At 44.2% G+C, this 57,671-nt stretch carries 53 protein-coding genes (2 of these 53 running past the window's edge); 23 read left to right on the forward strand and 30 right to left on the reverse strand.

From position 1 onward, the window contains the following. From G475_RS23955 to G475_RS0101425, 9 genes are all read left to right on the forward strand, one after another. Positions 1-35, forward strand: the end of a protein-coding gene (locus tag G475_RS23955; protein WP_233275711.1) for a TRAP transporter small permease. It extends 487 nt beyond the left edge of the window; only the last 35 of its 522 coding nucleotides appear in the window; the start codon falls outside the window, past its left edge; it ends in the stop codon at positions 33-35. Further along, on the forward strand, positions 32-1,309 hold the full coding sequence (locus tag G475_RS0101390) for a TRAP transporter large permease (RefSeq protein ID WP_026699727.1): 1,278 nt from the start codon (positions 32-34) through the stop codon (positions 1,307-1,309). Before G475_RS23955 ends, G475_RS0101390 begins: the two co-directional genes overlap by 4 nt. A gap of 24 nt (positions 1,310-1,333) precedes the next feature. Further along, positions 1,334-2,947: a PucR family transcriptional regulator gene (locus tag G475_RS0101395; protein ID WP_026699728.1), complete on the forward strand. Its 1,614-nt coding sequence runs from the start codon at positions 1,334-1,336 to the stop codon at positions 2,945-2,947. Between the two features lie 118 nt (positions 2,948-3,065). Further along, a complete protein-coding gene (locus G475_RS23960; protein WP_051302034.1) occupies positions 3,066-4,328 on the forward strand; it encodes a Zn-dependent hydrolase in 1,263 nt (420 codons plus the stop codon). After that, a complete protein-coding gene (locus G475_RS0101405; protein WP_026699729.1) occupies positions 4,328-5,113 on the forward strand; it encodes a dihydroorotate dehydrogenase electron transfer subunit in 786 nt (261 codons plus the stop codon). The genes G475_RS23960 and G475_RS0101405 overlap by 1 nt, the downstream gene beginning before the upstream one ends. After that, positions 5,110-6,024 (forward strand): dihydroorotate dehydrogenase, encoded by a 915-nt coding sequence (locus G475_RS0101410; RefSeq protein ID WP_035709758.1) that lies wholly within the window; start codon positions 5,110-5,112, stop codon positions 6,022-6,024. Before G475_RS0101405 ends, G475_RS0101410 begins: the two co-directional genes overlap by 4 nt. Before the next feature lie 231 nt (positions 6,025-6,255). Further along, positions 6,256-7,674, forward strand: a complete 1,419-nt coding sequence (gene allB / locus G475_RS0101415; RefSeq protein ID WP_026699731.1) for an allantoinase AllB — start codon at positions 6,256-6,258, stop codon at positions 7,672-7,674. Then, on the forward strand, positions 7,664-8,410 hold the full coding sequence (gene nfsA, locus G475_RS0101420) for an oxygen-insensitive NADPH nitroreductase (protein ID WP_026699732.1): 747 nt from the start codon (positions 7,664-7,666) through the stop codon (positions 8,408-8,410). The genes allB and nfsA overlap by 11 nt, the downstream gene beginning before the upstream one ends. 16 nt (positions 8,411-8,426) lie before the next feature. Further along, positions 8,427-9,725, forward strand: coding sequence for a CapA family protein (locus tag G475_RS0101425; RefSeq protein WP_026699733.1), 1,299 nt, complete (start codon positions 8,427-8,429; stop codon positions 9,723-9,725). A 27-nt stretch (positions 9,726-9,752) separates the two neighbouring features. Here the strand turns inward: G475_RS0101425 and G475_RS0101430 are convergent, their stop codons facing one another. Both G475_RS0101430 and G475_RS0101435 read right to left on the reverse strand, forming a co-directional pair. Beyond that, positions 9,753-9,944, reverse strand: a complete 192-nt coding sequence (locus tag G475_RS0101430; RefSeq protein ID WP_026699734.1) for a hypothetical protein — start codon at positions 9,942-9,944, stop codon at positions 9,753-9,755. A 309-nt stretch (positions 9,945-10,253) separates the two neighbouring features. Then, on the reverse strand, positions 10,254-10,550 hold the full coding sequence (locus G475_RS0101435; RefSeq protein WP_026699735.1) for a hypothetical protein: 297 nt from the start codon (positions 10,548-10,550) through the stop codon (positions 10,254-10,256). Between the two features lie 822 nt (positions 10,551-11,372). Here G475_RS0101435 and G475_RS27980 point away from each other — a divergent pair. Continuing rightward, positions 11,373-11,450: a putative holin-like toxin gene (locus G475_RS27980; RefSeq protein WP_407636183.1), complete on the forward strand. Its 78-nt coding sequence runs from the start codon at positions 11,373-11,375 to the stop codon at positions 11,448-11,450. A 346-nt stretch (positions 11,451-11,796) separates the two neighbouring features. Here the strand turns inward: G475_RS27980 and G475_RS23965 are convergent, their stop codons facing one another. From G475_RS23965 to G475_RS0101465, 4 genes are read right to left on the reverse strand one after another with little or no spacing between them, the layout of a single operon-like run. Next, positions 11,797-13,740 (reverse strand): TRAP transporter permease, encoded by a 1,944-nt coding sequence (locus tag G475_RS23965; protein WP_051302036.1) that lies wholly within the window; start codon positions 13,738-13,740, stop codon positions 11,797-11,799. Positions 13,741-13,789: 49 nt separating this feature from the next. Next, positions 13,790-14,848, reverse strand: a complete 1,059-nt coding sequence (locus tag G475_RS0101455) for a TAXI family TRAP transporter solute-binding subunit (protein WP_026699737.1) — start codon at positions 14,846-14,848, stop codon at positions 13,790-13,792. A 16-nt stretch (positions 14,849-14,864) separates the two neighbouring features. Continuing rightward, entirely contained in the window at positions 14,865-15,788 is a 924-nt protein-coding gene (locus G475_RS0101460; RefSeq protein ID WP_035709760.1) for a dihydrodipicolinate synthase family protein, read from the reverse strand. A gap of 1 nt (position 15,789) precedes the next feature. Further along, positions 15,790-16,962 (reverse strand): mandelate racemase/muconate lactonizing enzyme family protein, encoded by a 1,173-nt coding sequence (locus tag G475_RS0101465; protein WP_026699739.1) that lies wholly within the window; start codon positions 16,960-16,962, stop codon positions 15,790-15,792. Between the two features lie 290 nt (positions 16,963-17,252). Here G475_RS0101465 and G475_RS0101470 point away from each other — a divergent pair, with 290 nt between their 5' ends. From G475_RS0101470 to G475_RS0101495, 7 genes are all read left to right on the forward strand, one after another. Continuing rightward, complete coding sequence (locus tag G475_RS0101470; protein WP_169728499.1) at positions 17,253-18,008, forward strand: IclR family transcriptional regulator; 756 nt, start codon at positions 17,253-17,255, stop codon at positions 18,006-18,008. A 250-nt stretch (positions 18,009-18,258) separates the two neighbouring features. Continuing rightward, entirely contained in the window at positions 18,259-18,927 is a 669-nt protein-coding gene (locus G475_RS23970; protein WP_035709762.1) for an HAD family hydrolase, read from the forward strand. Further along, positions 18,912-19,862: a carbohydrate ABC transporter permease gene (locus G475_RS0101475; RefSeq protein WP_026699741.1), complete on the forward strand. Its 951-nt coding sequence runs from the start codon at positions 18,912-18,914 to the stop codon at positions 19,860-19,862. Before G475_RS23970 ends, G475_RS0101475 begins: the two co-directional genes overlap by 16 nt. Then, entirely contained in the window at positions 19,859-20,698 is an 840-nt protein-coding gene (locus G475_RS0101480) for a carbohydrate ABC transporter permease (protein WP_035709766.1), read from the forward strand. Before G475_RS0101475 ends, G475_RS0101480 begins: the two co-directional genes overlap by 4 nt. Positions 20,699-20,763: 65 nt before the next feature. After that, the gene (locus G475_RS0101485; RefSeq protein ID WP_026699743.1) at positions 20,764-22,137 is read left to right on the forward strand and encodes an ABC transporter substrate-binding protein; all 1,374 of its coding nucleotides are present in this window, start codon (positions 20,764-20,766) and stop codon (positions 22,135-22,137) included. Positions 22,138-22,154: 17 nt separating this feature from the next. Continuing rightward, positions 22,155-23,558 carry an MBL fold metallo-hydrolase gene (locus G475_RS0101490; RefSeq protein WP_026699744.1) on the forward strand — a complete coding sequence of 468 codons (1,404 nt, stop codon included), beginning with the start codon at positions 22,155-22,157 and terminating at the stop codon, positions 23,556-23,558. Positions 23,559-23,581: 23 nt separating this feature from the next. Next, positions 23,582-24,349, forward strand: coding sequence for a DeoR/GlpR family DNA-binding transcription regulator (locus G475_RS0101495; RefSeq protein WP_026699745.1), 768 nt, complete (start codon positions 23,582-23,584; stop codon positions 24,347-24,349). Between the two features lie 84 nt (positions 24,350-24,433). Here G475_RS0101495 and G475_RS23975 read toward each other — a convergent pair whose 3' ends face one another. The 14 genes from G475_RS23975 to G475_RS0101570 form a co-directional block, all read right to left on the reverse strand. Further along, positions 24,434-25,483, reverse strand: coding sequence for an ABC transporter ATP-binding protein (locus tag G475_RS23975; protein WP_035709767.1), 1,050 nt, complete (start codon positions 25,481-25,483; stop codon positions 24,434-24,436). Then, positions 25,480-27,222 carry an ABC transporter permease gene (locus G475_RS0101505; RefSeq protein ID WP_051302039.1) on the reverse strand — a complete coding sequence of 581 codons (1,743 nt, stop codon included), beginning with the start codon at positions 27,220-27,222 and terminating at the stop codon, positions 25,480-25,482. Before G475_RS0101505 ends, G475_RS23975 begins: the two co-directional genes overlap by 4 nt. 16 nt (positions 27,223-27,238) lie before the next feature. Continuing rightward, the gene (locus G475_RS0101510; RefSeq protein WP_026699747.1) at positions 27,239-28,276 is read right to left on the reverse strand and encodes an ABC transporter substrate-binding protein; all 1,038 of its coding nucleotides are present in this window, start codon (positions 28,274-28,276) and stop codon (positions 27,239-27,241) included. Between the two features lie 255 nt (positions 28,277-28,531). Continuing rightward, the gene (locus G475_RS0101520; protein WP_026699749.1) at positions 28,532-29,689 is read right to left on the reverse strand and encodes a UxaA family hydrolase; all 1,158 of its coding nucleotides are present in this window, start codon (positions 29,687-29,689) and stop codon (positions 28,532-28,534) included. A 71-nt stretch (positions 29,690-29,760) separates the two neighbouring features. Next, positions 29,761-30,045, reverse strand: coding sequence for a UxaA family hydrolase (locus G475_RS0101525; protein ID WP_026699750.1), 285 nt, complete (start codon positions 30,043-30,045; stop codon positions 29,761-29,763). A 32-nt stretch (positions 30,046-30,077) separates the two neighbouring features. Continuing rightward, positions 30,078-31,199: a UxaA family hydrolase gene (locus tag G475_RS0101530; protein ID WP_026699751.1), complete on the reverse strand. Its 1,122-nt coding sequence runs from the start codon at positions 31,197-31,199 to the stop codon at positions 30,078-30,080. A 19-nt stretch (positions 31,200-31,218) separates the two neighbouring features. Further along, positions 31,219-32,382 (reverse strand): iron-containing alcohol dehydrogenase, encoded by a 1,164-nt coding sequence (locus G475_RS0101535; RefSeq protein WP_026699752.1) that lies wholly within the window; start codon positions 32,380-32,382, stop codon positions 31,219-31,221. A 67-nt stretch (positions 32,383-32,449) separates the two neighbouring features. Further along, on the reverse strand, positions 32,450-33,172 hold the full coding sequence (locus G475_RS0101540; RefSeq protein ID WP_169728500.1) for a FadR/GntR family transcriptional regulator: 723 nt from the start codon (positions 33,170-33,172) through the stop codon (positions 32,450-32,452). 192 nt (positions 33,173-33,364) lie between these two features. Then, positions 33,365-34,078: an RraA family protein gene (locus tag G475_RS26220; RefSeq protein WP_051302040.1), complete on the reverse strand. Its 714-nt coding sequence runs from the start codon at positions 34,076-34,078 to the stop codon at positions 33,365-33,367. 26 nt (positions 34,079-34,104) lie between these two features. Beyond that, a complete protein-coding gene (locus tag G475_RS0101550; protein WP_026699754.1) occupies positions 34,105-34,551 on the reverse strand; it encodes a PPC domain-containing DNA-binding protein in 447 nt (148 codons plus the stop codon). Positions 34,552-34,583: 32 nt separating this feature from the next. Then, a complete protein-coding gene (locus G475_RS0101555; RefSeq protein WP_026699755.1) occupies positions 34,584-35,327 on the reverse strand; it encodes an SDR family NAD(P)-dependent oxidoreductase in 744 nt (247 codons plus the stop codon). Positions 35,328-35,367: 40 nt separating this feature from the next. After that, complete coding sequence (locus G475_RS0101560) at positions 35,368-36,201, reverse strand: carbohydrate ABC transporter permease (RefSeq protein ID WP_035709775.1); 834 nt, start codon at positions 36,199-36,201, stop codon at positions 35,368-35,370. 11 nt (positions 36,202-36,212) lie between these two features. Beyond that, on the reverse strand, positions 36,213-37,106 hold the full coding sequence (locus tag G475_RS23985; protein WP_407636184.1) for a carbohydrate ABC transporter permease: 894 nt from the start codon (positions 37,104-37,106) through the stop codon (positions 36,213-36,215). Between the two features lie 80 nt (positions 37,107-37,186). Continuing rightward, on the reverse strand, positions 37,187-38,518 hold the full coding sequence (locus G475_RS0101570; protein WP_026699757.1) for an ABC transporter substrate-binding protein: 1,332 nt from the start codon (positions 38,516-38,518) through the stop codon (positions 37,187-37,189). A 435-nt stretch (positions 38,519-38,953) separates the two neighbouring features. Between G475_RS0101570 and G475_RS0101575 the strand changes: the two genes are divergently transcribed. Next, a complete protein-coding gene (locus tag G475_RS0101575) occupies positions 38,954-39,592 on the forward strand; it encodes a YesL family protein (protein ID WP_051302042.1) in 639 nt (212 codons plus the stop codon). A gap of 172 nt (positions 39,593-39,764) precedes the next feature. Here G475_RS0101575 and G475_RS0101580 read toward each other — a convergent pair whose 3' ends face one another. From G475_RS0101580 to G475_RS0101615, 8 genes are all read right to left on the reverse strand, one after another. After that, positions 39,765-41,570, reverse strand: a complete 1,806-nt coding sequence (locus G475_RS0101580; protein ID WP_051302044.1) for an IucA/IucC family protein — start codon at positions 41,568-41,570, stop codon at positions 39,765-39,767. Then, complete coding sequence (locus G475_RS23990; RefSeq protein ID WP_051302046.1) at positions 41,567-42,904, reverse strand: lysine N(6)-hydroxylase/L-ornithine N(5)-oxygenase family protein; 1,338 nt, start codon at positions 42,902-42,904, stop codon at positions 41,567-41,569. Before G475_RS23990 ends, G475_RS0101580 begins: the two co-directional genes overlap by 4 nt. Further along, on the reverse strand, positions 42,879-43,433 hold the full coding sequence (locus G475_RS0101590; RefSeq protein ID WP_407636185.1) for a GNAT family N-acetyltransferase: 555 nt from the start codon (positions 43,431-43,433) through the stop codon (positions 42,879-42,881). The genes G475_RS23990 and G475_RS0101590 overlap by 26 nt, the downstream gene beginning before the upstream one ends. A 43-nt stretch (positions 43,434-43,476) precedes the next feature. After that, positions 43,477-45,246, reverse strand: coding sequence for an IucA/IucC family protein (locus tag G475_RS0101595; RefSeq protein WP_026699761.1), 1,770 nt, complete (start codon positions 45,244-45,246; stop codon positions 43,477-43,479). Beyond that, complete coding sequence (locus G475_RS23995; protein ID WP_035709776.1) at positions 45,243-46,748, reverse strand: pyridoxal phosphate-dependent decarboxylase family protein; 1,506 nt, start codon at positions 46,746-46,748, stop codon at positions 45,243-45,245. The genes G475_RS0101595 and G475_RS23995 overlap by 4 nt, the downstream gene beginning before the upstream one ends. Before the next feature lie 275 nt (positions 46,749-47,023). Next, complete coding sequence (locus G475_RS24000) at positions 47,024-48,121, reverse strand: mandelate racemase/muconate lactonizing enzyme family protein (RefSeq protein ID WP_051302048.1); 1,098 nt, start codon at positions 48,119-48,121, stop codon at positions 47,024-47,026. A gap of 13 nt (positions 48,122-48,134) precedes the next feature. Then, positions 48,135-49,025 carry a fumarylacetoacetate hydrolase family protein gene (locus G475_RS0101610; protein ID WP_026699762.1) on the reverse strand — a complete coding sequence of 297 codons (891 nt, stop codon included), beginning with the start codon at positions 49,023-49,025 and terminating at the stop codon, positions 48,135-48,137. A gap of 21 nt (positions 49,026-49,046) precedes the next feature. Further along, a complete protein-coding gene (locus G475_RS0101615) occupies positions 49,047-49,817 on the reverse strand; it encodes an SDR family NAD(P)-dependent oxidoreductase (RefSeq protein ID WP_026699763.1) in 771 nt (256 codons plus the stop codon). Between the two features lie 174 nt (positions 49,818-49,991). Here G475_RS0101615 and G475_RS0101620 point away from each other — a divergent pair, with 174 nt between their 5' ends. The 5 genes from G475_RS0101620 (at position 49,992) to G475_RS0101640 (ending at position 55,237) form a co-directional block, all read left to right on the forward strand. Beyond that, the gene (locus tag G475_RS0101620; RefSeq protein WP_026699764.1) at positions 49,992-50,858 is read left to right on the forward strand and encodes a helix-turn-helix domain-containing protein; all 867 of its coding nucleotides are present in this window, start codon (positions 49,992-49,994) and stop codon (positions 50,856-50,858) included. Between the two features lie 353 nt (positions 50,859-51,211). Then, entirely contained in the window at positions 51,212-52,228 is a 1,017-nt protein-coding gene (locus G475_RS0101625; RefSeq protein ID WP_026699765.1) for a C4-dicarboxylate TRAP transporter substrate-binding protein, read from the forward strand. 154 nt (positions 52,229-52,382) lie between these two features. After that, positions 52,383-52,868 (forward strand): TRAP transporter small permease, encoded by a 486-nt coding sequence (locus G475_RS0101630; RefSeq protein ID WP_051302049.1) that lies wholly within the window; start codon positions 52,383-52,385, stop codon positions 52,866-52,868. Between the two features lie 2 nt (positions 52,869-52,870). Continuing rightward, entirely contained in the window at positions 52,871-54,157 is a 1,287-nt protein-coding gene (locus G475_RS0101635; protein WP_026699767.1) for a TRAP transporter large permease, read from the forward strand. A gap of 84 nt (positions 54,158-54,241) precedes the next feature. Next, positions 54,242-55,237, forward strand: coding sequence for a zinc-binding alcohol dehydrogenase family protein (locus G475_RS0101640; RefSeq protein WP_026699768.1), 996 nt, complete (start codon positions 54,242-54,244; stop codon positions 55,235-55,237). A gap of 171 nt (positions 55,238-55,408) precedes the next feature. Here G475_RS0101640 and G475_RS0101645 read toward each other — a convergent pair whose 3' ends face one another. Together G475_RS0101645 and gucD are read right to left on the reverse strand one after the other, a co-directional pair. After that, positions 55,409-56,563 carry a M20 family metallopeptidase gene (locus G475_RS0101645; RefSeq protein WP_051302050.1) on the reverse strand — a complete coding sequence of 385 codons (1,155 nt, stop codon included), beginning with the start codon at positions 56,561-56,563 and terminating at the stop codon, positions 55,409-55,411. 17 nt (positions 56,564-56,580) lie between these two features. Next, positions 56,581-57,671, reverse strand: the 3' portion of a protein-coding gene (gene gucD, locus G475_RS0101650; RefSeq protein WP_035709777.1) for an alpha-ketoglutaric semialdehyde dehydrogenase GucD. Its footprint extends 352 nt past the window's final position; only the last 1,091 of its 1,443 coding nucleotides appear in the window; the start codon falls outside the window, past its right edge; its stop codon occupies positions 56,581-56,583.

Consider the following 57,671-nt stretch of genomic DNA (forward strand, 5'->3'; position numbering starts at 1 on the left):
CTCTCAACAACATGAGTGAAGGAGACTCCCTATGATTAACTTATTGCTCACACTTATTATTATCCTGTTATTTATCAGCACCCCTATCTTTGTTTCCCTGGGGCTGGCGTCTTTTGTAAGTGTCGTGCTGCTGAGTGAAACAGAACCAATGATCCTCGTGCAGCGGATGTTTGCCGGACTCGATCAATTTGCTTTGATGGCGCTTCCATTTTTCATTCTGGCTGCCAACATCATGGAAGGCGGCGGCCTCTCCGACCGTTTGCTCCGCTGGGCACGCGCGCTTGTCGGTCATTTGGCCGGTGGAGTAGCCATGACCACCCAGGTCTCCAGCATGTTTTTCGGAGCGTTATCCGGCTCCAGTCCGGCCACGGTTATTGCCATTGGAAAAATCATGTATCCAGAGCTGGTACGCCGCAAATATGATCCGGCGTTTGCAGCCGGTCTTCTTGCATCGGCAGGCTCGGTTTCCTTGATCATCCCTCCCAGTATTACGCTGATTGTGCTCGCCTCGGTGATCACCACCGTGTCTGTAGGGGAATTGTTTACTGCTGGAATCGGCGCCGGTTTAATTTTCGGCATTGCAGCTGTGGTTTACATCTACTGGTACTCGAAAAAACACGATATGCCAAGGGATAAAAAGGCTTCTGCCCAGGAGCTTCTCGATGCCACCCTGAAAGCATTTTGGGCGCTGTTAATCCCGGTTATTATCCTTGGTGGTATATATGCAGGAGTGTTTACTCCGACGGAAGCTGCCGGCATATCTGCTGTGTATGCTCTTGTCGTCAGTGCATTTATCTACCGGGAGATGAGCTGGAAAAAGTTTTATCAGGTTTGTGTCGATTCGGCCATCACTTCCGCTCAAGTACTGGTGCTCGTCGCTTCTGCGCAGATCCTGGGTTGGTTGTTAACGAGAAGCGGTGTGCCGCAACAGATAGCGGGATACGTTACCGAACATGTCGGTTCGATTGTTCTATTCCTTCTTTTAATTAACGTAGCTCTTCTTATCATGGGTATGTTTATGGAAGGTGTGGCTGCCATTATTATCGTCGCCCCCCTGATTTTTCCCGCTGCTATGAATCTGGGCGTGGACCCCATTCATCTGGGTATTGTGATGATTTCAAACCTTGCCATCGGTATGTATACGCCGCCTTTTGGCATCAATATATTTGTCACGCAGACGATTTCAAAATTAAACATGCTTGAAATGATGCCGGGGCTGAAACGATTTCTCATTGTCCAATTCATTGCTCTTTTGATTATTACGTATATACCGGAATCAGCCCTTTTCTTACTTCATTTTTTTGAATAACTTCTTAGAAACGGCGGGAGATACATGTCACTATTATTACAGGATGCCATGAAAATAGGTGGTTTGCGGGAATGCCGTGTCATTGCCGGATACCAAGGCCTGGATAAAGAAATAAGCTACGTCACAATTATGGAAGTCCCTGATATCGTGCAGTGGCTCAAGGGAAATGAGTTGATGTTGACCAGTCTTTACCCCATTAAAGATGACCCGCAGGCCCAGCAGGAGTTAATTCAGCAGTTGTACGCCCGGGGAACCTCGGCTCTTGCCATCAAGCCCAATCGTTTCGTTGAAAACATACCGATGCCGATTCTTGAAGAAGCAGAAAAATATGGGTTTCCCATTATCGAAATTCCAGAGCGGGTTAGCTATTTAGATATCTTGTCCCCGGTGATGAATACGATTTTCGACCGCAAAGTTGTACTGCAGGAGGACCTTGAAGAAGCATATCGTTTATTAAATGAAGTGTCCTTGAATGAACCCGGCATCCATTACCTGATCGACATTCTCACCCATTTAACCAAACACAATATTTCCATTGAAAGCCTGGTTTCGTTTGTCGATACGCCTTTAATGAACAGTCCTTTTCAGGATTTTAAATACCAGCAGATTGAAGAACTTGAACACGTCCAGCGTCCAATCCGCCTGAAACGAAAGAACAGTGATGGAGAAACCGTGAGCTGTATCACTGCCCCTATTATAGTGGATGGAACATTATACGGAGCGATTTCAAGCTGGGACGAAAACAAGGATCACATTGAAGCAGATCTGGCCATTCTCGAACGGGCTTCGTCCGTCCTGGCCCTTGAATTTATGCGGAAAAAAGTGCGTTATGAAGTAGAACTGCAATACAAAAGCGATTTTTTCCGCGCCCTGTTTAAAGGAAGCCTTCATCAAACCAAGGAACTTGAAGAAAAAGCAAAAGGATATAACATTCTTCCCGAACGGCATTATATGTGCTGTGCCGTCTATTTTGAACAAACCGCCGCCAGCGATACATTTTTAACAGATCATATGACGAAACTAGAAATGATGATCCATCATATTGACCCTCACGCTGTCGTTGGTATGATGCACCACGTGTTGTACATTTTGTATCCAACAAGGGGAAAAGGCAGAGAGAAAGCGCTCGTGGATCTGCACCGCTTCATTCGGGAATTTGAAAAAATGTTTGCCCACCCCCCCTACGCTGGAGCTGGCAGAGTAAGCAGCGACAGTTTCCCCGAACTGCAGGAAAGCTTTGAACAGGCAGAGCTTGCTCTTTCCATCAGCCGTACCCTGCAGCTGAAAGACAGCCAGCTTGTTCTGTACGATGACCTTGGGGTATATCGTCTGCTTGCCCAAATGGATCAGCAGGATGAGCTGGTCAAGTTTTACAATGAAACGGTTGGAATTCTTGCAGACTACGATCAAAAGCACAATTTGGAACTCATTCGGAGTGTGGAGGAGTATTTTTACCAAAATGAATCGGTCTCCGCTGCCGCCGACAGCCTGTATATTCACGTGAATACCTTAAAATACCGTCTCCAGAAAATAAAAACATTAACCGGGCACAGCTTTCAGGACTCAGAAGGTAAGCTGATGATTCAGCTTGGTTTAAAAATCGGCCACTTTATTAACAACAATTATCGATTACGCTAAAAAACAAACTCATATTATGTCCTGATCACTGACGTATTACGAACCGTCAGAATATTAAAATGTAGATACAGACAATAAAATCCGAATACCCGATTTTAATTAATAAGAGGTGGAACGTATGAGTTTGGAACGTATTGATAAGTGGCTGGAACAGCTGAACCAGGTTGGACAGACGTCTTCACCCGGTTTGTACCGTCTGGCGTATACCACACAAGAACAGCAGGCAATGGACATTTTCCGCCGCCTTTGTGAAAAAGAAGACATGGACGTTCGGGAAGATGCGGCGGGGAATCTTATTGCGAGGCGGGAAGGCACCGCCCCTCTCCCTGCCGTGGCAATCGGCTCTCATTTGGATACCGTTTATGCCGGAGGACGTTATGACGGTACGCTTGGTGTTCTTGCAGGTCTTGAAGTGATCCACCGTTTAAATCAAAAAAATATCTACACCAAACACCCGCTGGAAATCATTGTGTTCCGCGCGGAGGAATCATCGAGATTCGGAATGGCCACGATAGGAAGCAAATTAATGAGCGGGGCTGTTTCGCTGGAACGTCTCGCTGCGTTAACGGATAAAGACGGCGTCACGTTTCCGGAAGCTGTTGAAGAGGCTGGCTATTCGTTTGACAGCCTGATCGAAGCCAAACGACCCGAAACCGATATAAAAACGTTTATGGAACTGCATATTGAACAAGGTCCACTGCTTGAAAAAAACCGGCTTCCCGTAGGAATTGCCACCGGGATCGCGGCGCCGTTCCGCCTTCGCGTGAATGTGGAAGGAAAAGCCTCCCATTCCGGGACAACAAGCATGGATATCCGCAAAGATGCGTTAACCGGTGCGTCCGAGCTCATTTTAGGGCTGGAAGCAGAAGCACGGAAGGAAAAGGAAAACAATACTGTAGCCACCGTGGGGCGGATTGAATCCCACCCTGGAGCCATGAATGTCATCCCCGGGCACTGTCAATTTGACGTTGACATCCGCAGTACAGATACAGCCTCCCGCCGTCAGGTGTACAGCCAGTTTAAAAAACAGGTCCAGAAGGTGGAAAAGGCACGGGGTCTGAAAGTAACAATGGAGACCATCTCCGAAGAAACTCCGGTGCCATTGCATGAGTCCATACAGGAATGTTTTGCTTCTACCTGCGGCAGATTGAACTTGACACCGTTCTTTATGCCAAGCGGCGCCGGACATGATGTGATGAATATGGCCAGAAAGTGGCCCGCCGGTCTTCTGTTTGTTCCATCCGTGGATGGCTTAAGCCACCATCCGGACGAATTTACGGCCCTGACGGATATGATCGCCGGTGTCGATGTCCTGGAGCACTCTGTGCGGTCGCTCGCAAATGAAGGACATCAGAAAGCCTTTCTGGAGGTGAAATCGTGATGAAACAACACCTGCTGCCGATTATCTCAAATGTTCAGGTTTCCTCAAGATATTGGCACATGAAAATTGACACCACCGAGATGAACGAAACGATTGAGCCCGGCCAGTTTTTTCATATACGATGCTCGGAAGGAATATTCCCCTTTTTGCGGAGACCTTTCAGCATATACCGCATCAACAAGGAAGACGACACGATCGAATTTCTTTATCTTGTTAAAGGCGAAGGGACAAAAGATCTCACCCGCAAAAAACCGGGCGACACAGCCGACCTACTGGGTCCGCTCGGCTATGGGTTTCAGCTGCAGCCGGAATGTGATGACATTCTTCTCACCGCCCGCGGCGTCGGTATTGCAACGCTCGCCGCTCTGGCGCAGGAAGCCGGCCGTAAAGGAGTACGCTGCACCGCTATTTTAAGTGCACGTTCCCGGGATGACCTGCTTGCTGCCGAAACCCTTCAGGATTTTGGAGCAGAGGTTCACAAAGTAACAGAAGAAGAAGGGACGAGCGGCGTAGATTCCGTGGAATCCCTGATGCGTGATATCATTAATAGAAAGAATATTAAAGCATTATATACCTGCGGTTCCCGGCGTCTCTCCCGCCTGAACCAGCGCCTGGCCGAAGAATATAAGCTTCCCGGTGAAATTGCCCTGGAAGAGCAGATGGGCTGTGCCATGGGAGCATGCTTTGCCTGTGTCTGTGATTTAGAGGAAGACGGGAAGCAGCGCTCGGTACGAGTTTGCTTAGAAGGGCCCGTCTTTCCATTAGAAAAGGTAGTGATTTCATGATTGCACAACGGAATATGGAAGTATCCATCGGCTCGCTTTCCCTGCAGAATCCAGTGATGCCGGCTTCAGGCGCCTTTGGACCTGAAATGCACGAAGCGCTTGATTTCAATAAGATCGGTGCAATTATTCCAAAAAGTATTACGAAACATCCGCAGCCGGGAAATGATACCCCGAGAGTATGTGAAACTCACGGCGGCATGATTAACTCCATCGGTATCCAATCGAAGGGACTCGACGTTTATCTAAGCAAAACCATCCCTGAATTTTCCGCCTATGACGTCCCGCTGATTTCCAGTATTTCAGCGGAGTCTATTGATGAGTTTTGTGAAATGTCTGACGTGCTCGGCAGCCATCCGGATATTGATGCCCTGGAACTGAACATTTCCTGCCCTAACCTGAAAGGAGACGGTCTGGCATTTGGCATGGATGCAGAAGTGACCCGCGAACTGCTTACCCGAGTGCGCCAGGTTACAGATGTTCCGTTGATCGCCAAGCTGACACCAAACGTTACCAGCATCCAGGAAATTGCGAAAGCAGCAGATGCCGGAGGCGCCGATGCCTTAACCGTCGCCAACACGATTCTGGCGATGGCAATTGATACCGAAACGAAAAAACCGATGGTGGGAAATGTGATGGGCGGGTTGTCCGGACCGGCTGTTAAGCCTATTATGGTACGAATGATTTACCAGACGTCTCAGGTAACGGACCTGCCCATTATCGGCTGCGGCGGAATTATGAACGGTACCGATGCGATTGAAATGATTCTTGCCGGAGCTTCCGCGGTGCAGGTGGGAACGGCAAGCTTCATCACCCCTACCGCGCTGACGGATGTAGTCCAGGAAATCAGAGACTACATGGAACGCCATGACGTGAAAAACATTTACGACCTGGTCGGCAGTGTAGAATGCTAAGAAAAGCGCAAGGCGCCCGCCTATATAAAGGTTCTTCTACTAAAACCGTGCACGCACTGTGCCGGGCGCTGAAGCCGCCACACCCTGTGGAAATACGTCCTGCGACAACACCGAACTGACCTGCATCCTGCAGGCCCTCGTGTGGGTCTTTCGAGCCGCTGGCTTCTGGAGCTGAATTTTGAAAACGCGTTTATATTTTCTTACCTTATAAGAAAGAAAGGATGATATGTTTTGGCATGGCAGCAGCGAATTAAAAACGGAACGATCGTCACAGGAAAAGACATGTATCAGGCAGATATTTATGTCCAGGACGGAAAAATCGCAGCCATCACCACAGAAGACCTGCCGGGAGAAGTAATAGAGGACATAGACGCCGGCGGCAAATATATTTTCTCCGGCTTCATGGATACCCATATTCATTCCCGCGATCCCGGTCCAACGCATAAGGAAGATTTCACCCATTCCACCCAGGCCGCGGCGGCAGGGGGATTGACGACCGTTTTTGAAATGCCGAATACCAACCCCCCGGTAAATCATGCCGATAATTTTGACAGGCAGCACCAGCATTTAGGGGAGCAGGCCAGTGTTGACTTTGCACTCTGGGGAATTTGTCTCGGTCATTTGAACGAAGAGCACATTCCAGACCTGCACGATAAAGGGGTAATCGCGTTTAAATTTTTCTGGGGCTACGCTGTCCACGAAGAGACCTTCCAGCTTATGTATAACTACAAGCCTGGAATGGAAAACGTCATCCCGCCGTTTCATGACGGGGAAGTGTATAAAATGATGGAAAACGTCGCCCGGACCGGCCAGGTATTTGCAGTGCACGCAGAAAATAATGACTTAATTCAGACGCTTACCTCGCGTGTGGAAGAACGAGGAGGTTCTACGTATGAAGACCTGCTCGAGGGCCGCCCTGCGCTGGCTGAAGTTTTAACCGTCCAGACCGGGATCGAAATGGCAAGAGCGACCGGTGTCCGTTTTCACGTGCTTCATGTCAGTGCCGGCGAATCCGTCCGTCTGATCCGGGAGGCCCAGAGGGAAGGTCTGCCTGTCACCGTAGAGACTTGCCCGCACTTTTTGTTTTTATCAGCAGAAGACTTTGACCGGGTGGGACCGAAAATGAAAGTCTATCCTCCAGTGAAACACCGTTCAGACCAGGAAGCAATTTGGGAAGGAATCGCCGACGGTACCATTTCTCACATATGTTCGGACCACGCTCCCCATACGCAGGAGGAAAAAGACGGAAGCCTGTGGTCTATTCCGGCCGGGATGTGCGGCGTGGAAACGCTCGCTCCTCTCGTGCTGAACGCAGTCAGCGAAGGGCGGCTTACGCTGCAGCGCGCAGCCCAGCTCTTATCTGAAAACCCGGCGCAGCTGTTTGGCATTGCTCCTCAGAAAGGAACGATGCAGGCAGGATCCGACGCTGATTTCACGATCGTGGACATGAACAAGGAAGGGACCATCAAGCAGGACGAGCTCCACAGTAAAAGCAAGGTAACGGCCTATGACGGCTTTCCCATTAAAGGATGGCCCGTTCAGACCATTGTCCGCGGGCAGACAGTGATGAAAGACGGGGAAATTGTCTCCAGCGGCAACGGACAAATCATTTATCCCACAAGTACAGGAAGAACCATACATGGAACCTAAAAACGACACAGCAGCCCTCATTCAGAACCATCGCTCGATCCGAAAATTTACGGAGGAGTCCGTCCCCAAAGAGGTTCTTGAGGATATCATAAGATCGGCCCAGTGGGCGCCGACTTCCCACAATGTCCAGGCCTATACCATCATTTCCGTGACCGACCCCGATCTGCGCGAAAAGCTCGAGGAATTATGCGGCCCGCAGGAATATGTAGGAGCTGCGCCGGTATTTCTCGTTTTCGTTGCCGATTTTCATAAACATGCTCTGATCAGCGAAGACCAGGGCACGGCGTTTGAAATGGAGGAAGCAGAAAATGTGCTTGTTGGAGCAGTCGACACCGCCCTTGCCGCTCAGAATGCTTTTATCACAGCAAAAGCCTATGGCCTTGGCGGGGTGATGATCGGCGGCATCCGTAATGCTCCGCATAAAGTCGCCCAGCTTTTAGAGCTTCCAACGTGGACATTCCCAGTAATGGGTATGTGTCTCGGCTATCCGGAGCACCTTCCCGGTCAGAAACCGCGCTTTCCTTTGCCCGGCGTATGGCACCATAACAAGTATCAGGAAAAAGAGGTGCAGGAGGCGCTTCCTGCTTTTGACCAAATTACTCGTTCATACTACCAAAACCGGCCCGTGAACCCTAAACGGGAAAGCTGGCTGGAACAGATGGCATCCTACCTTGCCGCTCCCCGCCGGCCACAGATGACGACGTTTTTAAAGGAACAGGGGTTTACTTTTAAATAAAGGAGAAAACCGCATCATGACTGGACCGATTTCATTAACGGCAGCCGGAGATTGTTTTATTACAAGACGATTGCCGGAACAAGCTCCGCAGGCTGCCCAGCTGAAACAGTTTTTATCACAGGCGGATGTCCGCTTTGCGAATCTCGAGGTGACAGCGCATCACCGGGAAGGGACGCCTTCCCCTGTCAGCGGGGGAACCTGGGCCATGGCAGCGCCTGATGTACTGGATGATATCGCCTATTACGGTTTCAACCTTCTCAACGGAGCTACCAACCATGCGCTTGATTACTTATACGGAGGCCTGGAAGCCACCGAACGATATGTCCGTGAACGAGGTTTTATGTATGCTGGAACGGGCGCGCATCTCGCAGATGCCTCTGCTCCCGCCTATTTGGAAACAGCAAATGGCCGGGTCGCAATGATAGCGTGCACCTCTACGTTTCATGATTCCTGGACCGCCGGAGAACAGGGACGGGACCTCCCCGGCCGGCCTGGAGTGAACCCGCTCCGCTATCACACTGTGCACCGTGTGAGCCGCGCCGACATGGAAGCATTAAGGCAGATTGCGGATAAAACAGACGTAAATGCCGATGCGAATCTAGCCGTAAAGGAAGGGTTTCTTCCCCCTCCGGAAGGAAAAACGCTGAAGCTCGGAGACATGGCGTTTGAGGAAGGAGCACCGGGCGGCACGGTCCGGTACCCTCATGCCGCGGATGAGCATCGCTTGATGGAGAAAGTAAAAGAAGCAAAACGACAGGCGGATCTTGTCCTCGTCAGTATCCATTCCCACGAGATGGAAGGCGAAGACAAAGCCAGACCTGCTGATTTTCACCAGGAAATAGCACACACCCTGGTGGATGCCGGGGCAGACAGTATCATCAGCCACGGTCCTCATATCCTGCGCGGCATTGAACTTTATAAAGGCAGGCCCATCTTTTACAGTCTCGGCAACTTTATTTTTCAAAATGATACCGTCACCCACCTGCCGCCCGATTTTTTCCAGAAATATCAGCTGGATGAACGGGCAAGTGTAGCAGATGCTCTTGATGTACGAAGTGATTATGGAAGAAAAGGACTGGGTGTCAATCCGGACGTATGGCGGTCCGTTCTGCCGTATTGGGAAATGGAGCAGGGAGAACTGACCGCCTTATCCCTCTATCCCATCGAATTGGGATACTCTCTTCCCCGCTATCGCAAAGGATGGCCGGCCTTTTCCAGAGACAAAAATACATTGGAGCATCTGCAGGCTTTGTCCGAACCATTTGGCACAGACATCATTATCCATCCAAACGGAACCGGAGAAGTGAAAATCTAACGCACTTCTCCGGCTCTTTTCCTCATACTAAAATTCATTTTTTAAATGAAACTCTTCAAGAAACTCTTCATAATCAATCCCGATAATATTGCAGTACTTTTGGACATTTCCGAAAAAATCAAAGTCTTCCGATACCGGCTTGTCCCGGTTTTCTGAATAATACAACAACAATTCATACAGTTCTTTAAACGCCTGCACTTTCGTCAGTTCCTGACTCATGGGTTCACTCCTTTATAAAAAAATCCTGACTTTCGTTATCATTTAACTCTATCCCCCAATGTTGAGAGAGATGGAATGAGGATAGAGGTTAAATTATAACACAAAAATCAGGACAAAATAAAAACCTATTGAAGGGGTTACAATCTTATTGTCTCATGAATAATATCATTCGTGCGTTGTCGTTTTAACTAAAAAATTAGAAAATTCATTGTTTTAATCCACATATAATATTTTCCCCAGTGCTTTGGGTATGTTAACAGCAACAAACCTCCTGGCCTGGAGGGGCTGCCCTTTTTGACAACCCGTGCTTTATCCTTTTCGACTGTCGTTTACAGCGCTTGCAATCAGCAAAATGGCCGCAATAGTGTGCAGAATCCAGCCAATAACAGGAATCCAGGCCAGCAGATTGGTAACAATGCCGAAGATATTCGGAGTTTTCGACGTACGGTACACAAACGTTATAATTAATGCGATGACATGAAGAAGAAGGGCGGTGCCAAGGGCTCCGTAGCCGCTGAAGACGACAATACTTCCCCCGAGAAATGGAATCGCCAGCAGAGCCTCATATCCACCCGTAATAAATTTCGCAATCGCAGATAGTTTCATTCTACCGCCTCCTTTACACAGCTAAATTTGCTCTCTTCTTACTCTTCCCGAAATCGACCAACTTCACGCATCTCTTTTGAATAGGTGCTAACGGATGTTGTTATAATATGTGAAAGGAGGAGATATGGTTTCCATCTGCAGAGAAATAAAAAGGGGATTCTGGCATTGCGTTACCTTTTAGGTATTTCTGGCGGAGTCGGGTGTTTCCCTGCATTCGGATTAAATACCGGAACGGTTTTCTCGATTGTCATTACAGAATTTGAAACATTTGGAAGTACGGAAGGAAATCAGGGGAAAGATGAAAATCCCGTCCTGGATATGCGTAAGTGGATAACTAGGCATACCGCCAGATTACAATCGGCTGGTCAGGACTCCATGCGGACATTTATTCCGTTAAATCGCGGAATGACCGGGGAACAGCGGTTTTTTCGGACATTTGTTCCGCTATCCCGGCTCCGGACCCCTTCTTTTACACTGAAAAAGGGAAATAACGGAACAAATGTCCAAACCCTCCTTCAAATTAGGCAAAATCATGGAAATAAAGGAATAAATGTCCGTCAACACAACACCCTCTTTCCCGCTCAAAAAAGCCGGATGCCTAAAGTCTCAGGTCCTCCGGTCATTTTTTGTTTTTCTTTTTACAAGGGTGTCGATTCTGCTCAAAACGAAAGCATCGCTTTAGGAACAACAACCCAATACCTTCTCAACTGTTTTTGGAATATTTAACATATTCACTAAAATGCTTACAATTTATGGTACAATGAAAGCGCTAGTCCTTCTTTGCAGAATGAGTGATCCTCTGGCAGGAGGAGGTGATTTTTGGTGAGTCCGTTTGAAGCACTAAGCCTGATGGTGAGCTTTGGCATGCTGATAGCGGTTGTGATTACGCGGAGAGACTAATTCTGTATTACACTCATTCTGCTTTTTCGCCCGGGGTGTGAGGGCACCTCGGTGTTTTTCTTTCTTTTCGCACAATTCTGATTATATCGCGTATTTATTAAAACTGCAACCTTATTTTTGGTTTAATCCATTTCTCTTGACCAGTATGACACATTGGCTGAAGCAGCATGCTCCAGCCAACGTTTTCGATGTCTACAACTCTAGGTGATCTTCCATCTCTGAGGAAGAAATAGCGTCTTTCTGGTCTCGATCATACAACTGAATATGATTGGAAAACAATTGGAGTGATTGGCACTACAGCCTTCCTCATAACCAGAACCTACATCGAGTTCATGACTTTCTTTTTTTATAAATCACCCAATTGTTTTGGTTCGAACCTATCCTCTGTGTTTCTATTTTTTTTAATATGAATACACTGCACACCGGTAATGATAACAATAACCAGGAAGCTGAAAGACGGGATCAGAACATTATTAAAACTGATCATTCCAAACGCAGCCAAAAATAGAACGATACGCTCCAGCCAGTTCATTTTCTGCAAGTAACATCCCACGATGGAGGCCGCCAGGATAATTACCCCTATCAGTGCAGTTACCGTTGTATAAATAATCTCATACCATTCTCCCTGCATTAACAATTCATTATGAAACACAAAAATATAAGGAATGATAAACGCAGGAATGGCAATTTTAAATGCTGTCAGGGATGTTCCCATCGGTTTTGAATCCGCGATCCCTGCGGCTGCATAAGATGAGATCGCAACAGGCGGAGTAATGCCCGAGAATACCCCAAAATAAAGAGCAAATAAATGTGCTGCTAAAACACTGACTTCTAGTTCCACTAAGGCAGGTACGGCTATGGCTGCTACCATAATATAAGCTGCGCTTGTTGGCAGCCCCATACCTAAAATAATAGAAGCAATCATTACTAATGGCAGAATGATAAGAAATTGACCCTGGGCAAGACCAATTACCGCGGAAGCAAATGTAATACCAATTCCCGTCTGACTGGCCACTCCAATGATAATCCCTGCAGTCGCACAGGTTACTGCAATCATTATGGTAGCCTTTGCCCCATCTCTTAAGGTAACAATTATCTGTTTTAACGACATACGGGTCGCTTTTTTTATAGCTCCTACTACCACTACTGAAGCCAGTGCAATGAGAGCTGCCAAATAAGGAGTATAGCCAAGAAATAAAGCAGTCACGATAACGATGAGCGGTATGGACAGGTGTACATTTTTCAGTACGCTGCTCCATTGCGGAACTTCTTCCTTAGAAAGACCGACGATGCCATTCTTTACTGCTTGAAAATGCACAACAAACCCAACACTCACGAAGTATAAAAGCGCTGGAATCAGGGCAGCGATTATGACGGTAGTATAAGAAATTCCAACGAATTCGGCTAAAAGGAAGGAGGCTGCCCCCATGACCGGAGGCAGAATTTGACCACCTGTAGAGGCTGCCGCTTCCACCCCGCCAGCAAAAGAGGGCTTATAACCTACGTTTTTCATCAGCGGAATCGTATACGCTCCGGTAGATGTTACGTTAGCTGTAGAACTTCCGGATATGGAACCCATCAAACTGCTGGCCACCACTGACATCTTCGCCGGACCTCCCCGGGCCCGACCAGCAAGCGCGTAGGAAAAATCGATGAAAAATTGACCGACCCCCGACTTTTCCAGAAATACTCCGAATAAAACGAAAAGGAAAATGAACGTTGCCGATGCCGCAAGCGGAATACCGAATATTCCTTCTGTTGTAAATACCAGTTGTTCAATCATTCGATCAAATGAATTACCGGTATGAGAAAAAGGACCTGGAAGGATATTTCCGTACAGAGCATAAAGCATAGCAATGATTGCAATAACAACCATGCTCCAGCCGATGATTCGCCTTGTGGCTTCCAATATACATAAGACCAACACCACTCCTGCTATCAAATCCAGAGCGGTTAGGCTGTCGACATAAGCAATTCTATTAATGATTCTTTCATACTCGAACACCCCTAAATATAATATGCTGAAAGCAGACATTATAAAAAAAGCTATATCAACCGTAAGCCATGAGCTTTCCTTTCTTTCTTTAAACATTGGAAACAGCAAGAAAGAAATCGGTAACAAAAAACCCAGATGCAGGCTGCGCATTTGATAAGCTTCCAGCACTCCGGTCAGCCCCAGATAGATATGATAAAGAGAGGCACTAACCGCAATAACAAAAACCAGCCTTTGAATTAGTTTTCTAATTTTAGAAATAGGTTCTGGAGGACCCGATGATGAATGGTTACTCATTATCCCCCTCCTCTCTGTTTCCACTCATTAGGATACGGACACCTCCCCTCTAGTTCTCTACTCCTTCTTCTTCATAATAACGCTCGGCCCCGGGGTGAAGAGGTGCTCCCAGACCGTCTGATGCTTTCTCCGGATCTGACAGAAATTCATTTACACCACTGTTGATATTTCCTAACGTATTATTACCTTCTTCAGAGTTCATCCATTTCGTAACTTCATAAATCACTTCTTCCGGCATATCTTTATTGGCTATAATAACGACTCCGCCGCCAACTGTCTCCGCAGCTTCGCCCTGACCATTGTAAGTTTCAGCCGGAAGCTCCATTTTTTGATATCCGTATTTTTCTGCAAGGTTATCCCGGACTTCCTCTTCAAGATCAAAAAATTTCAGCTTGCGGGAAGCATTCATTTCTTCAAACGGAGCAGATGGAAAACCAGCCAGAGACGTGACAGCTTCGATATGACCATCACGCATCAAAGAACTAGCATCTCCCATACTTACGTATTCAATTCTTCCGCCCCAGTCTTCGATCTCCTCATACGTTATTCCGTACTCCTCGAGAATCCGGCGCGTCAATAATTCATTCTCTGTTCCTCTTGTTCCGACGGAAAGTTTCAACGGATACTGCTGTTCTTTCACTTCTTTTAACGAGTCGACTTCGACATTTTCGCGCACCGCAAACTGCATCACCGATTCAAATACTTTTGCAATCGATCTTACATCCGGCAGCGCTTGATCATAGGGCTCCATTCCTTCTGTAGCTGCATAACTTAAACCAGAGCTTGAATGGCCCATCTGCGCTTCATTACTGCCAACTAATTCCAGGTTGGCAAGTGCTCCTCCGACTTCAACTGACGTTTGCGCTCCTTCAAATTCATTACCGATAAATTCTCCAATGGAGGCACCAATCGGATACATGGATCCCGACTGCTCTCCCATTGTCAGATCTACATTCAAGTCTGAAAAATCTTCCTCCGCAGCTGATCCTTCTTCCTGTCCTCCTGTATTTTCCTCACCTGTTGTCCCCTCTTCTCCCTCTCCACAAGCAGCCAGCATCAATACTGCCGTTATGAAAAGAAAAATTACATAATTCCATGGTTTTCTCATAATTTCTTCTCCCCTTTTAGATGCTTACTTCCCCATTCAAAGCAAGCAGATTAATTTCTTTGGTAATCAGGTCAAGCTCTTCTTTAATAGAAGCATCCATTGGAACATTAGGATTCCTTACTGCAGAAGAAGCAATAATCCCACCATCTTTTAGAATTTGCTTATGAACAGACATAGCGTACTTGGCAATCGTTCCCATTCGAATCAGCGGCAGGTGTTTGTAAAAGTGCCTTTTCGCTTCCTCTTCTTTCCCAGCTTTAAACAAGTCAAAGATGGACACGCATACTTCTGGAAATTCACAAGCAGGCATTGTTCCAACTGCCCCCCGCCTTATTTCTTCAAATAAGTACATCCCATTCAATCCGCCGAATACTTTCAATCTCCCGTCTGTTTTTTTCAATACTTCCGAAATTTTCATAGTGGTCGGTGGAGCCTCGACTTTGACATATTGAATGTTTTCGTAATCCTCCGCGAGCTGTGCCATCACTTCCACAGGTATGGATACTCCGCTTGCTATCGGAGCATCCTGCATCATGATAGGCAGGGAGACCGAAACCGCAATTTCTGCAAAATATTCATACATCCGCCTGGAATCAGGTTTCACCATATAAGGTGGCAGAACCATTAAAGCATCTGCTCCAGCTTTTTCTGCACGCTGACTCAACTGAACAGCCTGCGGGATACCTGTTGCTCCTGTACCGAATACCACAGGTACTTTTCCCTTCACTTCTTCTATAACTATTTTGCTGATATGTTCCCTTTCCTCTTCCGTAAGCGCATACATTTCGCTCGCATTTCCAAAGATAGAGATCCCATCTACTTTAGCTTCCAACTGAAAATGAATCAGTTTCCTCAAACTGGGAACGTCTATTTTATAATCATCCGTGAAAGGAGTTGCTAAAATCGGAAACACACCTTCCAGTTCTCTTGCTGACGTCATGTTATTCATGCTCCTTTCGATTCACGGCATAATAACGTACTTTTTCTTCATCTACTGTCACCCCTAATCCAGGAGTATTTGGCAGTTCATAGAAACCGCTTTCGCAATGAAGAGTATCACTTAGCATATCATTGGCGACTGGAAATACAGTTGGCTGGAATTCAAGCATATAAAAATTATTTATGGAGGAACTGACGTGAAGAGATGCAGCAATACAAATACCCAGCCCTACACTTAAATGAGGAGCAATTCGTACATTAAAGGCTTCGGCCATATAAGCTATTTTTTTGGTTTCTGTAATACCGGCTCTTCCTACATCAGGCTGCAGAATATCAGCAGTGCGCCTGACCAAACGCTCTTTAAACTGATATTTTGTTCGAATTGCTTCTCCAATTGCTATAGGAATATTGGAATTTTCTACAACTAACCGGTTTCCCTCTATATCCTCCGGGAGTACCGGAGCTTCTAAAAACAATACGTCGTAAGGTTCGAGCATTTTTGACAGCATAATGGCTTCTTTTGGCGAATAATGCCAGTGGGCGTCCACCATAAATTGCATATCCGGGAAGGTTTCCTTTAAATGAGAAATAATTTGAACATCCTCCCTCATCCCATATCCCAGATGCAGCTTTATTTTATCGAAGTTTTGCTGCTGCCATTTGCCGGCGAGTACCTTTTTATCTTCTAATTTGGGTTCAGGAAGACCTGATACATAGGCTGGTATCCGATTGCGGTAGTTTCCACCCAATAGCTGATAGACAGGTGATCCATAAGTTTTCCCTGCTATATCCCACAGTGCAATATCAACAGCCGTTATGGCGTCTACCATAAAACCAGAGAAGTACCCGCGTTCCCGCATAGAATCATATAATTCATTCCAAATCACTTCCACTTGCAAAGGGTTTTTTCCAATGAGAAAAGAAGAGAACAACGTTTGTACAATAGCAGCCGGCACTTCTGGAGCAACCGGTGCCAGACATTCCCCCCACCCATATGTTCCATCACTTGTCGATACTTTCACTAATAATGATTCCAGCTTTTTAGAATAAAAAGAGCGATATTCCGGGCGAAGATAATAGTCTTTGTCGGCACCTTTTAATCCGCTAGATTCTCCTAAATAAATAATTCCTTTATCAATTTTTACTGGAAAAACTTCAATATTTGTTATATGCAACGATTTTTCATCCCCCGTTCCTTCCCTTTTGAAATTTACAGCTGTTTTATCATAAACCTCCCTTTTTATTATGGATTTTTAATTCAATATATGGATTTACAATCCGCTTAATGTTATTTAAACATCAAGTTTGAATAATAGCAACAACTATTTTAAAAAAAATTGTACAATTCCATCCGTTTATTAAAGGTTATCTTTTAAAAATGAATTAATTAAGCTATAATACAAATAACAAATTCATATAATGGAAGGTGTAATCATTGTCTAGCACAAATGGGAAATCACAAAGTGTGGATCGAGCGTTACAATTACTTGCATGCTTTTCCGATGCACAATTTGAATTAAGAGTCGCCGATTTTTGTCACCAATTGAATATGTCTCAAAGCAGCGTCTCACGATTGCTTACAACTCTGGTAGACCATGGTTTCGTAGAAAAAAATCATTTTTCTGGTGCCTATTTTCTAGGAAAAAAAGTTATTTCTTTGGCAGGAATTTCTCTTAACAACTACGAAATCAGGAAGCAGGCCCTGCCTGAGCTGTATAACCTGGAGCAGAAAACAAATTTGGGAGCCAATCTTGCAGTATTGGATGGAGAAAAGATGTTCTATCTCGCGCACGTAGACAGCCGGAGATCACCGCGTATGTACACCCTCGTCGGCTACACAAACCCCCTGCATGCCACAGGAATTGGAAAAGTTTTATTGTCACATATTGAAGAGAATAGAGAACAATTTATTAAAAATCTTTCCTTAGAGCCATACACGGTAAAAACAATTGATCGGAAAGAAGAACTGTTGCAAACAATGGAAAACACGCGACAGTACGGCTATGCTACCGAAATCGAGGAACTTGCGTTGGGAAGAGCTTGCATTGCTGCCCCTGTGAGAGATAGAGGAGGCCGCGTCGTCGCAGGGGTCAGTCTATCTGGTCCGTTATCTGAAATTAATCTTCAGGAACGGGAACAGGAACTCGCCAGTATATTAATAGAAGCTACCGATCTCATCTCCCTCAAAATGGGTTTCATGTCCTCTTCTGCCCGAACCTAATATCATCTTCATATAAAGAAGCTGCCGGGCCGGCAGCTTCTTTATTTTGCTTTCCTTTTCAAATACCCCTTCGACATATTACGACAATTCCCGGGTGGTGACAGGCACGGAATGACCGTTTTAGTTATTTTTCTTTAACTTTTTGTGTTAAACGGTCAGTTTTTGATAAAAACCTTTTACTATCGGTTAATACGGCTTTTACAAGGTATTGCTATAGTGAAGGTGAACGCGGATAAAGGAGAGACGTGATATGAGGGAGCCGGTGAAGGCTGTATTGTTTGATTTGGACGGGACCTTGCTTGACAGCAGGGACATGTTAGTAGAAGCAGTTTATCAGACGATGCAGCGCTTCAATTATACGACGATTTCGCACCAGACCATTCTTCACCGTTTTGGAACGAATTTCACAGATTATCTTTCTGAATTAACAGCGGGGAACGAGGAAGTACGCCGGTTTTTCCTGGAAAAGAAGGCCATGGTTTATTCGGCTAACCCCTTGTTTCCCAAAGTCAAGGAGGGGCTGCAGGAGTTACGGGATCGAGGGATCCGCCTTGGAATGGTAACCAATCAAGAACGAGAGTTAGTGGACACTATCCTAAAGAAACATGGGATCGCTTCCTTGTTTGAAGTGGTCCTAGCCCGGGAGGATGTACCCGAGGCCAAACCGTCCCCGGTTCCACTTCTTCATGCGATTCAGCAAATGGATCTCACTCCATCAGAAGTAATGATGGCCGGGGATACATACTTTGATTGGAAAGCAGCAAAAAATGCAGGAAGTTCCTGTGTGTTGTTTCAATTTTACGATACAATTGCCGGGATTGAGCAAAAAAAGGACAACCTGTTTTTCGATTTTCCTCAGTTTTTGGATTACGTTATTCCATCTCGTAAAGGAGGGAGTGAAACATGGCTAAAAAACTAACAGAACTTCAAGCCCCTGGCCTTTCGTCCAAAGATAATTATCAAAAGAAAACATTGGTGCTGCAGCGGTGGAAAGAAAATATTCTTGGTTATGGATTTATCTTCCCAGCCTTTCTTATTCTAGGTGCCTTTGTTTTCTACCCTTTTTTTCAAAGTGTGTATTTAAGTTTTTTCACTACCGATCCTTCTGGGAACATAGCAGAGTTTGCAGGGTTTCAGAATTATATTCATCTGTTCACGAATTCAGAATTTCTCAGCAGTCTCGGAATTACACTTCTGTTCACCCTGTATACGGTACCTGCGAGTATTATTCTTGCCCTGCTGCTGGCTGTGCTCACTTATAACAAGTGGAAGGGGATGCAAATATTTCAATTGATATTTTCCCTGCCCATCGCCATGACCATCGGTACCTCCTCCTTGATATGGATGCTTCTTTATGATCCATCAACCGGTTTGTTTAACTATCTTTTACATCATTTAGGTCTGCCTTCTATTCAATGGTTGAATGACCCCTCCTGGGCATTGATCTCCGTATCTATTATGAGCATCTGGATGTCGCTCGGTTTGAATTACATCATTCTGCTGGCGGGGGTGCGTCATGTCCCGGAGGAAATATATGAGAGCGCCCGGGTGGATGGGGCAGGATCATTACGGATTTTGCTGCAAATGACGATTCCCCTGATGTCGCCTTATCTATTTTTTGTCTTCGTGACATCTGTCATCAGCTCCCTCCAAGCCTTCGGTCAATTCAATATTTTAACAAACGGCGGCCCGGCGGACAGTACAAATGTTTTTGTGTATTCCCTTTATCAGGAAGCCTTTGTCAATTTTCAATACGGATTGGGAAGTACACGGGCCCTCATTTTGTTTGTTGTCATTATGCTGCTGACCTGGCTTAATTTTAAATTCGGGGAACGGAGAGTGCATTACCAATGACAAACGGTATAGGTCTGAAAAAAGTTTTCATTAACGGCCTTCATTACGCTTTTCTTTTAGTCATGGCCCTCCTTGTAGTTTATCCAATCTATATGGCTTTTTCTTATACCTTTATGACTCCGCAGGAGGTGAACAGTCCCGGTCCGAACTTTTTTCCGGAAAGTTTTTACTTAGGAAATATTCAAGAGGTTCTGCAGTCGACACCCATTCTTCGTTTTATTTTCAACAGTTTTTTAGTAGCTGTCCTGGTTATGATTGGAGAAATCGTCACTTCTGCTCTTGCGGCATATGGATTCACTTTTCTTTCTTTTAAAGGAAAAAATATTATTTTCGCTTTATTTCTCGCCACTCTCATGGTGCCGTCGGAAGTAACAGTCATCCCGAGATATCTTATGATGCAGGCATTTGGATGGGTGGATACTTACCAGGGATTGATTGTTCCGCATATTGTTACGGTTTTTGGCATTTTTCTGTTAAGGCAGTCTTTCAAACAGCTGCCGCGGGAACTGCTTGATGCAGCAAGAATGGATGGAGCAAGTCATTTTCGTATGTTTCTTTCTATTGTGGTGCCTCTGTCGCGGCCGGCGATTGGTGCCCTCGGCGCCATTTCTTTTCTCGGCACGTATAACCATTACTTGTGGCCGCTTCTGATGACGAATTCCGAGGAAATGAGAACCGTGCAGATTGGAATCACCATGCTGCAGAATGAAGAATTTTTAAGTTGGAATATTGTGCTGACCGGTGTTGCCATTGTTCTTCTTCCTTCCCTAACCATTTTGATCGCTGGCTTAAAACAATTAGTTGCAGCCATGACGGGAGGTGGTTTGAAACAGTAAGCAACAGGATATCCCGTTTCGTTTTTTCTCAGTTTCATTTTCAAAGAATAGGAGGAATAACTAAGATGGTATGGAAAAATTTCTTTCGTTCAAGCGCAGCCCTTGCTTTGCTTCTTGCCGGATGTTCCAGCGGAGAAGACACTCCTTCCAATTCGGATGCCAGGGAATCTTCCGGCGGGAATATGGACGAGCCAGTGGAAGTAACATTCTGGCATTCGATGACAGATAAAAATGGAGATGCGATTGAAACGTTTGTTGAAGACTTTAATGCCTCCCAGGATGAAATAGAAGTGGAAGACGTGTATCAGGGAAGTTACGATGAAGCCTTTACAAAATTAAGGACCAATCTAAATTCAAATAGCGGACCTACCCTGTTTCAATCGAATTTTATCCGCAGCGGTCCTATGGTGGATACGGACATGATTACCCCAATCCAGAACTTTGTGGATCAGGGGGATTATGATTTATCCTCCCTCGATCCAAATGTACTAAGTGCCTATGAAATGGAAGACCAGTTGTTTTCAATGCCGTTCAATGCCTCGACCCTGCTAATGTACTATAACAAAGATATGTTTGAAGAAAATGGTCTGGACCCGGACAATCCCCCCCGAACCTATGAAGAAGTGACAGAAACGGCACAGACGTTAACCGACGATAATCAATACGGGGCTTCGTTTGCGATGACGTCTTATTTCCTGGAACAGTTGATCACCGTGCAAGGCGCAGAACTGGTGAATAACGGCAACGGCCGCGATGGATTGGCAGATGAATCGCTGATCGATTCAGAAGAAGCATTAAACACTTATTCCTGGTGGGCAGACCTTGTCGATAATGGATATATGCTCAATGTCGGAACGGACGGCCAAGATGCACAACAGGCCTTTTTATCCGGCCAGTCCGGCATGACGTTGAATTCTACGGCCGTCCTCGGTCAAATGATTGAAGGGGCGGAAGGAAATTTTGAAGTCGGAACAACCTTTATTCCTTACCCGGAAGACAGAGAAGGGGATGGCGGAGTTTCTGTTGGAGGAGGAAGCCTCTATATCATGAATAACACTTCAGAGGAAGAACAGAATGCCGCATGGGAATTTATTAAGTACTTAATGGAGCCCGAGCAGCAGGCATACTGGTATACAGAAACAGGCTATTTCCCTGTTAATACCGACGCCTTCGAAGAAGAAACCGTGCAAGACACCTTAGAAATGTATCCTCAATTTGAAACTGCCATCGACCAATTAGAGCTCGCTCTTAAAAACGACTCCGGCAACAATGCTGGAAAAGGACCCGTCATTGGCATGTATCCTGAAGTTCGAGACATTCAGACAACGACCCTTGAGGAAATTGTAAATAGTGACATATCTCCAAAAGAAGCCTTGGAAAAAGCTCAGACAGAAATAACGAATGAATTACAAAACTACAATAACACCATGGAAGAATGAAAGAAAGGAGCAGGCGGATGACAACATCTCTAACTTTCTTTGGGGGACTCCATTCTGTAGGCGGCGTTCAAATATTATATGGACATAACAACACAGGTCTGCTGTTTGATGCCGGCATTTCTCATCATGATCTTTTTCAGGCGCCGTTTATTCATCTGAAAGAACCTTTATCACGGCCGATGCCTCATCGTGAATTAAGACAATATCTTTTAACCCGCATGGCACCGCCCATTTTTGGGTTATATGATCAAAAGGAGCTGGGTTCCCTGACAGAACAGGATCTACTACGAATTTGGGGAAAAACTTCCTTTCCTGCTTTCGACCACATGCATGTTTTTGTCAGTCACATCCATCAGGATCACATGGCTCTGCTCCCGTTTTTACATGCAGGCATAACCGTGCACATGCATGAAGATGCACTCGGTGTGTATAACGCTTTAACCGAGGCCGGTTACTATGATGGAACCAATGCCGTCATTGCACCGTTTCAAAGCAATGAAAAGATTATGATGGATGGAATCGAACTTCAGACTCTGGAAGTCGATCACAATACTCCTGGGGCCTCTGGATTCATCTTAAAGGAGGAAGGGTTCACTTTAGCCAACACAGCAGACTGGCGGACGCACGGACCTCACGGGGAACGAATGGAACATTTTATTACACAGTGTCAGCAGGAAGACGTGGATATACTGATTACGGAGGCAACGAGGGTAAATAAAAAATCGATCACTACCCGGCAGAAAAATACACCGGAAGCTGATTTTTTCAAGCAGTACATGCAACTCATAGAAAACGCGCAGGCGCTTGTCTATTTACTGACGCTGCCCCTGGATGCAGAAAGAATGGCAGGAATCATGAAAAAAACGAAAGCTTCTGGTAAAACGCTTGTGCTGGAGGAAAAAACAGCACTTTTCTGGAACGAAATAATAGCCAATAACGTTTGCTCGCTCGCTGAGGATCCAGTTCTTCAAGACGAAAACCTCTTTAGCGTATTGGAGCCGGACTCCTTAACAAAGCAGAAGCTTCCTTATCCGGCCCGGACCGTTTCGGAGATCACACAGACGAAACAGAACTATGTCCTTCATCTGCACTATACGTCTGTCCCATATCTGGCCGAATTTGAAAAACTGGGACCGTCGGTTTCGGAAAATTCTACCATGATTCATGCTGATGCTCCTGTCCATCAAAACCATTTACAAAATTGGCTGGATGAGTTTCAGATTTCCTATCATAATATCAGTACCAAGGGGCATGCTGCACCCCATGAAATCACCAAATTGACCGAACGTATTGCGCCCGGTGTGGTAGTCCCCGTTCACGGCAGGCACCCACATCTAGTAGATAGCAAAAGCGTAAAAAAATACCTTCCAGAACGCGGGGAGACGCTTACCCAGGACACCTTAGCTGAGATTTTATCATAACGGGGCCGCAAAGGAGATATTGTATGAAAGCTTCCAAACGAAGAGCTGCCATCCTGCAGCTGATGCAAAGCCGTACAAATGTGACGGTCGACCATCTTATCCATCAATTTGGAGTATCGGAAGAAACCATCCGCCGGGATCTGCGCCAGCTCGATGACAGCGGCTATGTGAAAAGGGTTTACGGGGGAGCCGTTAAAATTGAAAAAACAACGAGATACCTTTCGTATCAGGAACGGCTGAACAGCAATTATAATGAGAAAATGGCTATTGGACAAGAATGCCTGCAGTTGCTGGAAGAGGGAGACAGCGTCTTCATTGATGGAAAAACGACCTGCCTGGTTTTTGCCAGAAATATTCCAAGCAGCCTAAACCTGACCATTGTGACAAATTCCATTATCCTCGCTCATGAGTTAATCAGCCGAAAAAGTCACGCCACCATTCATATTCTTGGAGGAGAACTTGATGAAAACGGGATGATGAACGGTCCGAAGGTTGATCAAGAACTGCGGAAATACCGTTTTGATAAGGCCATTTTTTCCTGTATCGGAGTGAATGCAAAAGGCTGTTATTTTGGTAAAATGGAAGCTCAACAAAATGCACATACCTTAAAAGAAATCAGTTCCAATTTATTGCTGCTCGCCGACTCAGCAAAAATAAACCGCCACGCCTTTTTATTCGGCCTGCCTCTGGAAGACTTCACTTATCTTATTACGGATGAAGGAGCGCCCGTCGGCTTCAGTGAAAAAGTTAAAAAGACCTCCTGCCGTCTCATCAAAAGTTCAATACAATGAACGTTAAGCGCGATAACCCTTGCATCAAGGAAACACCCTGCGGCACAGCCCGACAGGGTGTTCTTTAAAACATCACCCGACATATTACGACAATTCCCGGGTGGTGACAGGCACGAGGAAGACTTGGGTGCCGATGGGGAGAGGGTTATGGGCAGGGGCGTGCACGGTCCATTGGTGTCCTTTGACGTCGACAAGATAATGGATTTCTTTGCCTTGATACTGACTGTGCAGGATCTGCCCTTCCAAACCATTCCCCTCTTGATTCAGTTGAAATTGTTCTGGTCTTACAGGCAGGGTTCCATTTTTCATAAAGGGGGAGGCCGTCTGTATCGAAGACCAGAGAAGGGACGGATCGGAAAAAGGAGAAAAACCTTCTGCACTCCAGGTTCCCGGCACCATATTGGCCTTGCCGACAAAGGTGGCAACAAATTCGGTACGCGGCGTGTTATAAATCTCACGCGGCTTCCCTATTTGTTCTATCGTTCCTTGATTCATCACAATAATGCGGTCCGCCATGGCAAGTGCTTCAGACTGATCATGGGTGACATACACAATGGAGGTTTTCGTTTTTCGATGGATGGTCTGGATTTCTTTTCGCATGTCCAGGCGCAGTTCCGCGTCCAAACTGCTTAAAGGTTCGTCCATCAGCAGCAGGAAGGGCTGGGCCGCAATTGCTCTGGCAAGGGCGACCCGCTGTTTCTGTCCGCCGGATAATTCATTTGGCATACGGTCGGCATACTCTTGCAGGCCAACCATTTGCAGCACTTCGCTCACACGTTCTTTTTTTCGTTGATGCAGTTCCTTCGAGAGGTATTTATGATGCTCCAGAGGGAAACGAAGTTGTTCTTTCACTTTCATATGAGGCCAAAGTGCAAAAGATTGAAAGACCATTCCAATGTTCCGTTTTTCCGGCGGTGTCACGTGAACCGGCGTAGCCGTCTCGACGCCATCTATCTCAATCTTCCCGGTCGTCGGTGTTTCAAATCCGGCTAGAAGACGGAGAAGAGTGGTCTTCCCACACCCCGATGGTCCTAAAACAGCTATAAATTCTCCATCTTTCACTTCCAGATCAATGGAAGAAAGAGCTGCCGTGCTGCCAAATAGTTTTGTTACTTCCCGCAGCGTCGTCGTCATTGGTTCCCCACCTTCTTTTTCCAATAGTTGTGAACCAGCAGTAATACGAGGAGGCTCATAAGCATTAGAAAGACAATAATAGTCGAAAAGGCGGTGGAATACTGGGTATAGCCCGCCTGTTCAAAATCAAAAATCGTGACCCCGATCGTTTCATTTCCTGTCGACATAAGCAGGGAGGATACTGTTAATTCGGTAAAAGACGTTAGAAACACAAGAAGGGTCCCGCTGAGGACGCCGGGCAGAATCAACGGCAGCATAATTTTCCGCCACTTCGACCAGCCCTTTGCCCCAAAAATATGAGAGGCTTCCTCCATCGATGGATCCACCTGCATCAACGCCGTGATGCTTCCCCGCACCTGCAGTATCATAAATCGGGTGACGTAAGCGATAATTAAAATTCCTATCGTCCCATAAATCCCGGGATTCCATCCGGGAATTGGTTCCATCCATGCAAAAATCATGGCAAGGGCAAGCACCATTCCCGGCAGGGCATAGGGAACTCCGATGACGATTTCCACGCTCCGAGTAAGACTGGAAGGCCTACGGACACGATAGTACGCCACCATCGTACCTAAAATTAAAGCGGTCCCGGCTGTCGTTAACGCAAGGACTAAGCTGTTGCCGATGGCCCCCTGGGCTTTTTCATTTTCAAAAAGGATAAAATGATAATTCGCCCCCGTTATCGTATCCCAGCTTAAATCCACCCCATACGCCGGAAGAAAGGAAGAGGAAACCATCGAAGCCAAGGGTACAAAACTGATAAACAGGAGAAACGACCAGACCGCCATCTCTACCAAAAGACGCCAGGATCCCAGAGAAAAACGCGGCCTTGTGTCTTCATGTGCCGTTTCCAGCTGTTTTGATTTTCTTAAAACCAGCCATTGCAACACAGTGCCGGCCAGGGCAATAACCCCTAATATCACTGATAACACCGCGGCCCGGGAAAAGGCGGACGGGCCATAGCCTGCCACCTCCTGATAGATAGCCGTGCTCAACACGGTGATATCCCCCGGAATACCGAGAAAGGCCGGAATTCCGAAATTATCTAAATTCGCTAAAAAAGCAAGCAGCCCTCCTCCTGCAATACCCGGCAGGGCTAAGGGCAGTGTTAATTTCCGAAATACCGTCATGCTTCCAGCGCCTGATGCCCTGGCGGCCCACAACAGTTCCTGCGGAATTTTTCTCAAAACAGCAACCGTAAAAAGATAGACTAACGGGTAATGGGAAAGCCCAAGCATAAATATCATGCCTGGAAGTGTGTATAGATCAAGGGTTGCCGCGTTACCGGGAAGCCAGGCAAGCATATTGGAAAACCAGCTGGAGCTTCGCAGCAGCTGAGTCCAGGACAGCGTTACAATATAAGATGGGATAATAAAAAGAAGCATGACCATAACATGAATCCATGGTTTTGCCCGTATATCGCTGTATGTAACGAGCCATCCCGCCAGCACCCCAAGTATCAGGGCCATGATCGTGGATCCGGCAGCCATCCAGAGGGTATTGGAAATTACATGCCAGGTTCCGGCTTCGGACAACACCTGCAGGTAATGACGCAGCGTCCCCCCTGTTTCTTCCGTAAAACTAAGCCATATCAATCTGCCAATAGGAAGCACAAACACGAGGAGCAGCAAACCCAGACTGACAGCAATGAATATTTTTCTCCACCAGATAGGATGGATGGAAAAAGAAGACAACCGTGCGGCTGTCCCCTTTTGTTCCGTTCTCTTCAGGTCCTGCATGAGCAGTGTCACTCCTCTATTCCTGCGCTCCCACTACGTCAGAAAACTGCTGTTTATCTTCTTCACGATGCTCGAGAAGCTCTGCCACATCATGGGAGAGAACGTCCATTTCCTCCAACGTCTTCAAGCCTTCTGGCGCAGAAACACCTTCCCTTATCGGTGTGTAACCAATATCAGTGGAGACTTCCTGTCCGTGTTCTGACAAGACAAAGTCCACAAAGGCCTGAGCAGCCTCTTCATTCTCCGTATTTTCCATAATACCGATGGGCTCAGTAATAACAGGAACGCCCTCGTCCGGATAAACGAGCTCAATCGGAGAACCTTCGGCTGCTGCCCTGGCGACGATAAAGTCCACTACCATCCCATACGCTTTTTCGCCGGAGGCGACGGACTCCAGAACTCCGCCATTTCCTTGTACCACGGATATATCATTATCCCTTAAACTCTCAAAGAATTCCCAGCCAAACTCCTCCTGCCGGCTCATGACTCCTACATTATAGGCCGCTGCTCCCGAATAAAGGGGGCTCGGCATAATGCTTTCCCCGGCTGCTTCATCAGAAAGGAGAGCCTTCCAGGAAACCGGGGTCTCTTCCACTTCATCGGTATTTACAGCCAAAATCGTAGAAATAATTTTGGTGCCATAGTATGTATGACCCGGATCGATGAATTCGTCGGAAATGCCTTCTGCTTCCGGCGATTCATAAGACATCAGCATATCCTCTGCTTTTAACGACTCGAAAGTCACAGCATCCGCTACCAAAAGGACATCTGCCTGTACATTGCCTGCCTCATTTTCCGCCTGCACCTTGCTGATCACTTCTTCCGTTCCGGACCGGAATACCTCCACGTCGACCTCCGGGTACTCCTCGTTAAAGGCAGAAACCAAAGCCGAAGCATCCGCGTCCGGCTGCGACGTATAAAAACTCAATTCCCCTTCCACCCCGGTTTCTTCTCCTTCGGCCGTACCTCCCTCCGATGGCTCGTCATTTTCTCCACATCCGGCAAGAAAAGCCGCCGCTATAATGCCGCACCACAGCATGTTTGTTTTTTTCATCTCCTTGTTCCTCCTTTATGTCTGCCCCTATCCAAGGAAAATCTGACCCATTTGGACACGTTTCCTCAGCTCCTATGGTAATGGACAAACATGAACCTGACGTAAAGCAGAGGATAGATTTTTGTAAACATCTGTGAAGAGCATTGCCCTTTTTCCGGCTTCTGTCACAAAAAGCCCTGCAGAGTTGTATTCTCCGCAGAGCTTTCCTCCACCATAAAAATTATCATTCGACAAAACCCGGGTGGTGACAGGCACTCAAATGGTTTCTGCTAATCTCCAAATGGCAAATTCCTGATTTCCATTTTTCTCAGCTGTTGTTTTATTTCCACTAGCTGTATTTATAACAGTATTGTAAATTTCTTCTCCCATTTCAATCCTTGTGCTTGAGCCTTCCATTATTTTTCCAGCATTGACATCAATATGTTCAGCCATTGTTTCGTATAGTTCTGAATTACTCCCAATTTTGATTACCGGCACAATAGGTGATCCTGTCGGGGAGCCTTTACCAGTAGAAAATAATACAATTTGTGCTCCCCCAGCTGCAAGTCCAGATACGGATTCCACATCGTAACCAGGGGTGTTCATAAAAACAAAACCTTTTTTAGTGGGGGGTTCTGCATAATCAATGACCTCATTTAAGGGAGCGTTCCCTCCTTTTTTGATACACCCTAATGATTTTTCTTCCAGTGTGGTTAACCCTCCTGCTATGTTTCCTGGGGAAGGATTTGCAGATCTTACGTCCTGTCCCGTTTCTTTGATACGCTCTTCATATTCTTTCACCATGTCTATAAACTTAGCAGACACTTTCGGATGAACTGCCCGCTCAGCTATTATATGCTCGGCCCCGATCGCTTCTGTTGTTTCCGCCAAAATACTAGTCCCTTCGTCTTTCACAAAGTAATCAGAAAAACAGCCAATGGCTGGGTTCGCTGTAATACCCGACCACGCATCCGATCCTCCGCACTCCAATCCAACTATTAACTTTGATACATCTACCGACACCCTTTTCTCCATACGACGGTTTTCTACAGCAGTTTTTAACCATTGTTTCCCTTTCTTAAACATTTCTGTTATCGTTCTTTCTTCATCTAAACAAAGTACTTTAACGTGATGCCGTTCCTTATTTAATTGTTCCTCCATAACATGAGTAAGATTATCCTCTTTCATTCCCAAAATTAAGGCTGCGCTTACATTAGGGTGTCCTGCTATACCTTGCAGTGTTCGGACAGTCTGGGTTAAATCTTGGGGAAACTGAGCTTCTCCTCCTTGATGAACGACTGGTATAACTCCTGGTACAAGCTGAGCCATCTTCCTGGTGAAACCAGCTAATTTTCCTATCGCGTTTATGACAATAACGTGATTTCTAACTCCCACACTGCCATCGGCCCTTTGATAGCCATTAAATGTTTTCATTGTACCTCCTTCTCCTCGTAACAAATCTTTTACAACAAGGAAAAAATGGGTTAAATATATTAATATTAAAATCATCGTTCTTCCATATTTAATCCACGAACATTATTCACGTGGACATGGAAGCCTATAGGAATATCCTCCAAAGACATCCCCATGCACTCGCCGTATTTCATGATTTTTTCTCCTTTTTTGATTGCATGGATAGCTATTTTGTGTCCAGAAGGGATATTTTCTTTCAATGCTATATTTTTCTTTTCTCCCTGAATAAAAAGCAGCTCCCCTGCACTTAAATTTGAAAGAGCCACCACTACGTTGTCCTTATTGTCTAACTTTATAGCATTTATTTTTTGATTCATGGGATCCCCTTCTTCCACTATTATCTAAAACACTAAAATGTAGTACCAACATGAGGGATTGAAAATTCTCCTAAATCGTATTTTTCTAAACTTGTTTGTTGTCCGGATCCAACCTGAAGTAATGTTTCAATTATTTTTTCCGCTTGAACCTCTGCTTCTTCCTCTGTTAACCTATAATCTATTAAATCTTCAAAATATTCAGTTGAACTGGATGAATGGACTGTAAGGCAAGGGAGAATGAGGGACCCAGTAAGTATATCCCTGCTGCTTATTACTATAGCTATATTACAACCAGAGGAAGCCATGGCTGATAAGGTTTCTGTTAAATTGTTAGAAGCCTTGGTAAAATAAAGTCCATTACCGGCAGGTTTTTCTGAGTAATAAAGAAAATTGCGGACTTTACTATTCCCGGTTAATGCAAGTTCTAGCGAAGCTCTTGCTTTTTCCTTTTTAGAGTAGCTGTTTCTGATATTTTTTGAGGTATAAGCTTCTTTCCATTGCTTTCGATCTAGTCTATCTTTTAAGGATAAAAATTTATTTTTCACCTCATCATTATCCGTACGTTTAGACAACTCGAGGTAAGCAGGAGCAAGAGTCTCCGTAAGTCCCATTAGTACTGTTGCATCGTTTTTTACTAATATATCTACCGTTTTACCTATAATTGAAGTAACTTTATTTAATTTTTCATCCTCCAAATCCAAAGCTATAACCCCAACTGATAGAGAGGTAATGGAAAAAATTCTTCTCTTTCTTTCTACTTTCTTTGACCATTCTTCCGCTATTTGCATTCCTTTATTTATTGTGTTCTTTCCACCAGCTAAATACTGAATGCCGATCCCTTCTAAAGGTTTATTTTTTGGAATACTTCTCAATAATCCAGAAATTTGATTGGTTTCACACCCCAGGCCCACCAGAAGAGCTGCATATAAATTGGGGTTTGAAGCCATTCCAACTAACATATTTCTTGTCACTGTAAAATCGTCACCAAGCTGGGCACAACCATTGGAGTGAACAAGCGGAACAGCATCGTTAACATTTTCAGCAATTTCCTTTGTGACCCTGCTTGAACAAATAACTGAGCACACTACTCCTATATAATTTCTGGTACCAACAGTACCATCGCTTCTCAAATATCCTTCAAATTGATATGCCATTCCTGCTTCCTCTCCTCCATCATTCAAGTCTTTCATTATATGCTTTTTTAATGATTGTTTCGATATCTTCAGAGCTCGTTTTTCTTGGGTTTACGTGAATATTTCCACTCCTCATGGAATCTTCTACTAATTTAGGCAGCAATTTTAAATCTATCCCTAATTCACTTATATTTCCTGGAATATTCAAAGATGCATTTAATCTGATGACTGCTTCTATTCCACTTTCAGCCTGATTGAAAATGGATGCACCTACAGGAGCTTGGCCTAACGCCTGCGCTATTTCAGCCATTTTTTGAGGGCAGGCAGGAAGATTGAACCTCATAACATATGGGAGCAGAACGGCATTAGCAATTCCATGAGGTATATCAAACACTCCTCCAAATGTATGAGAAATAGCATGAACGTTCCCTAACCGGGATTGAGAAAAAGCTGCCCCTGCAAGCATAGAAGCTATTAACATATTCTCCCGACTTGTCATATCATCTGCAACGAAGTATGATTTTTCGATATTTTCAGATATTATTGTAATGGCTCGAATAGCCAGAGCTTCACTAACTGGATTTGATGTTTTTGAAGTATAAGATTCTATTGCATGTGTTAGAGCATCCATTCCAGTAGATGCTGTTATTTCTTTTGGAAGCTGTAATGTTAACAAAGGATCTAATAATGCCCGATGTGGAAACAAATAGGGGCTAATGACAGCTGCTTTAAATTGGGTATTTGTATTCGTGACAATAGTAGATGCTGTTACTTCACTTCCGGTACCCGCTGTTGTGGGTATAACGGTCAAGTCCAGCCCGGGATTACCAACTTTATTGACTCCTTCGTAATCTAGTATATCTCCCTCATTTTCTGCCATGAGAGCAATACCCTTGGCCGTATCAATACTGCTCCCGCCTCCTACAGCCAGCACATGCTTTGCGCCGTACGCTTTAAGTTGCGCTGCCCCTTTCATTATACTTTCAGAACTTGGATTCTTTATGACTTGATCAAATACCTCATAAGATATGGAAGAAGACCGCAATGTTTTTTCGATAACATTCAATAAACCAGCTTCTCTGATACCTTTATCGGTAACAAGAAAAATTTTTTCCGCCCCCAAAGAACGAAAGGTTTCCCCTAAATTTTTAGCGATACCTCTTCCCGCTTCTACTGAAGTGGGAATAAAATAATTAAAATTCAATGACTCTCACTCCTCCCTTATTCATAAATAGGTCAACCTTTTTTTGATAAAAGGGAAAGAAGGGAATTTACTCTACCCCTTCTTTTTGCTCTACTACTTGCATCAATCTTTTTGTAGCGTCTTGTAAGTGGTTATCCATTGCTTCTACACAGGCGTCGGGATCACGTTTTGAAATAGCCTGGTACACATTATAGTGATCATTATAGGAAAACTGTGTTTCTCCAACGTCTTCTATAACCAATTTAATCCACGTTCGCAAAAGAGATTGGATGCTTGATAAAATCCCTATAAACACAGTGTTTTTAGACATTTGAGCTACTTTCAAATGGAATGATATATCCAATTCTACAAAATCTTCTATGGTGGAGTTTTTCAGCTTTCTTAGTATCATTTCTAATTCATTAATTTCTTCATCACTGCAACGCTCCGCCGCTAATTTTACAATGGATAGTTCAATCTCTTTTCTTGCTTCAATTAAATCGGTAATTCTGTTTTCCCCTAAAAATAATCCCCATTCAATGGATTCGAGCAGTAATCCAGAGTCTGCTTTTTTTAAATAAGTACCGTCTCCCTGCCTGACTTCTAATATACCTAAAACGGTAAGAACTTTAATGGCTTCTCTAATGGCGGAACGACCGACTCCAAGATTATCCTGCAGTTGTCGTTCAGTTGGAAGCTTTTCTCCTGGTTTGATACTGCCAGATGAGATGTAGTCTAATAATGTACGGGTTAATTGTACAACTATAGGATTTTGCTGTATGGGTTTAAATTCATACTGATTGTTCGACACCATTGGTTTCCTTTCTTTCATACAAATTTAAAGATCAACCTATAGATGTATTTTAATCTCATTAATTTTTTAAGTCAATCTTGAGAATAGATAGTATACTAGTGATCTGGTAACGCTTTAACGGAAGTCCCTGAGGGAATTCAGCCATGAGACATTTATATCAAAAAAGGCTCTTTGCGTTTGATATAACAGTTAGCTGTCCACCCTGGCCAACGTTTCATCTGGCTTAAATCCCAAGGCTTCATAATGGGAGGTTCGTACTTTTTGATCTTTTTGTAAAATAGCTCGAGCAAACGTTAATACTTCTTCCGCGCGCTCCTGGGGAATGACTAATACTCCATCATCATCTGCACAAATGATATCCCGAGGCTCTATATGAACACCTGCACATTTCACAGGAACACCTATCTCTCCCATTTTCATTCTGCCGGAAACGTGTTGAAATGTTTTCTTCGTGGAAAATACATTCACCTGCTCCAAGTTACATTCATAAATATCACGGCAGCCCCCATCTACCACAGCGCCGACCATTCCATCCAGGGTATATTTCATCATGTTTTCCGAACCTAATATTCCTCCGGGATAGCCTTCCATGTCTATAACTAGCACATGGTCTGTAACATCCTGTTTCTTCATTTCTTTCATAAAAGAATAAATATTTCCACAAAATTTATCATTTTGTTCCATATATTCTTCCACTGTGGAGCATGGTTCAAATGTTTCGTTGGAGTGTTCCAATTTTACAGTCCAGGCCCACCCTGCAAATGAAATACCTGGTCGAATGGGAGTCATTTCTGTAGACATCGTTCCTTTACTTACCAGTCCCAGGGCGTCCATTCCATCAGATAAATCTGCTACTCTACACTGTCTAATTCCTTCTAATAGTTCTTGCTCTGTCATGCTCATTTATTACTTCCTCCCCATTTACTAAATTAGTTTTTCTCCGTAAGGTATACAACTCCATGTTCATTTTTTACTCGGTGAATATTCAAGTCTTTTATTTCTGCCAGTACAATTTCCGCTAAAAACAATATTTCCGTGCCTTCCTCCAAGTGTCCGATATAATTACCTTCTCTATCCTGTGCAACAATGTGTAAATGGGGTTCCCCATCTATTACATTCCCTGACAACGCTCCCAGTTCTATAGGTCCACTATTTTGAACTGTGATGAATTTATCGTTAGACGTGGGGCCCATGCTTGTAGGAAGATGATAAACAAGCTTTTGCATAGAACCAACAGCTCCATATACTACCGCATTATTAATATTTTCTTCTTTTAGTTTCTCACGAATGCTTTCAAGAAGTTTATCTCCTTTTTCCAGATTTATAACGATCGCTCTTCCAAATCCCTCTCCAAAAAACATCTTATCACTGCTCATTCCAGTTTCCTCCTTCAATCATTAAATGCTCACTAAGTTATCGTGTAGCCTCCGTCCACAACAATCGTCTGGCCTGTGACAAAATCACCTCCTTTTAAAAGTGCATGGGCCATGTTAGAAATATCTTCAGGGGAAGCTGGGCGCCCTAAAGGGGTTCCCTCACTATGTTTTTGAATATGTTCGTCCTGCCCTTCGACCCAGCGTGTTAATACAACTCCAGGTGCTATGGAATTAACTCTGACACTGGGTGCAAAAACACGCGCCAGTGATTTGGTTAGACTAATTCCAGCTGCTTTTGAGGCTGCATAAGCAATCGAACTCCCCGTCCCATTACAACCGGCTATAGAAGTAATATTCAGAATCGAACCATTATTTTTTTCTAATTCATCTTTACAGGCTCTGCTCGTATAAAATATCCCTTTCACATTTACATTTAACGCTTTATCCCAATACTCATCTAACATTCCCTCTAAATCATGCAATGGCACAAAGTTTGTAGCTCCAGCATTATTTATTAATACATCAATACTTTCAAATTGGTTGACCGCCTCCCTGCACATCGATTCAACTTCTTTTTGTTTAGAAACATCTGCCCGGTAAATAATACCGTCAGATCCTTTTTCTTTTACCATATTTAATGTAGTTTCCGCTTCCTGTTTAGAAGAGGAATAATTGATGATAATATTCGTTTTTTCTTCTGCTAATTTTACGGCAATAGCTCTTCCAATTCCTGTACTTGCCCCGGTAATGAGGATCGTCTTACCGTTTATATTCATTCCTTTTCACCCCCTTTACAAGCATTGCGGAAAACCGGCTTTATTTTATGCCCGTAGTGGCAATGCCCTCGATTAATAACTTTTGAAAAGCAATGAAAAAGATAAAAATTGGGACAATAGATAGTAATGACATGGCAAACATTGCCCCCCATTGCGATTCTCCCATGGCATCTAAAAAGCCTCTAAGAGCCAAGGAAACCGTCCATAAATTTGGATTGCTGAGATAAATATACTGACTGAAAAAATCATTCCAGGTCCATATGAACGTAAAGATGGCTGTTGTTACAATGGCAGGAAGCATTAATGGAAATATAATTCTTGAAAATATTTGGACAGGGCCGCAGCCATCGATTCTTGCGGCATTATCTAGTTCCCGCGGTATTCCCCGGACAAACTGAACCATTAAGAATATGAAAAAAGCGTCGGTTGCCAAAAATTTCGGGATAAATAACGGTAAAAAAGTATCCACCCATCCTAAATAGTTAAAAATGAGATATTGTGGAATTAACAGCACATGATAAGGTAGCATAATAGAACCTAACATCAATGCAAATAACAATGTTTTAAGAGAGAAATTCAACCGGGCAAAGGCATATGCTGCCATAGAACAGGTAATCACATTTCCGACAATGCAAAGCCCAACTATAATGAATGAGTTTGAAAAAAATGTAGTGAAAGAAACCCCGGAAATTCCCTGCCACCCTTCCATAAAATTTTCAAGCGTTACTTCTGTTGGGATAATGCTTACTTCTCTGAAAATGATTTCAGTTGGTTTAAAAGCACTGCTAATCATCCAAAGCAATGGATACAACATAACAAAAGCTCCAACAAAGAGGACGCTAAATTTCATAATATTAGCATATTTTCTTTTCATTCGGCTTCCCCCTAACTTTCATAATGCACCCATTTTCTGGCACTTAGAAACAGCAAACTTGTAAATACTGCAATGATAATTAGTAAAATCCACGCTAAGGCTGACGCATATCCCATTTGAAATTCTGTGAAAGCCTTTATGTACAAATAAAGGGTATAAAATAATGTAGAGTCCAAGGGACCTCCACTTTCCCCGCCGACAATAAAAGCTGGAGTAAACGCCTGAAAAGCACCGATAATCTGCATAACGAGATTAAAAAATATTATTGGTGTAATCATAGGAAGCGTTATTCTAATAATTTGATCGAATTTATTTGCACCATCAATAGAGGCTGCTTCATACATTTCCATTGGAATTTGTTTTAAACCTGCCAAAAATATTACCATCGGAGATCCAAACTGCCAGATTAACAAAATAATTAACGTGTATAGCGCAGTCGAAGGATCAGATACCCAACTCTGCCCATCAATACCAAACAGGCTTAATACATCGTTAACCATACCTTCCATACCAAATACTTGTCTCCAAAGAATTGCAATGGCTACACTGGGACCTATCAGCGATGGGATGTAATACACAGCTCGGAATGCTGACAATCCAAAAACTCCTCTATTTAATATAAGAGCAATCGTAAACGCCATCGCTAATTGCAACGGAACTCCAACAAACACATAAATCAGAGTTACTTTAAGGGATTGCCAAAACCTTCCGTCTAACGTGAACATTTCGATATAGTTTCCCAGACCTGTCCACGTTGGTGCTTCAAACATATTATAGTTAGTAAACGACAAATAAAGAGAAGCAAACATAGGGATAAGCCCTAGAAAAATAATGCCTATCAGCCAAGGACTTAAGAAAAGTAATGCATACTTGTTTTTCTCCCAGAGTTTTTTCAATAACTTCACCACCTTACGCTTTCTCTGTAAAACTAAGGAAGCAGAGGGCCGGAACTATTATCTAATCCGGCCTTTTTTACTCCGGTAACTTAATTTTGGCTTAACGCTTGTTCTGCTTCCGCAAAAAATTCGTCTACCGCATCCTCAATCGAAATCTCCCCATATCCTATCGATTCAGAATAACGATAATAAGCCTGTAAAACCGCAGAAGAACCTGCCGGACGACTTGTGGTCACCGGAATATCGTCAACTACTTTTTCCATGTGCTCAATAGCTTGTTCATCAAGAGGTTGAAGGGATGGTTCAAGATTTTCCCGCACTGGTTCCGTCCCTGGTATTCCGTTTTCTGCAGCATAAATTTCTGTGGCTTCTAAATCATTTACAAAGTAATTGATTAATTCTGCTGCTTCCTCTTTATGTTCCGAGTCATTACTCATTACAATCGCTGGAATTTGTAATTGTTCGCCTCCACTAAACTCCCCATCTTCCATAAGGGGCCAGCGAAGAATTTCCAATTCATCTCCTTCCACATATCCAGACAGCATTTTGGCCCTATTGGAAGGCCGATCAATAAAAATCGTCTTTCCCTGAGCAAATAAACTACTTTCATCTGGAAGCCCGGACTGTTCTGAAACCAATTGGGCAGGTGGAATTGCTCCCATCTGACGCAACTCATCCCAATAAGTCCAGAATTCTACTAAATCTTCTTTACTAAAACCGAGTTCCTTACCATTTTCCGTAATAAAAGAACCACCTTTTTGTCTGGCCCACATTTCTACGGCATGCTCTGTAACCGTAGGGTCCGGAAGTACATATTCACCTTCAGGAAGAACATTCACAGCCTCTGATGCATAATCTTTTAATTCCTGATAATTCATTTCGGGAGAAGGGGCTTCTAACCCTAAATTCTCCGCCTTGCTTGTATTGGCAATTAAGGACTGAATTGTTACTCCTTTAGCAAGTGCAAGTAAGTCGCCTTTATACGTCCCAGCTTCAAGAACTGATTCATCCCATCCTTCCAGGCTGATTTGTTTTCCTACATAAGGTTCTAAGGAAGCAATAACATTTTTGTTAAAATACTCGTCCCCATACAACAACAGGTGAAGACCGAAAATATCGGGTAGATTCCCCCCTGATCCCTGAGTTGATAGTTTTGTCCAGTAATCATCCCATGAGGAGGGTTCTCTTACTATTTTTACTTCTGGATGTTCTTCTTCGTAATTGTCTAGGATTTCATTATAGATGTTATGGCGCTCTGCACTTCCCCACCAAGCAAACCGCAGTTCAACTTTCTCATCCTCCTGTTTATCACCTTCCTGATTATTACCATCCGCAGTTGATTCACTGTCGCCGCCACAAGCAGCCAATAAAAATACAAAACAAAAAAAAGTAACAAAAGAATGTAAATTTTTAAGTGTCATTTATGAACACCCCTTCACAAATTTTTATGACTTATTTTTCAAGCTATCCTCCTTTTCACCCTTAGTATGAAGCGCTTTCATTATTTGTTTAAAAAATACGCCATTAAATTGGTCGATTCATTAATTGGTTAACCTATTTTTCATTAAACTATTTTTCTTTGGAATTGTCAATAAAAATTATTTGAAATTTTTAAATTTAAACAACTTTAAATTCATTTACTTATTAATTGGTCAACCTTTAAAGCAATTTAACTATATGTTATATTAAAAGTCAATAACAGTGGAAGCCTTTTCATAAAATGAATGATATCGGGACCTTTGCCCAGAGAGGTGTATGTCAAGCAGTTATCCTTATTGGTAGAACATGAAAAAGAGAAAAGAATACTTTAGGGAAACTTTAGCGGGGAGCGAAGAAACTATGGGGAGGAAGAAACCATGACCGGAATTTCAGGCGGCCTTTATAAACTAAAAAACGGTATAATGAAACTGGCTCACTTAAATATTTTATGGATTGTATTTAGCTTTACTGGATTTATTTTATTTGGAATATTTCCAGCAACTACTGCAATGTTTGCCATTTGTCGTAAATGGATTCTTGGAGAAGAGGATTTTCCCATCATCCGCACTTTTTGGAAGTATTATAAAAAGGATTTTATTAAAACTAACTTATTTGGACTCACTCTCCTGATAATGGGAGTGATGTTATACTTGGATTATATTTTGCTTTTACATGAAACTAACGGTGTTATAAAATTAATATTATTTATAACAATCCCCTGTTCCATTCTTTTTGTTCTGATTCTTTTATACATTTTTCCTGTTTATGTCCATTATGAAATGAAAACTTATGATATATATATAAACGCCTGTATGATAATGTTATTCCACCCATTTTTGACTTCATTAATGTTATGCAGCAGTATACTAGTCATTATTTTAATGATAGCTCTTCCAGGATTGATTCCTTTCTTTGGAGTTAGTCTTCTTGCGTGGATTCTAATGTATCTAGCGACTATTTCTTTTTCGAGGGTTGAACAAATAAGACAAAAAACAAATATTCAAACGAGAGTTTAAAAAGCATCTTTAACCATTTAAAATTAATTTTTATTTAATTATAAAAAAAGAGACTGGACGGTTACAGTAGTGCCCCCAGCCTCTTTTTTCTTACCATTTACTAATTCCAATTGCTCAAATAATTTTACCTTCCTTTTAATAGGTAATATTCTTTCAATCTACACTCAGACAGTCATTCGACAAAACCCGGGTGGTGACAGGCACTTAATGGGTTTTCTACCTGGCCGTGTTCGGCGGCATGGGGGCGGTCGTCTCCTTCCCGGTACCCGTCTTCCAACATTCGGTTCCGGTTCAGGCATAGTTTGGTCATCGTGGGCTGAAAGAGGTCGAACAACTTGAACCGCTCGGATAATTCCGGAAATTGGTCCTCGTAGGAGCTGATGGTCTGCGCTGCCTGTTGCCAGAATGTTTTTTCGTCCAGCAGGCCTTTCACATCAAGAAGATCAGCAAGATAGCGGAAATGGCAGATAAACAAGCCGGTGAAAATAAACTGCACCAACCCTTGCGGCGGTTCCCTGCGCAGAACCGTCTTCAGCTGCTCCGGCACGAAGGAGAGCTCCGGCAGCGGCTGATCGCTGATATTCACATCATCCACGAAGTCTTTCATAATCAGGCGCTGTGGAATATTCTGCTTCAACACCACGATAGCGTTCTGACCATGCGGCGAAAAAACGGTACCGTATTTATACAGATAATGAAGGAGTGGCGGCAGAATAGCCCGGCACAGGGCTTCTATCCAATCCTTCGGTGCCAGCCCGGAGCGCTCGATCAGCTCCTGCGCCAGAGGCCGGCCTGCTGCATCCTGATGCAGCAGGGCTGCCAGTGTCATCGGGTGCTCCTCGTCCTTCAATGCCTCATAGATGCTTTCTCTCCAGACCGTACCGAGCAATTCCAGATAAGAATACGGCGCCCCCGGGAGAGAGTGAAACCTATCATGAGCCACATCAATAGAGCCGATTTCCCCAAGCAGCCCGATATCACATATATCGCGCAGAAATTCATCTTCTTCCCGGATGTCCTGCACCCACTCTGTCACGTCCGGGGCAATTAGAGTCCGTTCACTTGGCAGCCCCCGGTAAACGAGGGTATTTAAAATGCTGATAGGAAGCTTAACATGGTGTTTATGCCTGTTTGTTCTATTCACAAACGTTCGAATCGATTGCTGCGGCAGATACTCATCCCTGGAAAAATCCAGCGGAATGAGGCGCTGATCAGCCAGGTAATCCGCGTACAGCGATATAATCTGGTGTTCCCACTGCCAGGTGTGCACAGGCATAAAATAATAACCGCGGGGATCGGCTCCTGCCTGTTGAACGATTCGGCGGAAGTGCTCCCTTTCCTCTCTTGTCAGCTCGTGTTCCAGCAGACGCTCCTCGTTCCATCCCCCGGCTGTCTGAAACGAAGCGGCTGTATGATGGACCGCAAGCCAAAATAATCGGACAGGCTGCTGTTGTTCCGGAGCGTAATCAAGATAATCCGCATAGCTGAATCCAATCCGTCCTTTGTTGTAGGTGATCCACGGATGACCGTTCATCTCCCCTTCCAGTTCGGCGTAATCCATCTCGGCCATATCCGCTGCCGTCGTTGTTTTATCCAATAGATGGCAGTCCGCCGCCAGGGTGTGATAGTATTCTTTGATTAAATGGGAGGCTGTTTCACTCGATATCGGTGCCGTCTGCTGAAGCTCCAGTAATAAATCCTGAGCGAGCACAGGCAGCTTATTCCCCGCTTTTTCTTTTTCTATGGTCTCTTCGAACACGTGAAAACTGTTAAACAAACGTTTGATGACCTCAAATGTATAAACGGCGCCTCCCAGTTCTACCTGGAAACGATACCGGTCCTCCCCTTTTTTCGTTTCCGTCTCTGCTTGTATAATATTTTCATATAAAAACTCCTGCAGCATTTTGCCGGTAAGGCGCCGGTTAGCTTTTTTCCAGTTCTCTCCGCGCAGTGGAGCCAGGGCTTCTGTAGAAATCATATCAACTCTTCCTTTCTTTCTTTAGATGACACAGGCCAGCCAAATTGTTGAAACACATTGGTTTCCCGAACCGGATAGACCGTCCTTCCTGCTAGTTCATTAACAATAACGGCATTGCGGTGGGCTCCTAGCCCAAGATCAGGAGCCCCAACCCCGTGTGTGTGCATTTCGCCGTTCTGGACAAAAATATGATGGGCACGGTTGCTTTGCCTGATTCGGTATTTCTCATCAATGAGAAGCCGTCCCTTTTCATCCCGTTCGAGGCCGTGCTCGATTCCCTCCAGAAACGTGGGAATGGCAGGTTTATACCCCGTTGCAAGAATCAAGCCTTCTGTGTCAATCGTGTGAGTTTCACCGGTATGAACGTCACAAAGCGAGAGCTCATATGCCCCATCTCTCCTCTGTATTACCTCCGTCAATTCCGTCTGCGCCTGCAGCCGCACGTCGCAGGGCGAACCGCCGATCGTCTGCTCATAAAGCTCGTCATAGATCGCAGCAATTGTATCCATGCTGATGCCTTTATATAACAAGTCCTGCTGCGTTAACAGCTGATCTTTCACCGCTGGATCGAGGTGATAAAAGTAGCGGGTGTACTCCGGAGAAAAATGTTCTAACCCTAGCTTGGAGTACTCCATCGGAAAAAACCCGGGAGAGCGGGTATACCACTGCAGGCGGTATCCATGCTGTGGTTTTTCCTGCAGCAGGTGGAGAAATATCTCCGCCGCACTCTGCCCGGAACCGATCACGGTGAGGGAGGATTTTTCTGTCATTTCCTGTTTTTCGAATAAAAACTCGGCAGAATGGCAGCAGCCGCTGCTGTCCAGGCTTGCTGCGGCCGGCGGCAGTTCCGGTCTGGTCCCAATGCCTGCCGCAATATGACGGCTGTAATAATACTCCGTTGTCTGTTGGAAGGCGTTCTCCACCTCTATGACGTAGACTCCCTTCGCTGACGCAAACGTTACGTTCGTGACCCGGCGGCCGAACAGGCAGGAGGGAAGCTTCGACGCGGCCCAGCGGCAGTAATGGTTGTATTCCTGCCGCGGGATATGGAACTTTTCATAAAAGTAAAAGGCATACAGCCGCCCCTGCTCCTGTAAATACTGCAGAAACGTAAATGGGCTTTTCGGATCAGCCATTGTTGTCAAATCTGCCAGAAATGGCACCTGCAGCGTGGTACCGTCAATAAGCATTCCGGCATGCCACTGAAACTCCGGATTTTCATCGAAAAACAATGCCTCAAGCTCCGGTGTTTGATCGAGCAGAGCAGCCAGCCCCAGGTTAAAAGGGCCGATCCCTGCACCGATAATGTCATACACCTTGTCTGCCTGCTTCATTTCCTACACTCCTTTCCCATGTTTCCCGGCGGCAGCCCATCAACAGGCCGCGTTTATCCGGAAGATCCACCGGCTTCACCGCTTCAAACCCGCACTGTTTAAATACATGGATCATTTTGTCATTACGAATATCTGGTTCTGCCACGATAAGACGCGTCCGCGGCTCCTCCCTGAACTGAAAGGAAATCATCGCTTCCACCAGCGGTCGTGCGCAGCCCTTTCCAATATCCTCTGCCGGTCCAATTAAGAGATGGATCCCTTGATCATAGGAACGGGCCTTGTAGAAGCCGCCAATGACATCATCCGCTGCCCAGTACGCTTCCCAGTAACTCATCGGCCGTCCGTCGAGGCAGCCGATATACAGAGATTGATGGGAATCCGCGAGAGCCTTTTTCAGATGCTGGCGGAACGCCTCCTCTGATTGATTCAGCTGCCAAAACGGAATCACATGCTCCTGATGCATCCATCCATGTAAAATGTGAAAATCATGTGCTTCCAGGACCGGGCGAAACTGTATGTTCCGTCTTATCCGGGGATGATTCCAGCTGAATGCATATTGCTTTGTTTTTTCCTCAGCTGTCATGAACCACACGCTCCTTTTCTTTCAAGGGATTGGGAATTTGGACATACACCGACTGGGTGGCAAGCTCACCCGTCAATTCATCCATGTCATAAAACCTCGTGAGAAGATTGGCTTTGGACGGAATGGTTTCATCCCACAGCAGGCTTTCCAGAAGAGGCGAATCCAGCTGCAGCCACTGGATATCCTTCAGCTCCTTGCGCAGCACGTCCAGCAGGCTTTGTTCTTCTGCCAGTCCGGACGTGCCAAAACCATTAATCAGCCCAAACAAGTGATTGATGAAAAAATAATAACGAAAACGCTCTTCGGCAATGGCATCCGCGCAGACCGTATCGCTCTTGCGATTCAGTTCAGGGACAAACGAGCGTAGATGTGCCGCTTTAGATTCGCAGAAATAATACCCCTGGTTGTCCCGATAATAAAATTTGGCCGGGTAGCCCTCTTTCATTTTCACGATTGAATTCTGCTGGTGGGCTTCGAGGGCAATCCCGTGGGTGGCGTAAAGCCACATCAGCGGGTACAGCGAAATCGTCAGATACTGCTGGAACCAATCGATACTGACCGCCGCAGTACTTCGGTCTTCTTTTTCAGCTAGTCCGCGGATGATACCGGCAAGCGGACTTCTATTGGTTTGGAACGGATCATGAAAAAGGCCGGCCGCCAGCACCACATTTTCTCCGTGCTCTTCCTGAAAGGGATTCTCACGGATAATGGTTTCAAAGCCCGTTTCCCCCCCGCCTTTGAGGGTGATATAGGCCGGGTCCCGAATGACGTGAAAAGAAGGAAAATATTGCGCCAGCTCTTCTTCAATCGGGCCCTGCAGAAGGCAGTTCACTTCAATTCCCCGTTCCAGTTCCTTTTTCTGATTTACCCGCAGGGAATTCGTAACCTTGACCGGAATCGAACATTTATACATATAGGGGGACTGTTCATGAAACAGGGTCCGGATCGATGAAGTCGGTTTAAATTTCTTTCCGTGAGGACCTAAATACTGCAGTCTCCCTTCTTCCACCATCTGCCTGACGGCCGGTTCAGCTAGCAGGTGTTCGGCTTGAAGCGGATGGACCGGAATTAACGCGGAGTCGTCCTCTCCGCAGTAAGACTGTTTAAAAGCAGCTTCTGCTTCAGGGTCCTTCTGCAGTTCGTCTTTAACCATTCTGACCGCTGTTTTCCCGTCTGAAGAATTCTCCTCGATCAGCGCACGAGGCGCACGGAAGTAGTGAAGCTGCAAAGCTCCTTTGGTTTCCGGGGAATAGTGGAGCCTGTCTGCTTCCCGATCCATGCCCTGCCTGCTTTTTGGAGCAGGATGGAGTAAATGGCCCAACACCAGGGACTGCTCCGACTGAATAAAATCAGGGCTGCCCGGATACAGAGACGCATCGTCTTTTCTCTCTTCCAGAAAGAAATAGAGAAGCTCATAGCTTTGCAGCACACGATACATCATTTCTTCCATATCCTCATGGTGATCGTTTTCCAGAGCCAGTTCCTTCAGGAGCAGAGAGGCTGTTAAGGTCAGGTCCAGCTCGACCCATTTCCCGTCTCCCGCTGGTTTATAATAGAGGGGAAACGAAAACAGATGCCGGTGCGTCAACGAATGATAATGGACCGGCAGCCTCAGCTCAATGTGCTGATGCTCCAGAAAAATAGTATAAGCCCCGTTTTCGGCTTCGCTTTCCTCCCACCGTCCTTTGCCTGTTTCTCTTAGAAAACAATTCACGAAACTCTGCATCGCCGCCTCCGCTGCGAGTACCCTGGTCCTCATACGGTTTCCTCCTTTTTTCTTTTTTCCAATTTCCGGCCTGTATTCACCACCGCCTGTACCAGCTGCTCCAGCCGTTCTTCTGTGGTGCATGGATGAAGCAGCGTACATTTTAAATGCGGCACACCGTTGACTTTTGTTTTAGCAATGGCTGCTTCGCCGGAATGATAAAGGTGCTGTTGAATCCGGCGGTGGAGCCCGTTTTCCTCCTCGTTTTGAGAGCGATATCGAAAAACAACAGCATTCATTTCCGGTCTCATCACAAGGCGAAGGGAAGGGTCAGCTTCTATCTTTTCCGCCAGCATGGCAGCATTTGAGATAGACTGATCAATGAGTTGGCCCCACTGCCGCGTTCCTATTGTTTTCAGCGTCACCAGCACCTTCAGGGCATCAAACCGTTTTGTTGTCTGAATGGAATGATCCACCAAATTAACGATACCGTCTTCTTTATCCTCATCTGGGTTCAAATAGTCGGTTGGATGTGCCACATGTTGAAAAAAAGACTGCTTTTTCACCAAAAAAGCGCCGCAGCTCACGGGTTGATAAAATAGTTTGTGAAAATCAACGGAAATCGAATCCGCCTGTGTTATCCCTCTCAGCTTGCAAGCGTACTGGCTGCTCAAAGCAAGCGCCCCGGCATAAGCTGCATCCACGTGCAGCCAGATTTTTTCGGCGGCAGCAATGGTGCCTATTTCCTCAAGAGGATCTATGCTTCCAAAATCAGTTGTCCCGGCCGTGCCAACGACAGCCATTGGAATATCACCGCCGGCTTTTATTCGGTGAATCGTCTCCTCCAGCAAACGGGCATCCATCTTTTTTCTGTTATCGGCCGGGATTAAAATCACGGCTTCCTCGCCTAATCCAAGCTGGGCTGCCGATTTTTTCACCGTAAAGTGAGCTTCCTCCGAGCAAAGAATTTTAAATCGGGAAGCTTTCGGCGGGAAACCGTATTTCTTTACGTCCCGTCCGAGAACGTGTAAGCAATAATGGTCCCGTGCCAGAAGAAGTCCCATGTAGTTGGACTGGGTGCCGCCGGTCGTAAATGTTCCGCCTGCCGATTCTGGAAACTGAAACAACCGGCACAGCCACTCCGTCATATGTTGTTCCACCACTGTCGCGGCCGGACTCTGATCCCAGGAATCCAAAGATTGATTCAAGGCGCTGGCGATCGTATCCGCGCAGACTGACGGAATGAGCGGAGGACACTGAAGGTGGGCCGCTGTATGCGGATGGTTAACATTCAGGGAATGGCTCATTATATGAGTCCTCACTTCCCCCAGCACTTCCGACACGGCATGCGGCTCTTCGGTCTCAGCAAGCATCCCGCCGATAGCGTGGTCTAGCTGATCCGCCGCCAGGCCTGAATAGGAATGATTTGTTTTATCGAAATAATCAGATAGTAATTGCGCCGTCTGGTGCAAAGCCGATTGAAGCGCCGGCACATTACCGGGTAACATAAAACCCTGCACAAACGCTTCATCCAGCTGCTCTGACACACCTGCCATCTACGTCCCTCCCATTTCCATGCTTTCTTTATTCAAGAGCTCAATGAAACAACTTCACATTAAATGATAATGATTATCAATGTCAATAAAATTCCTGGAATTGGTACTAACGTATGGGAAAGGACAAAGCAGACACCTTCCAACGAGAAACCGACACTAATCAACAAATCCCGGGCGGTGCCTGTCACCAATAAAAAAGGACCAGAGATTGAATCTCCAGTCCTAATAAGCTGCTCTAACTCTTTCGACAAATTCCGGGTGGTGACAGGCACTCTTTAACCAATACGACATTCTTCTAAAATAGAGTCATTTAGCTTACACCCAAGTCCAGGTTCTTCTGGTAAGGTATAATAGCCGTCAATTACTTCAATAGGCTCCTCCCAAATCGTCGAAAGGGATTCATAACAATTCTCCACCATCGGTACATTGGGAGAAGCTGCAGCGAGCTGAACATGCAGTTTTTGCTGTACATTCGTGTGGGGGATGACTTCTAGATCATAACACCTAGCTAAAGCTGCTACATCTAACCATTCATCTATACCAGAAAGCTTCGTTGCATCAGCTTGAACAATGTCAACGGCTCCTGATTCTATATAATCACGAAAGTCATATTTAGTATAAATAGTTTCTCCAGCAGCCACAGGGATATCAAGGTCTCTTGCGAGAATAGCGTGATCCCTTTTATTAAATGGATTCATTGGTTCTTCTAACCAATAAATATCAAATTCTTCTAACCGTCTTCCCCAAACTTTCGCTGTTTTTAAATCCCAGACTGTATTGACATCTGTCATCAATTTTACGTTGGACGGAATAGCGTCCCGCACGGCTTTGACTCTTTCATAGTCTTCTCTGGGATCCGGCCTGCCCAATTTCATTTTCACTGCATCAAAACCACGGTCAATTAGCTTATTCATATCCTCTATTAATTCATCGGTAGATGCTCCGAGCCAGCCCCCATCTGTATTATAGGCTTTCACTTTATTTTTTACCGGTCCGAGATATTTCCATAACGGCATATTTGATACTTTCAGGCGAATATCCCAAAGAGCCAGGTTTACAGCACAAAGCCCTACACGAGTGACCCCAACTTGACCGATAAAATGATTTGTATAATGCAATTCATTTAATAATTTCTTATGCATTAATGGATCTTTGTTCATTAAGAGAGCAGCATAGTTATCATCAATAATGGCCTGAACGGCTCGAGTACCCTTCGTATAGTTCCAGTTAAATCCCCAGCCGGAGATGCCTTCCTCTGTATCGATACGTACGACAACAAATTCTACAGAATCAAGTTTGGTCTGAGAATCAGTAATAGCTTTTTGCTTTAACGGAATATCTAATAAATACGTTTCAACATTGTTAATTTTCACCGTGTTTCTCTCCTTATTTTTCATTTGTGAAAGTATTGGTTAATGTGCCTAGTTTTTCAATTTCTACCGAAACAGTATCCCCGGCCTTTAGATAGCTACGTTCTCCTTCAGGAGCGCCTAACATGACTCCTTCGGGTGTGCCTGTAAGTATTACATCTCCAGGTGCAAGCGTCATATGTTTCGAAATGTAACTTATGATTTGCTGACAAGTAAAAATCATATCTGAAGTGTTAGACTTCTGTTTGACTTCGTCATTTACTCTTGTTTCCAGGGATAAATGCTGCGGATCCTCAATTTCATCAGCTGTAACAAGATAGGGGCCGATTGGGCTGAAATCATCACAAGTCTTACCGAGCAACCATTGCGGAGTCCGCATTTGTAGATCACGAGCGGATACATCATTTGCTGTGCAATAACCGAATACATAGTCCAATGACTCCGATTCTGGGACATCTTTTGCTGTCTTCCCAATAACTACTGCCAATTCCACCTCATAATCTACTTTTCCGGTTACTTTGGGTATAGCAATATCCTTATTGTGTCCTGTAAGTGTGTTGTTGAACTTATTAAACAGTATTGGTACCTCAGGGTAAGAGGCTCCTGTTTCATCTGCATGGCGTTGATAATTTAATCCCACACATATGATTTTACTTGGGTTAGGAACAGCTGGACCAAAGTCACAATCCTGAATCGAATAAAAGTAAGATGAATCTTCCTGTGTAGGGAGTTGATCTATATACGGCTGAAGAGCTTCAGAACTATCCGTTTGTAGTAAATCGCTTACATTATTAGGAATATTACTATCAGGAAAGCGCTTTAACGCTTCTGAAATGTTTACTATTCTCCCATTCTGTTCCACACCTAGTTGTTCGGTTCCGTTATTTTGCAAATGACAAAATTTCAATTTAACCCACCTCTCGATAAATCAAGCATTTTTTCCAAACACCACCCCTCCATCGATATAAAGGGGGGATCCCATCATAAATTTTGATTGGTCCGAGGCCAAAAATAAGGCCGCAGAGGCCACATCCTCAGGTTTTCCAAGCTCACCAGACAGTTGACGCTTTTTAATTTTTTCTATTGCCCCCTCAGCATCAGAAGAATCTTTTAAATACCCTTCCACAAACGGAGTAAGAATGGTGCCTGGAAGTAAAGCATTCACCCGAATATTAAAAGGGGCATAATCCACCTGCATCGATTTTGTAAGTGATAAAACAGCCCCTTTTGTAGCTGCATAAGAAGCTCTATCGGCAAGACCAACTTCTGCTATACAGGAAGACATATTAATAATTGATCCGGATTCAGACTCCATCATGTATGGCAGTACATATTTACTTGGAAGGAAAACACCTTTAATGTTTACGTTGATAATATGATCCCACTCTTTTTCTTCAATCTTATGAAGAGGATTCACTCCGCTAATACCTGCATTATTAAAAAGCACATCAATACCGCCATGTTCATGAACAATCGTTTCCATCATCTCTTTTACTGAAACTGCCTGAGTAGTATCTGCTTGAAAATAGTAAGCCTCTCCCCCTTTATGACGAATCCTATTCTTCGTTTCATTCCCTTTGCCTGGATCAATATCATTGACAATAACGGTAGCACCTTCTTCTGCAAATAAGAGTGCTGTTTGTCTGCCGATTCCTGAACCCGCACCTGTAATCAGCGTGACTTTATTTTTTAATTGCATATGTAACCTCCCTCCCAAATAAGAAAAAACACTTTTGATTTAGACGAGCGTTATTTCTTGTGATATTCTTTTAACTATTCTAGCATTCGGTTTAAGCAATTATAATATGCTTTTATGACTTAAAAGTACCTTTTATTAAGGTTATTTTGATTAGGATATAGGAGGTATCCCTTAATGAAACCATTAGTGAAACAACTCGACCCAGAAGGAATACTCCCTTTTTCACTGGTTTATAACCAGCCAAAGGGGAACAAGGAAGAATTACCAAATCACCTGCATGATTGGTGTGAAGTCATTTACATCCACGAAGGATCAAGTATTTTTTTTATTGATCAGACATTTTATGAATTAAAGAAAGGGGATTTAATTCTAGTGCCTCCGAATGTTATTCACCGATCTATATTGGAATCTAATGCCATAGTTACTTCCACAGCATTGTACTTTCTGCCCACTTCTTCCATTCATGAAACGATAAATCACATGATATTAATGGAACTTTTTTTAAAAGCAAAAAAGAAAAAAACATTTCGACACTCTCTTGGACCGGAAGAACAGAGAATTGTAGAAAAATATTTAAGCAATATTCATAAAGAGAAAAAAGAAATGAACGAGTTTTGGGAAGAAGCAGCTTTTACAGAGATTATTCAACTAATGATCCGGTTGAACCGTTGGGTGGATGCTTCAGCTTCCAAAGTTGAAAAAATACCCACAAATTTTGTTTGGATGAAACGTGTACTGGACTATGTGGAAGAGCATTTAAGCGAAAACATTCGGTTAGAGGAATTAGCCTCAGAAGCATGCTTAAGTCCCGTGTATTTCAGCAAAAAGTTTAAACAAACCGTTGGTATAACTGTAAGTGATTTCTTAGTAAAAAAACGTTTACTTAAGGCCAAAGAATTGCTAAAGGAGTCTGACGATAGTATTCAGAGTATCGCCGAGCGTTCCGGCTATCAAAGTATGCCTCATTTCTATCGCTCGTTTAAAAAAGAAGTCGGCCAAACCCCATCTAAATATCGAAAAAATAGTATTTCTAATAATTAAAAATTCAATTGATGGTCTCTAAAGGATACGGATGTTCTTCTTATTCTTTTATGGGAAAGGGAATACCATATTAAAGTTAAAATAAGCAATAAATAAAATTTTTTAAGCTATAGAATATGTTTTATTACTGTACTAGTATTCATTTTAGAAATAAGTTATGGAAACTCAATATGATTTTGAAAACGGTTTATTTGTATTGGAGGGAAAAACTTGAAGTTACGAAATCTTTAAGGGAAAGATAGAGAGCAAATTTTGAAAGCGCTACTAATTAGGTTTTATTTATCGGAATTATCATAATTCATAAACAAGTTTCTGGCTTAGCAATGTGAAAACGATATTTAGGAGGCATGTATATGTCAAAGAAGAACTGGTTTATTATGTACATTTCTACTATAATGATTGGATTTTTAGCAGCATGTGGAGGGTCTACAGAAGATGAAACCTCCGCGACAGAAGATGAAGTGTATGAAATCGACTTTGCTTATGGTAATCAACCCGGAGAGCCAACGGATCAAGTCGCAAAAAAGTGGAAAGAACTTGCGGAAGAAGAGAGTAATGGAAGAATCAAACTCAACACCTATCCCAGCTCACAACTTGGGGATGAAGCAGATGTCATCGAGCAGGCTCAATCCGGCAGTAATGTCATTGTTTTAACGGGATATGATTTTTTAATGGATTATGTTCCAGATATGGGTATACTAACGGCTCCCTATCTCGTAGATGACTTTGATGAATTATTATATTTAACAACAACGGATTGGTTTCAGGGGTTGGAAAGTGATTTAGAGGATGAAGGCCTTGGCATTATATCAACAGACAATATTTACGGATCTCGTAATCTAATGACGAAGGAAGAAGTTTTAACACCTGGGGACCTACAAGGTAAAAGAATTAGAACTCCGGATAATGATATGGCGATCAATTCTTTTGAAGCTCTTGGAGCCTCTCCAACACCTCTTGCTCTTGACGAACTATATCCTTCTCTCCAACAGGGAGTAGTGGATGGTGCAGAAAATCCCCTGGTTGTCCTGGAAGGAACAAAGACTCATGAAGTCACGGATTACCTTGCTCTAACGGAACATCAAAAATTTATTACTCCCTGGGTTGCCGGCACTTCTTTTTTGGAAACCCTTCCAGAAGACATAAGGACAATATTAGAGGATACCGCTGATGAAGCCGCAGCCAATTCAGAAGAGCTGGTTAAAGAGTCAAATGAAGAAGTACTAGAAACGTTTGAGGAAGAGGGGATCACTATTCATGAAGTAGATCAGGAGCCTTTTAAAGAGAAGGCAATGGATATGTACGAAGAAATGGACCAGTGGTCCCCCGAATTATATGAAAAAGTACAGGAACTTCTTAACGAACGTTAAAAGGAGAATGTCTTGTAATATATATTCAATCTGTGATTTGAACTTTTATATCTCTCCGGAGCTCCTCTAATATAGAGGAGCTTGCTTCCTTCAAATAAGGCAGCTACAGAAAGATGATTACTTCTTATTAAGAATAGTAGAGGGGGTACGTGCTTTGAAAATTTTGAAACACTTTCGAGATATAGATGATTATATAATTACCGCAGCTCTTATAGGAACCATCTTGGTTGTTAGTGCAAATATTTTTTTACGTTATGTTTTTAATAGTCCAATTACTTGGACGGAAGAAGTAAGTGTGTGTCTATATATTTATGTTACCTTTTTTGGAGTAAGCTCTGCGATGAAACGAAACAAACACGTCGGCATTGATTATATTATTCGCAAGCTGCCATCTTCTCTTAGGTATATCCTGCAATGGATACGTCTTATCGTAATCTTTCTAATTATACTCTTTATTTTTGTCTTCTTAGGTTTTCAATTTGCACTAAGCTCAACTGGTCAAACCTCTGTCCTGGACATCAGTAATGTATTTATTTACCTGGCAGTCCCCCTTGGAGGAACGTTAACTCTTATACATTTAACATATGTTATATATAAACGTAATCATTACTATATAAAATCTGACAGGGGAGTTTATTAGCGATGGAACTGTTCATTACATTGCTCATCATATTAGTCAGTCTCGTATTAAATATCCCTATTGCATTGTCGCTGATCGCTGGAACTGCCTATTATTTTTTCTTTTCGACTGTTCCAAATACCATATTAGTTCAGAGAATGGTGGAAGGAGCTGTTTCATTCCCATTACTGGCAATCCTTTTTTTCATAACGACTGGAAATTTGATGAACTACACTGGTATCACTTCCCGTCTATTAGAATTTGCACAATTACTTACGAGACATATGACCGGAGGGCTTGCTAAAGTAAATGTGCTGTTAAGTACATTAATGGGCGGATTGTCAGGATCCAATATTGCAGATGCCGCCATGCAGTCAAAAATACTTGTTCCAACCATGGAAAGAAAAGGGTATGATAAGGGCTTTGCAACAGCCTTAACAGCTGCAACTTCACTTATCACACCAATTTTACCTCCCGGGATTGCTTTAATTCTGTTTGGGTTTATAGGAAATGTATCGGTCGGTGCCTTATTTATTGCTGGTATAGTTCCTGGTTTAATGTTGGCTTTATTCATATTAATTTTCGCCCACTATAGCTCTAAATATAGAAACTTTGAAACAAGCAATAAACAACCGGCAGCGCGGCCAAAAGAGATCGCCTCCGGCTTTAAACACGTAATCCTGGCATTGCTTTTACCAATAATCATTATTGGAGGACTGCGCATTGGTGTGTTCGGGCCCTCCGAAGCAGGTGCCATTGCCGTGTTGTATGCACTTTTTTTAGGGTTAATTATTTATCGCGAAACAAAACTGCCACAACTAGTTCAGGCATTGCTGGATAGTGCACAAACAACGGCAGTTATTGTTTTAATTATATCAGGGGCTTCCGCATTTAGTTGGATATTGATTAACGAACAAGTACCACAACAACTAACTGAGTTTGTCGTTCATTACATAAATAGTACCTTTATGTTTTTTGCGGTAGCAGCAGTTTTTCTCCTTATTGCAGGAATGATTGTGGAAGGTAATGTTTTGATTATGATCCTAACACCACTTTTTATGCCCATCCTGCCCACCTATGATATTGACCCTGTTCATTTTGGTATTTTTTTCATTTTCACTGTAAGTGTTGGTACTATCACTCCACCCATCGGTACGATTTTGTTCACTACTAGCTCCATAACAGGTGTGCATATTGAAAAGCTAATAAAAGAAATACTGCCATTTTATTTTATTTTGTTTTTAGCAATCATTATCATTGCGTATATTCCGGAAATCTCCCTTTGGCTTCCAAATCTTTTAAGTGGTTAACTATTTTCAGGATCATACAAGGGTCACGTCGTCTATATTGGTTTCAGAGTGATTCATTCCACAAATATAGAAGGAGTTGAGAAAATGAAACAAATTGTCTGCCAAGAGCCTAATGTTTTAGAGGAAAAGCATACAGCACTTCCCACTATCCAAGAAAAAGAAATACTCCTTAAAATCAAACGGATTGGTATATGCGGCACCGATCTACACGCTTATAAAGGGAATCAGCCCTTTTTTCAATATCCCCGTGTGCTCGGCCATGAAATTTCCGGAGAAATTGAGGAACCTAATGGCTTTACAGCTTTCAAAAAGGGGGACCGTGCTGCGGTTATCCCATACATCGCATGCGGTTCCTGCCATCCCTGCCTCAAGGGAAAAAGGAATTGCTGTCAAAACCTGGAGGTGATAGGGGTTCATCGTGATGGCGGGATGAGTGAATATTTAGCTGTTCCAGCAGAAAATATCATTCTAACAAATGATCTCTCCTTCGAAGAAGCTGCTCTACTTGAACCTCTCAGTATCGGAATGCATGCTATCACAAGATCACGTTTGCAAAAAGACGATACCGTAGTTGTAATTGGGGCAGGCCCCATCGGACTCGGAGCAGGATTATTTGCCAAACAAAACGGAAACAAAGTGATTATCCTTGATCAATCCAGGGAAAGGCTTCAATTCGCAAAAAAATGGACCGGAGCAGACGATATCATCACAGTAGATGGCACTGCTGAAAAAGCTCTGCAAAACAAGGCCGATATTGTCTTTGACGCTACAGGAAGCAGGCAGTCCATGATTCAGGCATTTGAGTATGTATCCTATGGCGGTACTCTCGTATATGTGGGACTCGTTAAAGACAATATCACGTTTTTTGATCCCGACTTTCATAAAAAAGAAATCACTCTAATGGGCAGCCGCAATGCTGGATTAGAAGATTTTAAAAAAGTCAAACAAGCTATTCAAAATGGCAGCGTGGGTATTGAATCTTATACAACACATCGTATTAGTTTTGATAAACTTAAGGATGAGTATCAATCATTATATCATCCAAAAGAGAACATGATTAAAGCTTTAGTAACGCTCTAAAAGCAGATGAAATCTTATAAGTCTATCGCCTTTGTTCCAGCATTTAAGGATGTGACGGGCGTCCCATATGAATAGAGGAAAAAAACCCTGCTGCGTTTTTCGCGAGGCAGGGTTTTCCACTTTTCAACTAACTATACTTCATTCGACAAATTCCGGGTGGTGACAGGCACGTTACAATGTTCGGAGGAGTTGGACGAGCAGGGCTAGGCGTTTGGGGATTTTGTCGCGTAATATATGTTCATGTACGGCGTGGGCGCCTGCTCCAATGGGTCCAAGGCCGTCCAGGGTCGGGACTCCTGCTGCCGCTGTTAAGTTGCCGTCACTGATCGCACCGGTGGACGCTTCCGTCAGTTCATATCCTAACTCTTTCGCTTCTTTTTTGGCTTTTTCATACAGCGCCACCACTTTTTCCGTTCTATCAAGCGGCGGCCGTTTTACCAGGGTCTCCAAGTCCAGGGCGGCCCCTGAAAGAACAGGAGACAGAGAGGCCATCTTCTCGGATAACCTGGTAATTTCTTCTTCCGATGGAACTCTGGCATCGACTTCCAGCACGGCTTCGGCAGGGATGACGTTGGTTCGGGTTCCTCCCTTAATAATTCCGCAGCTCAAGGTAGTGCCTTTTTCATAGTCTGTCAGCTGCTGAATACGGAGAATCTGATGGGCGATTTCTTCTATCGCATTGGTTCCTTTTTCATGATCCATCCCTGCATGAGAGGAAACGCCGGAGGCCGTCAATTTAAAATACATAATCCCTTTTCGCTCTGTTAATACCGCATCCCCCTCCCCTCCTTCAAGAATAAGCACCGCTTCAGACTCTTTCGCCAGCGTACCAATAATTTCTCTCGACGTGGCGCTGTTCATTTCTTCGTCCGAGTTAAACAATACAGTGAGCGGACGTTTCAGCGTATCGTTATAGTCCTGTATCATCTTCACCGCCGTCAGCAGAAAGGATATAGCTCCCTTCATATCAAAGACGCCGGGGCCCGAAATTGTATTGCCTTCCTCCCGAAACGGCATCGTCTCCAGCGTACCTTTCTGCCATACCGTATCCATATGGGCGATAACCAGTAAAGGCTTTAAGGATTCATCTTCCCCCGCCCATGTTGCAATAACATGATCTCCACGCTCCTCATGATGGGACGGCTCGACTGCAATGCGGGCCCCCAGCTGCTTCCCATGCTCTTTAATCAACTTTCCAACTTGGTTCACCGCTTCTCTATCATAGGTCGGGGATTCTATTTCTACCAATTCTTTCAATAAAGAAATGGCATCTTGTTCGTATGCGGCCGCCACTTCCAGCATTTCCTCTGTTTTCGGCAAAGACATAGACGTTCCCCCCTTAATTATGGCGTAATGGATACTGTTTTTATCGATGTATAAAATTCTTTGGCTGCTTCTCCTTGTTCTCTGGAATAGGAACTCGAAGCTTTCATTCCACCAAAGGGAGCATGCAGTTCCACTCCTGCACTTTCTCCGTTCACCCTTACCAGACCGGCTTCTATTTTTTCTGTAAAGGTAAGAGCTTTCTCAATGTCTGACGTAAAATAGGAAGCACTCAACCCGTATTTTGTATTATTGGCTTGTTGCAGTGCTTCTTCCATAGAAGCTGTTTTGATTAAAGCCAAAACCGGGCCGAAAATCTCTTCCTGGGCGATCGTCATCTCAGAAGTTACATTTTCAAATACGGTGGGTTCTATGAAATTCCCGAAAGCCGCAGCTCCGTCCTCTATCCGATGGCCCCCGGCAATTAATGTTGCGCCTTCCTTTTCACCGAGTTCGATATACTGAAGTATGGAATCAAGCTGGGTTTCCGAAATAACAGGACCCATCCATGTATTTTCTTTCATTCCATTTCCTGTTTGAATAGAATTCACTTTTTCCAGCAGTTTCTTTTTAAACGTATCGTAGACGGCTTCATGAATAAATACCCGGCTGGTGGCCGTACATTTCTGACCGGCGGACTTTAACCCTCCCGAAACTGTAAGGTCCACAGCCCGCTCTAAATCAGCGTCTTCCTCTACAAGAACCGGGTTTTTTCCTCCCATTTCCAGCTGGTACTTTGTTCCCTGCTCCAGACAGGATTGAGCAATCACTTTTCCTGTTTGATCAGAACCAGTAAATGATATCCCATCCACCTCCGGATGGGAGGCGAGGGCCTGGCCAACCACAGAGCCTTTTCCTGTGACATAATTAACCACCCCGGGCGGAAAACCAGCATCGTCAAATATTTCGATGAGTTTAGCCGCCGTGACTGCTGCCTCCGTCGCTGGCTTCATAACAACCGTATTTCCATAAATGAAGGCAGGTGCCATTTTCCATACCGGAATGGCCACCGGAAAATTCCAAGGGGAAATAATCCCAACCACCCCTAACGGAACTCTTGTCGTATAATGCAGGGTTCCTGGGTCGGAGGAGGGAAGATGGTCTCCGTCTT

The sequence above is a fragment of the Salibacterium aidingense DSM 18341 genome, from assembly GCF_000429685.1.
GTDB classification, from domain to species: domain Bacteria; phylum Bacillota; class Bacilli; order Bacillales; family Marinococcaceae; genus Salibacterium; species Salibacterium aidingense.

What these genes read in the sequence shown, in the direction of transcription:
- G475_RS23995 (WP_035709776.1), bottom strand. Translation starts at nt 46,748, where the DNA reads ATGGCAGGTGTGTCAGAGCAGCTGGATGAAGCGTTTGTGCAGGGTTTT.
- G475_RS0101615 (WP_026699763.1), bottom strand. Translation starts at nt 49,817, where the DNA reads ATGCAATTAAAAAATAAAGTCACGCTGATTACAGGTGCGGGTTCAGGA.
- G475_RS0101575 (WP_051302042.1), top strand. Translation starts at nt 38,954, where the DNA reads ATGACCGGAATTTCAGGCGGCCTTTATAAACTAAAAAACGGTATAATG.
- G475_RS0101410 (WP_035709758.1), top strand. Translation starts at nt 5,110, where the DNA reads ATGATTGCACAACGGAATATGGAAGTATCCATCGGCTCGCTTTCCCTG.
- G475_RS0101560 (WP_035709775.1), bottom strand. Translation starts at nt 36,201, where the DNA reads ATGAAAAGAAAATATGCTAATATTATGAAATTTAGCGTCCTCTTTGTT.
- G475_RS0101570 (WP_026699757.1), bottom strand. Translation starts at nt 38,518, where the DNA reads ATGACACTTAAAAATTTACATTCTTTTGTTACTTTTTTTTGTTTTGTA.
- G475_RS0101530 (WP_026699751.1), bottom strand. Translation starts at nt 31,199, where the DNA reads ATGGCATATCAATTTGAAGGATATTTGAGAAGCGATGGTACTGTTGGT.
- G475_RS0101510 (WP_026699747.1), bottom strand. Translation starts at nt 28,276, where the DNA reads ATGAAAAAAACAAACATGCTGTGGTGCGGCATTATAGCGGCGGCTTTT.
- G475_RS0101645 (WP_051302050.1), bottom strand. Translation starts at nt 56,563, where the DNA reads ATGTCTTTGCCGAAAACAGAGGAAATGCTGGAAGTGGCGGCCGCATAC.
- G475_RS0101485 (WP_026699743.1), top strand. Translation starts at nt 20,764, where the DNA reads ATGGTATGGAAAAATTTCTTTCGTTCAAGCGCAGCCCTTGCTTTGCTT.
- G475_RS0101580 (WP_051302044.1), bottom strand. Translation starts at nt 41,570, where the DNA reads ATGATTTCTACAGAAGCCCTGGCTCCACTGCGCGGAGAGAACTGGAAA.
- G475_RS0101595 (WP_026699761.1), bottom strand. Translation starts at nt 45,246, where the DNA reads ATGAGGACCAGGGTACTCGCAGCGGAGGCGGCGATGCAGAGTTTCGTG.
- nfsA (WP_026699732.1), top strand. Translation starts at nt 7,664, where the DNA reads ATGGAACCTAAAAACGACACAGCAGCCCTCATTCAGAACCATCGCTCG.
- G475_RS0101505 (WP_051302039.1), bottom strand. Translation starts at nt 27,222, where the DNA reads ATGCAGGACCTGAAGAGAACGGAACAAAAGGGGACAGCCGCACGGTTG.
- G475_RS0101555 (WP_026699755.1), bottom strand. Translation starts at nt 35,327, where the DNA reads ATGAATATAAACGGTAAGACGATCCTCATTACCGGGGCAAGTACAGGA.
- G475_RS0101520 (WP_026699749.1), bottom strand. Translation starts at nt 29,689, where the DNA reads ATGAAAACATTTAATGGCTATCAAAGGGCCGATGGCAGTGTGGGAGTT.
- G475_RS23975 (WP_035709767.1), bottom strand. Translation starts at nt 25,483, where the DNA reads ATGACGACGACGCTGCGGGAAGTAACAAAACTATTTGGCAGCACGGCA.
- G475_RS26220 (WP_051302040.1), bottom strand. Translation starts at nt 34,078, where the DNA reads ATGAGCATGACAGAGCAAGAACTATTAGAAGGAATTAGACAGTGTAGA.
- G475_RS0101640 (WP_026699768.1), top strand. Translation starts at nt 54,242, where the DNA reads ATGAAACAAATTGTCTGCCAAGAGCCTAATGTTTTAGAGGAAAAGCAT.
- G475_RS0101455 (WP_026699737.1), bottom strand. Translation starts at nt 14,848, where the DNA reads ATGAGAAAACCATGGAATTATGTAATTTTTCTTTTCATAACGGCAGTA.
- G475_RS0101525 (WP_026699750.1), bottom strand. Translation starts at nt 30,045, where the DNA reads ATGAATCAAAAAATAAATGCTATAAAGTTAGACAATAAGGACAACGTA.
- G475_RS23960 (WP_051302034.1), top strand. Translation starts at nt 3,066, where the DNA reads ATGAGTTTGGAACGTATTGATAAGTGGCTGGAACAGCTGAACCAGGTT.
- G475_RS0101390 (WP_026699727.1), top strand. Translation starts at nt 32, where the DNA reads ATGATTAACTTATTGCTCACACTTATTATTATCCTGTTATTTATCAGC.
- G475_RS0101620 (WP_026699764.1), top strand. Translation starts at nt 49,992, where the DNA reads ATGAAACCATTAGTGAAACAACTCGACCCAGAAGGAATACTCCCTTTT.
- G475_RS0101430 (WP_026699734.1), bottom strand. Translation starts at nt 9,944, where the DNA reads ATGAGTCAGGAACTGACGAAAGTGCAGGCGTTTAAAGAACTGTATGAA.
- G475_RS0101550 (WP_026699754.1), bottom strand. Translation starts at nt 34,551, where the DNA reads ATGAGCAGTGATAAGATGTTTTTTGGAGAGGGATTTGGAAGAGCGATC.
- G475_RS23965 (WP_051302036.1), bottom strand. Translation starts at nt 13,740, where the DNA reads ATGAGTAACCATTCATCATCGGGTCCTCCAGAACCTATTTCTAAAATT.
- G475_RS0101495 (WP_026699745.1), top strand. Translation starts at nt 23,582, where the DNA reads ATGAAAGCTTCCAAACGAAGAGCTGCCATCCTGCAGCTGATGCAAAGC.
- G475_RS0101425 (WP_026699733.1), top strand. Translation starts at nt 8,427, where the DNA reads ATGACTGGACCGATTTCATTAACGGCAGCCGGAGATTGTTTTATTACA.
- G475_RS0101635 (WP_026699767.1), top strand. Translation starts at nt 52,871, where the DNA reads ATGGAACTGTTCATTACATTGCTCATCATATTAGTCAGTCTCGTATTA.
- G475_RS0101480 (WP_035709766.1), top strand. Translation starts at nt 19,859, where the DNA reads ATGACAAACGGTATAGGTCTGAAAAAAGTTTTCATTAACGGCCTTCAT.
- G475_RS0101435 (WP_026699735.1), bottom strand. Translation starts at nt 10,550, where the DNA reads ATGAAACTATCTGCGATTGCGAAATTTATTACGGGTGGATATGAGGCT.
- G475_RS0101625 (WP_026699765.1), top strand. Translation starts at nt 51,212, where the DNA reads ATGTCAAAGAAGAACTGGTTTATTATGTACATTTCTACTATAATGATT.
- G475_RS0101395 (WP_026699728.1), top strand. Translation starts at nt 1,334, where the DNA reads ATGTCACTATTATTACAGGATGCCATGAAAATAGGTGGTTTGCGGGAA.
- G475_RS23990 (WP_051302046.1), bottom strand. Translation starts at nt 42,904, where the DNA reads ATGAAGCAGGCAGACAAGGTGTATGACATTATCGGTGCAGGGATCGGC.
- G475_RS0101490 (WP_026699744.1), top strand. Translation starts at nt 22,155, where the DNA reads ATGACAACATCTCTAACTTTCTTTGGGGGACTCCATTCTGTAGGCGGC.
- G475_RS0101460 (WP_035709760.1), bottom strand. Translation starts at nt 15,788, where the DNA reads ATGACGTCAGCAAGAGAACTGGAAGGTGTGTTTCCGATTTTAGCAACT.
- G475_RS0101475 (WP_026699741.1), top strand. Translation starts at nt 18,912, where the DNA reads ATGGCTAAAAAACTAACAGAACTTCAAGCCCCTGGCCTTTCGTCCAAA.
- G475_RS0101405 (WP_026699729.1), top strand. Translation starts at nt 4,328, where the DNA reads ATGAAACAACACCTGCTGCCGATTATCTCAAATGTTCAGGTTTCCTCA.
- G475_RS23970 (WP_035709762.1), top strand. Translation starts at nt 18,259, where the DNA reads ATGAGGGAGCCGGTGAAGGCTGTATTGTTTGATTTGGACGGGACCTTG.